We start from the raw sequence: 45,934 nt of genomic DNA, 5'->3' as shown, positions 1-45,934 counted from the left end.
GGCGACCCGCGCCTGGTCGCGCCGGCCGAGCGGCCGACTGACCCTGCCCGGCGGGTTCCTGCTCGTCCTGGTCGCCGCGACCGCCACGGCCGGCGCGCTGGTGGTGCCCGCCACCCTTGGCGCTCCGCGTCCGGTGGCGGTCGACGCCACCGCCGACGCGCAGCCCAGCGACCTGACGCCGTCCGGTCCGGTGCCGCCCCCGGGGCAGTTCCCGCCTCCCCCCGGGGTGGGGGGCGGGGGGGGGGGGGGGGGGGGGGGGGGGGGGGGGGGGGCGGCCCCCCCCCCGGGGTGGGGGCGGGGGGCCTTCCGGGGCGGGTGGTGTGCCGGTCGGGGTCTGGGGCGGGGTAGGGCGGCGCGGGCCGCGACCGCGGTGTCGGGGTGGTCGGTGAAGACGCCGTCGAGGCCGAGGCGGTAGAACAGCTCGTACTCGGACTGGATGTCGCCGCGGGCGTTCGGGTCGGTGCCGATCCGGAAGTCGGCCGGCAGGAACTGGTTCTCCGCCCGGAAGGTCCAGGCGTGCACGATCAGCTTCTCCCGGTGGGCGTCCCTGATAAGGGTGGTCGGGGCGAGCAGGCCACCGGCGGAGTTCCGCGGCACGATCAGGTCCTTGTGCACGCCGACGCCGTCGGCGTAGCGGGAGATCCAGCGCAGGCCGGCGGGGGTCGCCAGGTCACGGTACGTGCGGGTGTCCCCGGCCAGGGTGAAGTCGTAGGGCTGGCCGGCGGCGTTGAGCAGCTGGGCCAACTTGACGTCGATCATGCGGTCCAGCCGCCGCAGATTGGCCGTCTCGAAGGACTGGATGATCACCGGAGCGTGCCGTTTGGTCATCTTGTTCCGGCGCAGCGTCTCGACGAGCGGCTCCTCCAGCGGCAGGCCGATCGAGGCGAAGTACGTCGGGTGCTTGGTCTCCGGGTAGACACCGATCACCCGCCCGCGCGCCCTGCCCTCGACCCGGGCCAGGTCGATCACCTCCTGGAAGGTGGGCACCTGGAACCGGCCGTCGAACGCGGTGTTCGTCACCCGTACCTGGGGCAGTCGCTCCTTGGCCCGCAACGTCCGCAGTTCGGCGAGGGTGAAGTCCTCGGTGAACCAGCCGGTCACCGAGACGCCGTCGATGGTCTTCGTGGTCCGGCGGTCGGCGAACTCCGGCTTGGCCGCCACGTCGGTGGTGCCGCTGATCTCGTTCTCGTGCCGCGCGACGAGCACACCGTCGGCCGTCGCGACGAGATCCGGTTCGATGTAGTCGGCACCCATCCGGATCGCCAGTCGGTACGCCTCCAGGGTGTGCTCCGGCCGGTAGCCGCTGGCACCCCGGTGACCGATGACGATGGGCCGCTCACCGACGCGGGCCGGGTCCGGGCCGGCGGCCGGCTTCGCCGTGGCGACCATGGGCGTGGCCACGGCGGCGGCGAGCAGGGTCACCGACACACCGAGGGCGGAAAGGGTACGTCGCAACGCGGTCTCCTTGACTTGTCGGGGGACCGCCTCAGCAGACCCGCCCGGGCTGACCGGCAGTTGGTCCGCGCCTGACCACGCGGTGAATCCGCCGTTGCGTCCGTTGAAGCAGAGCAAGGCGGAGCCGACGACACAGGGCTCGGGATGCCGGTTCCGGCCCGGAACGGCGGGCAGAATCGGAAGATTGTCTGGTGCGTCGGTTTCTTCGTCACCCGGTGCGGCTCGTGCCGCTGGTCTTCCTGGTGGCGATCCTGATCGGCACCGGCCTGCTGATGCAGCGCCCGATGACCATCGAGTACCAGCACGCTCCCTTCATGACCGCCCTGTTCACCGCCACGTCGGCCATCTCGGTCACCGGCCTGACCGTCACCGACACCCCGAACTACTGGTCCGGCTCCGGGTTGGTGCTCATCACCGTGCTCACCCAGCTGGGCGGGCTCGGCATCCTGACCGGTGCCGCACTGGTGATCCTCACCGTGTCCCGGCGACTGGGGCTGCACAACCGGCTGCTGTTGCAGGCCGAGACCGCGGAGTACGGGCTCGGTGACGTGCGCCGGCTGCTGCTGCGCATCGCCGCCACGGTGTTCGCCTGCGAGCTGGCGATGACCGTCATCGTCACCGGGCGGCTCTGGCTGGCCTATGACCAACCGTTCCGGGAGGCTCTCTGGTCCGCCGGGTTCCACTCCATCCAGGCGTTCAACAACTGCGGATTCTCGCTCTACCGCGACGGTCTGCTGGCCTTCTCCCGTGACCCGTGGGTCAGCCTGCCGCTGGCCCTCGGCGCGATCATCGGCGGTCTCGGGTTCCCGGCCATGTTCGAGGCCGTCCGGGAATGGCGGCAGCCGGCCCGCTGGGCGGTCGCCACCAAGCTGACCATCTGGGGCAGCGCGGCGCTTGTCGCCTTCGGTGGGGTCGCGTTCCTGGCCGCCGAGTGGGCCAACCCGTGGACCGTCGGCCAGTACGACGTACCCGGCAAGGTGGTCGCCGCGTTCGCGCAGATCGCCCTGGCCCGCACCGGTGGTTTCGAGGTGGTGCCGACCGAGGTGCTGCGGGAGGAGAGCTACACCCTGTTGACCGCGTTGATGTTCATCGGTGGCGGCAGCGCCAGCACGGCCGGTGGGATCAAGGTCTCGACCTTCTTCCTGCTCGCCTTCGTCATCTGGGCGGAGGTCCGCGGCGAGCCGGACGTCACGGTCGGGCACCGCCGGGTCGCCACCGCCAGCCAGCGGCAGGCCCTCACCGTCGCGCTGCTCAGCGTCGCGGTCGTGGCCGCCGGGACCGCCGCGCTGATCGCGATGACCGACAAGCTCCCGTTCTACGCCGCGCTGTTCGAGGTCACGTCGGCGTTCAGCACCACCGGCCTCTCGGTGGGCGTCCTGCCATCCCTGTCGGACGGCGGCCAGTTGCTGCTGGCTGTGCTCATGTACATCGGCCGGGTCGGGCCGCTCACCTTCGGCTCGGCAATCGCGCTGAACACCCGACGCCGGCTCTACCGCTACCCGGAGGAGCAACCCATTGTCGGATAGAAGGACGGACACGGGCGGCATCGCCGTCATCGGCCTCGGCCGATTCGGCAGCCATCTGGCCGAGTCGCTCGCCGCCCTCGGCCGCGAGGTGCTGGCCATCGACCGGGACATCCACCAGGTGCAGAAGTGGTCGTCGATGCTCGATCAGGTGGCCCAGGCCGACGCCACCGACGAGGCCGCCCTACGCCAGCTCGGCCTGGCCGACGTGCCCCGGGTGATGGTGGCCATCGGCGCCTCCGTCGAGGCCAGCGTGCTCACCGTGCTCGCCCTGGTGGAGCTGGGCATACCGCAGATCTGGGCCCGGGCGACCTCGGGCCAGCACGCGAAGATCCTCTCCTCGGTCGGCGCGCACCGCGTGATCTTTCCCGAGGCGGAGACCGGCGAACGGCTCGCCCTAATGATCATCAGTCGGACGCTCGACTTCGTGGAGTTCGACGAAGCCTTCGCGGTCGCGCGGATCCGCGTTCCGCGGGCGCTCGTGGGTCGCCCCACCAACGAGGTCCAGCTGTTGAAACGCTACGGCGTACGGGTGATCGGGGTGAAGCGGCCGGGCGAGGACCGGTACCGGTACGCTTCGGACGTTTTGGACCTCACCGAGGACACCACTCTCATCATCGAGGGAACCATCGAACACGTACAGCGTTTCGCCACGCTGTCCTGACCGGTCAGCTCACCGGCCGGGGCCCTTGCCAGGCTTACCCGGCTGCGGCTTACCCCCGCCCTTGCCCTTCGCCTTGCCGTCGTCCGGCTCGGCCTTCTCGGCCTTGGGCTTCTTCGCCTTGGGTTTGGTGTCGCCGGAGCCGGCCTTGCCGGCTGACGCCTTCACCGTCTTGGCCGGAGCCGACCGGGTGGGTGCCGGCGCGGTGCCCGCCACTCCGGAGACCTGGACCCCGCAGATCGCCGTGCCGACCCGGAACTCCACCGGCAGCGGATTCGTCCCGGTGTACCGCCCGGTCAGGTTCAGTTTCTCGGTGGCGCCCGGTGCCAGGGCGGGCCGTTGCGGGACCGCCTGCACCGCCACCGACCGGCCCTGCTGCCGGACCGGCGCCGGGGTCGCGGTGGTCACCTGCTGCTCGCCGGGGAACGCGAAGCTCATGGTCCAGTCGCGCAGCTCACGGTCTCCCGTGTTGGTCAGGCTCAGCTCCGCGGTGAAGTCCTTGCCGGAATCCTTGCGCAGCGCGTACGTGACCTGGCAGGGGATCTCCTGTTCGCCGCCGATGCGCGCCTGGGTCGGTTGATCCATGCCGCCGCTGGCGGGGCTGTGCGACGTGACGCCCCAGACCGCCGCCGTGACGGCCATCAGCCCGGCGGCGGCCGTCACCGCCTCGATCCGGCGCCGACGGCTCAGCCGACGCCGGGTACGCGGGCCGGGCAGAGGCAGCGCGTCGGTCGCCGCGGACCAGGGCAGGATCGTGGTACCGGCGTCGGCCAGCGACGACGGGTCGGCAGCGCCGGCACCCACCGGCACCGTCGGCACCTTGCCGGCCGCCTCGGCGAGCACCCGGGCCAGCTCGGCGGTGGCCGGCCGGTCCGCCGGTCGCTTCGCCAGGCAACGGTGGACCAGGGCGGCGACGCTGGCGGGCAGGTCCGGCACGGCGGGCATCGGCTCCGGCTCGCGGTACATGTGGGCGCGCAGCATCTGGGTGGTGGTGTCGGCCTGCCAGGGCAGCCGACCGGTGAGCATCCGGTACAGCAGCAGCCCGAGCGCGTACACGTCGGTGGCCGGGCTGACCTGGCCGTTGTCGAGCCGTTCCGGAGCGAGGTACGCCGGGGTGCCGAGCAGGGTGCCGTCGGGCCCCTTCTCGCTCTCACCGACGAGTGCCGAGATGCCGAAGTCGACCACCTTCACGCCGGTCGCGGTGAGCATCACGTTGCCGGGTGTGACGTCGCGGTGCACCACACCGCGAGCGTGCGCGGTGGCCAGCGCGGAGGCGACCTCGGCCGCCACCGTCACCGCCTCCCGCCAGGGCAGGCGTCCGTCGCGGGCCAACCGAGCGGTGAGCGGACCACCGTCGATCAACTCCATCACCACGTACGGCACGGTCAACCCGACCTGCACGGACTCGCCGTAGTCGTACACGTTGGTGATGTTGGGGTGGCAGAGCCGGGCGGCGGCCTGGGCCTCGATCCGGATCCGGTGCCGGAACGCCCGGTCGCTGGCCAGCCGGGACGCGAGCACCTTGACCGCCACCTGCCGACCGAGCACCTCGTCGTAGCCGCGCCAGACCACCGACATGCCGCCCGCGCCGAGCTGCTCGATGAGCCGGTACCGCTCACCCAGCAGTTGCGCTCCCCTGCTCACCGCATCACCCATGGTCGGCGTTGTTGCCCGACGTGAGGCCGCCTACACCTTTCTGGTCTGATTCGGTCACGGATGTCACCCGATCAGGCGGTGGCGAGCAGTTGGTCCACCGGAGCGTAGTCGTCGGTGAGCACCAGCGCGTCCCCGACGAAGTCCGTCAGGTCACCCCCGCTGAGCAGGCTCGCCGGCTCGTTGGCGTCGTCGAGGCGGGCCCGTAGCGCGGCCAGCGGCAGCGGCGTGTCGGAGGCGACGATCAGGAAGTTGGCGCCCCGCTCACCGGCCAGCGCCTCGGGCGGAGCGATCAGGGCCACGTGCGCGAACTCGGCGGCGACGGTGGCCACCTCGCTGCGGATGAAGCGCAGCGGCGGGTAGTCGATGACGTTCTGCACGTACACGCCACCCGGGCGGGTCACCCGGCGGATCTCGGCGGCCATCTCCCGGGTAGCCAGGTGCCAGGGCACCACCAGGTGTCCGAAGGCGTCGCCCACCACGAAGTCGCGGCTGTCGGTCGCCTCGTCGGCCACCAGCATCCGGGCGTCGCCCACCACCGCCCGCAGGTCCGGTCCCTGGCGTACGCCGAGCCGCCGCTCCCCCAGCTCGACGAGCCCGCCGTCGATCTCGAACACCAGGTTGTCGGTGCCGGGCCGGGTGGCGGTCAGGTATCGCGGCACGGTGAACCCGCCGCCGCCCAGGTGCAGCGCGTCGAGTCGCTGGCCCGACGGGGCGAGAACGTCGGCCACCGCCCCGATCCAGCGGGTGTACGCGTACTCCAGGTGGGTCGGATCGGCCAGGTCCACGTACGAGTGCTGGGCCGAGTTGAGCAGCAGCGTCCGCCCGCTGGACCGACCCGGGTCGGCCTGTACCCGGGCGCAGTGGTAGGCCGTCTCGACGTCGCAGGGGTTCGGGGCGACCATGGTCAGCCCGGCTCCGGCCAGGCCGAGCACCGCCAGGGCGGCCTTGACCCGGGCCGGTCCGGGCAGGGCGTCCCGGTCCTGTCGGTGCAGGTACACCCCGAGCGCGACGCCGGTGATGCCGAGGGACGCGGCCAACCCGAACAGGATCACCGTGCTGGGCAGAGCGGCCACCAGCACGAAGCCGGTGACCAGGGTGGCCGTGACGGCACCGAGCGTGCCGATGCCGGAGAGCCGGCCGACGACCTGGCCGGTGCGGCGCAGGTCGGCGAGCTGTAGCTTGATCACCAGTGGGCTGACCGCCGAGAGCAGCATCGCCGGTGCGAAGACGGCGACCGCGACCAGCAGCAGCACGGCGCTGGCCGCACCGCCGCGCAGCACCTCACCGGCGTACCGCACCGCGGGCAGGGTGATCGCGGTGGCGATGCCGGAGAGCACCAGCGCCGGGGCCAGCAGCGTACGCGGATTGCGCCGGTCGGCCAGCCAGCCGCCCGCCCACGCCCCGTACGCGATCGCCGCCAGCGCGATGCCGATGACCGAGCTGGTCACCTGGAGGGTGACCCCCACGTACGGCCCGACCAGGCGCAACGCGGCGGTCTCCAGCACCAGGACGGCACCGCTGGAGTAGAAGACCAGGAACGCGGCGAGCCTGTTGGGCAGGGCCCGAGGCACCGGCGCCGGGGAGGGCGCGGACGGGGCCGCCACGTCAGGCGTTGGAGAGTTCATCGTGGCGATGGTACGCAGCGGCCCCGGGCCGGCGGGTCAGTACATCGAGAGATGAACGTGGTTCGTGTGGTCGGCGGCGGGGCTGCCGCTACCGCTGTACGCCCGCCAGCCGGTGCCCGGGTGCCAGATCTGGCGGTACCAGATCACGTAGAGCACGCCGAGCCGGTCGGCGTTGCGGACGTGCCAGGCGGCCAGGCTGTCACCGTACGACTTGTCGCCACCGGTCGCCGTGCGGTCCTCGAAGCCGTTCGTGGCGGCGGAGAAGTCGCAGGCCCGACCCTTGGGGTGCTCGCCGGAGCCGCCGCTGCGGTAGCAGGAGACGTGCCGTTTGTATCCGGCGGCCTGGGTCTGCTTCAGCGCGTGCAGCGTGCGGGGCGTGATGCAGCCCGAGGTGGTCGGGTCGTTCACCGAGCACGACTCGCCGGGCCAGGAGCCGTCGGAGTTGCGCGGCGCCGGCTTCGCCGAGGTGGAACTGCCACCGCTGAACCCGCCACCGCTACCCGAGCTGACCGCCGCCAGGGCCGCCTCGGCCTCCTTCTTCTTCTTCGCCATCACGGCCAACTGCTTGGTCTGCTCGCGCACCTCGGCATTGATCGCCAACTTGGCCTGCCGGGCCTGCTCACGGGCCTCGGTCAGCTCCCGGATCCGGCGACCGTCCCGCTGGGCCATCATGTCGAGATTGGCGGCCCGCTGCACGAACGCCTCCGGCGTCGCGCTGTCCAGCAGGACGGCCGCCGGGCTGAGCCGGCCGACCCGGTAGGACTGGGCGGCCACCTCACCGACCATGACGGTCAGCTCGTCCAGCCGGCCCTCCATCGCGGACAGCTCCTTGGCCATCTGCTTCTGCCGCTTCTTGGAACCGTCCAGCTTGCGCTTGGCGTCGATGTGCGCCTTCGCGGTGGCCTCCAAGGCGTCCCGCAGCTTCTTGCTGCCACCCTCGTTCGGCTCGGCGTACGCCGGCACGGCACCCGCGCCGAGCAGCAGCGCCACGGCGGCGAGCAGGACGATCAGCGGCCGGTGGGCGTGCCGCCGGACGGGCATGGACCTGCGCACGAAAGCATCCTTTCGTCGGCCGCCGGCCCCCATGGTCAGCACTGCGCGGCGGCGACCCCCGCCGGCGCCGGTCGGCGGCCTGCTGGCGGAAGGCCGCCGGTCAGGATACCGGAACCAGCCCCGTCAACCACCCCACCAACCCCCCACACCCACCACTCCTCACCCCACCGCAACCACCCCCTCACCCTCCGCACCCGCTCCTCGCGTTGATCATGAGGTCAGCGGCGAGTTCGATCTGGAACTGCCGCCAACCTCATGATCAACGCGCGAGAAAAGGGGGGTCAGGTGGGGAGGAGGGCGGTGTGGACCTCGGTCCAGACCTCGGCGTTGACGGCCACCAGCAGGCCGTGTTCGGTGTCGGCGGGGTGGTAGTCGGTGCCGTCGAGACGGCGGGCCACGCCGCCCGCGGCCCGCACCAGCAGGGTGCCCGGGCCGTGGTCCCAGGGCAGGGTCCGCCAGAACAGCACGAACTGCTGCTGGCCGGTGAGCACGTCGAGATACTCGCGGCCGGCGCAGTGCTGCCCCGGCAGCAGCTCGCCGAGGCGCGCACCACCCGCCTCCACCGTGCGCCGGGACGGCCCCGGCAGGAACTTCGTCATCGCCGCGCCGCGCAGCTCACCCACCGGTGGCGCCCCGTCGGGCAGGTGCAACGGTTGGCCGTCCAGGTACGTGCCCTCGCCGGTGCGGGCGGTCGCCAGCGCGTCGGCGAGCGGGTCGAACACCCACGCGGCCACCGGCTCACCGTCGGTGAGCAGGGAGACCATCAACGCGAACGGGCGGCGGCCCGCCGCGAAGTTCGCGGTGCCGTCGACCGGGTCGACAAGCCACACGTCCCCCGAGGCGCGTAGGTGACGCAGCAGGTCGGGGTCGTCGGCCACCGCCTCCTCGCCCACCACCACCGAACCGGGACGCAACCGGAGCAACCCGGCGCTGATCATCTCCTCGGCCCGACGGTCGGCGACCGTGACCAGCTCGCCGGGGGCCTTCTCGCTCACGTCGGCGGCGTCGAGATGGCGGAACAGGGGCAGCACGACGCGGTCGGCGGTCTCCCGCAACAGCCCGGCGACGTCGTCGAGCAGGGTGTCAGCCACGCGGCGGCAGCTTCACCACGCTGACGAAGAACTCGTCGATCTGCCGAACCACCGAGATGAACTGCTCGAAGTCCACCGGCTTCGTCACGTACGCGTTCGCGTGCAGCTGGTAGCTGCGCAGGATGTCCTCGTCGGCCTGGGAGGTGGTCAACACCACCACCGGGATCCGGCGGAGCTGCTCGTCCCGCTTGATCTCCTCCAGCACCTCCCGGCCGTCCCGTCTGGGCAGGTTCAGGTCGAGCAGGATCAGGTCCGGCAGCTCCACGTCCGCGTACTGGCCCTCGCGGCGCAGGTAGGCCAGCGCCTCGGCACCGTCGGAGACGACGTTGAGCCGGTTGCGCAGCTTGTGCTCCTCGAACGCCTCCTGGGTCATCAACACGTCGCCCGGGTCGTCCTCGACCAGGAGCACCTCGATCGGGCTGTTGCCGTCCGCCGGGGAGGTCATCCCACCGTCTCCTTCATGCCACCTGTCCCACCGCCGGCCTGTGCCAGGCCGGCGACGGCCGAGGGGCGCTCCGATCCGCCGCCGGCCTCGGCGCCGACGGTACCGTCACCCGCCACGACCTCGTCATCGGCCCGGCCCGCCGCCACGTCCGCCCCGACCTCCGCCGGATCGGACCCGTCCGCCTCGGACCCGTCCGCGCCGGTGGCGCTCTTCGCAGCCTCGACGTCGGCGGGCAGCGCGGGCAGGGTGAAACGGATCGCCGTCCCCTCGGGCACGTCGGTGTCCACCCAGACCCGACCACCGTGGTACTCCACGATCTTCTTGACGATCGCCAACCCGATGCCGGTGCCCGGATAGGCGTCCTTGGCGTGCAGCCGCTGGAAGATGACGAAGATCTTGTCGGCGAACTCCGGCTCGATCCCGATGCCGTTGTCCTGGCAGGTGATCTCCCAATCCTCGCCGATCAGCCGGGCCGAGACGTGCACCTTCGGCGGAACATCCGCCCGACGGAACTTCACCGAGTTGCTGACCAGGTTGACCAGCAGATTGGTCAACAGTGGCTCCTCACCACGGATCACCGGCAGCTCACCCCAGGTCAGCTCGGCGTCGGCGTACTGCCGGGCCGGCTCGGTCTGTGCCGCCACCTCCGCCATCAGCAGGTTCAGGTCGACATCGGTGAAGCCGGTGGTGAGCCGGCCGATCCGGGAGAACGCCAGCAGGTCGTTGATCAACCGCTGCATCCGCTGCGCGCCGTCCACCGCGAAGGCGATGTACTGGTCGGCCCGCTCGTCGAGCCGCCCGGCGTAGCGCCGTTGGAGCAGCTGGCAGAAGCTCGCCACCTTGCGCAGCGGCTCCTGCAGGTCGTGCGAGGCGACGTAGGCGAACTGTTCCAGGTCACGGTTGGACCGGGTCAGCTCCTCGGCCTGCTTCTGCAACTGGGTGTTGACCCACTCGATCCGCTCCCGTGCCTCCCGCACCTCGGCCAGGTCCGCGGCGATCTTCTGCCGCATGGCGTCCACGTCCGCGCCGAGGCGCTGGAACTCCGGCGGGCCGGTGCCGGTGATCCGGTGGCCGTAGTCGCCGACCGCGACCTCCCGGACCTGCCCGGCCAGGCTGGTCAGCGGCCGGATCACCATCCGCTCCAGCGAGGTGAGCAGCACCACGCCGGCGACGAGCACCACGAGTGCCGCGATGACCAGCAGCAGTACCAGCAGGTTGCTGGTACTGCGTACGTCGGCGGCGGCGGCTTCGCGGACCTCGAGAATGCCGTTCTGGAGCACGTCGACGGCGATCCGGATCTGGTCGAACTGCTGCCGCGACCGATCGGTGAGCAGTTGCTGCCCGGCGGCGGCGCCACCGGTCTCGATGGCGGCGATGACCGGCAGGGCGACCGCCTGGCGCCACTGCTCCGCCCGCTGCCGCACCGTGCCGAACTCGTCGCGCAGCTCCGGGTAGCCGGCCAGCAGCTGGTCCATCGAGGTGGCCAGCTCCTGCTCGCGCTGCCGGCCGGTGTCGAACGGGGCCAGGTCGTCCCGGTCGCCGGTCAACGCGTACCCCCGGATCGCGGTCTCCTGGTCGACCAGGACCGCGAGCAGCTCCTGGGACTGGACCCGCAGCGGACCGGTCTGGTTGAGCACCGCGTCGATGTGCGCCCGGTTACGGGTGGCGACCACCGCCTCCGCGGCGGCCACCCCGATCAACAGCAGACCGACGACCACGACGAGCACGGCCAGCCGACCGCGCAGGCTCCAGCTGGCACCCGTGGTGGTCACCGGCCACTGCCCCGGGTGACAAGCAGCATCGCCACGTCGTCGGCGAACGGGCCGTCGTTGAGCTGCTCGGCCCGGCCGACCAGCCAGGCCGGCAGGTCGGCCAGCGGAACCGCCCGGCTGGCCGGCTCGGCCAGCAGTCGGGTCAGGCCGGGTACGTCGAGGCGTTCGTCGCCCGCGCCCACCCGGCCCTCGATGAGACCATCGGTGTACATCAGCAGAGACCAGTCCTCGGTGTCGAACTTCAGGTCGAAGGCGACCGGCCGGCGCGGCCGTACGCCGAGCAGCAGACCACCCGGTGCCGGCACCGGAGTCACCCGGCCCTCGGCGAGCAGCACCGGCGGCGGATGGCCGGCCAGCCGCACCGTCGCCCGGCCGGCGTTGAGGTCGAGCCGGGCCGTCGCCACGGTCGCGAAGATCTCCTGAAGCCGGCGCTCACTCATCAGCACCTGTTCCAGCGCGGGAAGCACCTCGTCGTCCGGCACCCCGGCGAGGATCAACGCCCGCCAGGCCACCCGCAGTTCGACGCCGAGTGCCGCCTCGTCCACGCCGTGGCCACAGACGTCACCAATGATCAGATCGACCCGGTCCGGACGGGTCTGCACCACGTCGTAGAAGTCGCCGCCGATCAGGGCGGCGTGCCTTCCGGGCCGGTAGAAGGTGTGCACCGCGATCTGGTCGGTCGACATCAGCGGCTGGGGCAGCAGGCCGCGCTCCAACCGGGCCGACTCGGCCTGGCGCAGCTCCACCTCACGTAGCCGGCGGGCGTTCTCGTCGGCCCGCTTGCGCTCCACCGCGTAGCGCAGCGCCCGGGTCAGCAGGATCCCGTCCACCTGGCCCTTGACCAGGTAGTCCTGCGCCCCCTCGGCAACCGCGACGATGCCCAGGTGCTCGTCGGTGCGACCGGTGAGCACACAGACGGCCGCGCTGCCGGACATCTCCAGCACCTGCCGCAGCCCGTCCAACCCCTGCGCGTCGGGCAGACCCAGGTCCAGCAGGACGCAGTCGACCCCCGCGATCCGCCGACGGGCCTCGCTCAGGCTGGTCGCCACCAGCAGGTCGATGCCGGAGTTCGTCTCGGCCAGCAGCTCGCCGACCAGGAAGGCGTCCCCCTCGTCGTCCTCGACCAGCAGCACCCGCAGCCGCTCCCCGGGGGGCAGGTTCGGGTTGCCACCCAGCCCGCCCTGCGGGTACGGCCACGACACCACGGAGGGACCGGTCATCCCGGGCCCCCGGGTCGGCCGGGTCACCGCCGCGACTGGCGGAAGATCGCTGGTGATGTCGGGCTCCTTCCGAGCGCCCTGCTGATCCTGTATTAGACAACGTTCGCACACAACATGACGGAGCACCCTCGGGTGGCATGGAGGATGATGGTCCACCCCAGGACCACCCCCTTGCGAGGAGCCACCCGTGGGCGCACCCCTCAGCCCCGTCACCGACCGTGCCCTCACCCGGCCACGTCGACGTCGTCTCGCCGCGCTCGCGGCACTCGTCGCGCTCGTCGCCGTCGGCGCGAGCGCCCTGCTCGACCTGCGTCCTCCGGCACCCCGCCCGGCCGACACGCCGACCGGCGAGTTCAGCGCGGCGCGCGCGTACCCGCACGTGACGCGGGTCGCCGGAGGGCCGCACGTCGCGGGCAGCCCGGCCAACGACGAGGTCCGCGCCCACCTGGAAGGCGTACTGCGTGGCCTCGGGTTCCAGACGCGGGTGCAGGACACGGTCGCCGAGGAGGCCGGGCAGCTCAGCGGCGCGGCGGGCGGCGCCACCCTGGCCCGGGTCCGCAACGTGGTGGCCCGGCTGCCCGGCACCGACCCCACCGGCACCGTGTTCCTGGTCGCGCACTACGACGCGGTGCAGACCGGGCCGGGCGGCAACGACGACGCCGCCGGGGTCGCGACCATCCTGGAGGTGGCGCGCGCGCTGACCGACGGCCCGGCGCTCCGCAACGACATCGTCCTCGTCCTCACCGACGCCGAGGAGGCGTGCCTCTGCGGAGCCTCGGCGTTCGCCTCCGAACATCCGCTGGCCGCCGGCAAGGGGGTGGTGCTCAACCTGGAGGCACGGGGCCGCACCGGACCGGTGATCATGTTCGAGACGTCGCCGGAGAACGCCCGCCTGGTCGAGGTCTTCGGCGAGGCGGCACCGCACCCGGTGGGCACCTCGTTCGCGGTGGAGGTGTACCGCGCGCTGCCCAACGACACCGACTTCACCGCCTTCCTCGACGAGGGGTTCCTCGGGCTGAACTCGGCGTACCTCGACGGGGGTGCGATCTACCACACGCCACTGGACACCCCGGCGTCGATGGACCGGGCCAGCCTTCAGCACCACGGCGACAACACCCTCGGCCTCGCCCGGGAGTTCGGCCGGATCGACCTCGCCGACCTGCGCGCCGGTCACGACGCCACCTACTTCCCCGTCCCCGGCGGCCTCGCCCGCTACCCCGGCTGGCTGGTGCTGCCGTTGGCGCTGCTGGCGCTGGCCGGCGTGGTCACGCTCGGCTGGCTGGCCCGACGCCGGAACCGGGTCACCACCGGTCGGCTGGCCGCCGGCTTCGGGCTGGCCCTGGTGCCGATCGTGGTGGCACCGGTGGGTGCCCAACTCCTCTGGGCGGCGATCGCCGCCCTCCGACCGGGCTACGCCGAACTGCTCGACCCGTACCGGCCGACCTGGTACCGGCTGGCCGTGCTGTCGCTGGCCGCCGCCGTCGTGTTCGCCTGGTACGCGCTGAGCCGGCGCCGGGTCGGCCCGGCCGCGCTGGCCGTCGGCGGGCTCGGCTGGCTGGCGCTGTTCGGTGTGCTGCTGGCGTTCCTGGCCCCCGGCGGGGCGTACCTGGCCACCCTGCCCGCCCTGGCCGGAGCGATCGGGGGGCTGGTGGCGCTGGCCACCCGGATCGACGGACCGGTACCGGTGATCGCGGTGACCGTCGCCTCGGCGGTCGCGGTGATCCTGCTGCTCCCCACCGTGGTGCTGCTCTTCCCGGCGCTCGGCATGGCGATGGGCGGCGTCGCGGCGCTCTTCGCGGTGCTGCTCGGCCTCGCCGCGCTGCCCGTGATCGACCTGCTGCACCCGCAGGCCGGCGGTCAGCGGGGCATGGCGGCGCTGCGGGCCCGCCGACTCGGTGCCCTGCCGGCCGGGGCCGCCGCGCTGGCCACCGTGGTGCTCGCCGGGGTCGGCTTCGCCGTCGACCGGTTCGACGCCGCGCACCCCGCGCCCACCCACCTGATGTACGCGCTGGACGCCGGCACCGGCCAGGCCCGCTGGCTCAGCCACGAGACCGAGCCGCAGCCCTGGACCGACGAGTACGTGGACGGCCCGGTCCAGGTCGCCGACGAGTTCCCCGGAATCGGCGGCGACGAGTTGCTCGGCGGCCCGGCACAGCCGGCGGACCTGCCCGCGCCCCGACTGGACGTGCTGACCGACACCACCGCGAACGGCGAACGCACCCTGACCCTGCGGCTCACCCCGCAGCGCCAGGTACGCCTGACCACCCTGCACGTCGACACGAACACCGCCGAGGTCCGGCGCGCCGTCGTCGCGGGCCGGTCGGTCCCGGTGGAGAGCCGCGACGGCCGCTGGGGGTTCGGGGTGGTCTTCCACGCCCCGCCGCCCGAGGGGATCGAGGTCACGCTGACCGTCACGCCGAAGGCGGAACGGATCGCGCTGCGGGCGATGGACGCCAGTGACGGCCTCGACGCGCTACCCGGCTTCCGCCCCCGCCCACCGGACGTCGGCGTCGCCGGCTCACACAGCTCCGAGATGCTCGCGGTGGCCCACACCTACCCGCTGTAGGGCAGCTACTTCCAGCGGTATTGACCTAGGTCCGGGGCGTATCCCGTCAAACCGGGTGACTCCGCATGTTAGCTGCTGCCGCTCTTGGCATGGGTGGTCAGTCACGGTCACTGCCGGCTCTCGTCCGACGGCCTGAAAGCGGCATGATCTTGGCGCGGCCGCATCGGGCAGGGACGAACCCGGATACTGGGAGTTCGGGCCACCCCGAGATCGGCGCGCCGTCGCTATGGTGAGCGACATGGTCCTCCGATACACCCGCAGAGGATTAACCCGAGTCGGCGGCAACGTAGCGCTTGGAGCCGGCCTGCTGCTCGCCCTGCTCATGACCAGTCCGAGAACCCTCAAACCGGCGGGTACGTCCTGGCCGGCGTGCTCGTGCTGACGGGTGTGGGACTACGAGTCAAAGCAGCGCTCATCGCCTTGCACGAACAGCGCGGCGGCCAATGATCCAGCGAGTGCAGACCGGCATGTTGCCTACAACATCATGAGGGAGCCAACTTTGAAGGTCTTCGTCTCGTGGAGCGGTGAGCCCGCGCGATCGATCGCGCGCAGCCTATATAACTGGTTGCCAACAGTCCTTCAGCACGTCGATCCGTGGATGTCCGATGAGGAGATTGAGAGCGGCGGCCGATGGAATGACGAGATTGCCGCCTCGCTTGACCAAGCCGACTTCGGGATTATATGTGTCACAGCAGCGAACCAGCACCGCCCTTGGCTGATGTTCGAGGCCGGCGCCCTTGCCAAACGCTTGAACGTGGCCCGCGTCGTTCCCTTATGTATCGATATGAGTCCGGCCGAGGTAACAGGACCACTCTCGACCTTCCAGTCGAGGGTGCTCGAAAAGGACGGAATGCGCAAGCTTGTGCAGGAACTCGCCCTGAAAAGTGACAGGCCACTTACACCTGACCGTCTGGATCAACTCTTCACAGCGATGTGGCCCGAGTTTGAGCGTCAGATCGACGAGGCCAAGCGGGCTACCCCGGATGCGCACCAAGCTCACCGCAGTGCTCAAGACATGCTTGAGGAACTGGTCGAGCGTGTGCGCCGCATAGAACGCCAGTCAGAAACGCCACGACCGTGGTTTATCGATGACGAAGCCCTCGCAGGAGGTGGGCAGCCGCCGAGGGTGCGACGCCTAACCGAGCTTCTACGGCGGACAGATCTTCAGCCTCGCGTTTTCATCGTCGGGCACGGCGATCCGCCGACTGACTCGTCCGAACTACCGGATCAAGGTGGTGCCCTGGACAAGCCGCCTACCGACTGACTTACGTGCACGGGCGACCGGGCACCGGGGGTTACTCACCCCGCCACCTCTCCCCTAGCTAGCTGTACTTCCTAGCCATCCCGTCGGCCTTCGTCCGCACTCCGTGGAGTGTGTTCACCAGCCTGGCCGAGGCCCAGGCCGCGGTGGACGCTTACGTGCTGCACTACAACACCGACCGACCTCACCAGGCCCTGGACCCGAAGACGCCGGTCACCCCGGCTGACCGGTTCCAGCCGGTCGGAGCCCAGCAGCGGGCACTGGTCGACCTGTGGCTGCCACCGACCCTGGATGCCGTTGCCGGCACCCCGGTCCAGCCGGTGCCCGCCGACACAGAACCGGTCAAGGTCGAACCGCCGACGGTGCAGGCGGGTGGGCCGGTGGAGTTCGACCGGGTCGTCCCGGCGTCGGGCAACCTGATGGTGTGCCAACGCCAGTTCTGGATGGGCACCCACCGGGCCGGCATGGTCGCCCGGATCTGGGCCGACTGCGACCTGATCCACGTCCTCATCGCCGGCATCCGGATCAAAACCGTCCGTTCCCATCTGAGCGTCAACGACCTGGCCACCCTCACCCCGCCAGGGCGCCGTCCCGGCCGGCCCGTCGCCTCTGCCACCGATCGAGGACGGCGACGCCGTCGAGGTTGAACGCTGCGTCAACCGTGGCGGCGGCGTCTCCCTGGGCCAACACATCGTCCTGGCCGCAGAGATCCTTGCGGGCCGCCGCGTCGGCATCCGCATCGAACCGACCACCCTCATGTTCTACGACCTGGACACCCGCGAACTGCTCCGCACCCGCCCCAACCCACTACGCCCGGAACAGATGAAACGCCTCCGCGGAGCCCGACCGGCAGGACCACCACCCCGGCCCTCGATCGAACCCGTCCGAGTGCAACGACGGGCCTCGAACAGCGGGATCATCATGGTCGCCGGCCAGAAGGTCGCCCTCGGCAGGCTGCACCGCCACCAGACCGTCACCGTGACCGTCTCCGAAACGACCCTGGCCATCGAACTCACCGACGGCGACACCAAGGTCATCCGCCGCACGACCACCCAGCCAGTCCGTAGCATCAAAGGCCAGCGACCGCAGATCGCTACCCAAGTTTCCTAGACCACCCGTCGCACATCACCTGGCAGAGCTACATCGCACATCAGCTGTCGGATCACACTCGCCAGGCACTCCGCCCTCCAATGACTGACGCGCGACGGGCCTCTGCCAGCTAATCAGTGACAGTAGTCGGTCTCAGCGCTCTGAGGACAACAGCCCGAATCACCTGACCTGCTGGCCATGTCGGGCTACCACTGGACGCACCAGGACGCTAAGTTCATACTCCAAACAGTCGAGCCAAAGAGGAGCGCCGCCTCATGCTCAGCTTCGAGGAGAGGATGTACGTCTCACTTCTCTTTCGAAACAAGCTGCTAGAGCTTGAGGGAAACTCCTTCGAGGCCTTCTTTCACAAAGTGATGTGCGCCCGACATGGCGATTTTATCGACGTCAGAGTTCACGGTGGCGGAATAGGCGACATGGGGTCAGACGGCCTGTCCCTCAACAGCAAGAAGTTGTATGCTTGCTTCGGTCCCAGGACTTTCAACAAGGACGCAGTAGCAGGAATCGAAGCCAAGTTCCTGAGCGACCTTGCGAAGGCCGTCAAGAAGCGTGGGGACGAGTTTTCTACGTTCGTTTTTGTACATAACGACGCCCCAGGAATCCATCCAGTAGTTAGCAGTCTACTAGCTCAAGCGCGTAACACTCATCCGACTTTGAAATTTGAGCGCTTCGGACCTCGCGATCTTCTTAGCGAAATTCTCCGCCTAGATCGGTTCCTGATCGAGGATTTAATGAATGCCGAGATCCTAGTTAAGGATCTCGTTTACGGAATCGGACTCGAAGACATTCGGCCGCTACTCGAACATCTAGTCGAAGGCCGGGCAAGATCGGTCCTCGAGCCCGCTCCCAACCCGGTTTCCGATACGAAGCTGGACTACAACCGCTTGGATCCCGACAACAAGCGAAGCCTCCTCGACGGAATGAGGAGAACGTTTTTAATCGAAGAATACTACGCCGGGATCGACGACGTCACGGAGCGAGACGAGGTTGCACGTCATTTTAGCCACTACTATCACGCGATCTCCGTAGAGTACAATGATCCCGACCACGTAATATTCGAACTCCAGAACTACCTTTCGGGAAACGCGCGAGTCACCCCCGCACGTGAACGAGCTTTGTGGGTCGTGCTGGCCCATTTCTTTGAACGATGCGACATCTTTGAGAACCCACCGCCCGGTTGGTCCCCAGAAGACGGCTGGAGTGAGAAGTGATCACGCCAACCAAGGGCATCGCCCCCCAACGGTCACTGCTGGCAGTCGGCGCACAAGTGTTGTCAGTGTTGGAAGGACAGCCCCTATCAGTCAGCCAGACTTGGAGCAGGCTCCGGCGGTGGCGCGCGTCCAATGGACACCTATCGCCGGTGCCGTTTTGGTGGTACGTACTGTCACTAGATGTTCTCTTCAGCCTAGGGCTCGTCGAATTTGACGGTGAACTGCTCGTAAGGAGAAACGCTCGTGCTGCGTAAGATTAGCGCCAACTACGCAGACTTCAAGGCGTTTACTTTCCGTCCTGGCTTGAACATCGTCGTCGCCGACACCACACGCGACTCACGGGAAACGGATAGCCGGAACAGCGCCGGCAAGTCGAGTCTGATCGAACTATTGCATTTTTTGCTCGGAGCATCCGCGGACAAGGGAACGCTTTTCACGAAACCGAAGCTCAAGTCCTTCACCTTCGCGCTAGAGCTGGACTGGCCCTCGCTGGAGCAGCCAATCTCAGTTGCTAGGTCAGGTGAGCGCCCCAACATAATCGAAGTCTCGCCGCTTCCACGCAACACAGAGTACACGCAAAGTGTCTTCGGCCATGAAATTAAGCTTTTAGAGTGGCAGCGCCTAATCGAGCGGGACCTCTTTAAGCTACCAGCAGAGCATCCCGGGATCAGCGGACGGGTCCTCCTCTCATTCCTTGTGAGGCGTGCCGGATCGGGCGGATTCGCAAGTCCCGTACGTACGCATCCCAGGCAGTCAGACGCTGAGGGTGCCACCAATCTGGCCTATCTCCTCGGCCTCGACTGGGGGATCGCAAACCGGTACAGGGAGATTCAGGCGCGAGAACGAATGCGCCGCGAACTGAAGAAGGCAGCAGACGACCCTATTCTCGGCAAGATTGTCGGCTCAGTGTCTGAGCTCCGGGGGCAAATTGCCGTGGCTGAAAACCGTGTCAACGAACTAAGGCTTCAGATTGACGGATTCCATGTTGTCCCTGGTTACGAAAGGCTCAGAGAGGAAGCAGACGCCCTCAATCGCCGAATCCGAGAGCTTCGAAACCAGGAGGAGATCGACCGCAGAAACCTGGAAGACCTGACCCGTTCGGTTGAAGAGTCACACGAACCCGATACTGATTACGTGGCCCCCATGTATGAAGAACTGGGGGTGATGCTCGGCGATCAGGTGATTCGCAGGTTCGAAGAAGTCCAGGCATTCCACGAATCGGTGGTGAGAAACCGGCGCCGTTACCTTTCAGCAGAAGCGGAGCGCTTGACTCAACTGCTCCGAGAGCGCGAGCAGGAGCGAACCCGTCTCGGAGAGCAACTTGCCGAAAAGCTACGCTCTTTGAGGGAGGGAGGTGCCTTAGATGCGCTGACCACTATGCAGCGAATTTATGCTCAGGAGGAGTCCCTGCTATCAGCCCTCAGGCACCGATTCGAGGCTGCTCAAGCGGTAGAAGCAAGCAGGCGTGAGATTACTCTTGCGAGGGCCTCGCTCCAAGACGAGATGGACGCCGACTTAGAGGACCGTAGCGAGGTTGTGAATCAGGCGATCGTGCTCTTTTCGAACTTCGCTAGGAGCTTGTACGGCCCTGAACGGGAAGCATACCTACGGATCGAGTCGGGCAACTCGAGCCTGGTTGTTGCGCCGCACATTGCCAGCGATACTAGCGTCGGAATCAGCAGCATGGTCACCTTTTGCTTCGACTTGGCTCTTACGGTTATTGCTCATCGCGCCGGCCGAGCCCCAGACTTCTTAGTGCATGATAGCCACCTCTTCGATGGGGTAGATGAGCGGCAGCTCGCCAGAAGTTTGGAACTAGCGCGGCTAGTCTGCGACCAGGAAGGAATTCAGTACATTGTGACGCTGAACTCAGACGACCTAGAGAAGGCGCAGCGGGTGGGATTCAAGGCAGAGGAAGCCGTACTCAGCCCGACGCTTTCCGACAGGTTCGAGAGCGGCGGACTCTTTGGATTCCGATTTTGAGCGTCGGTATCCGCTCTGAAACAGACTAGCGACCCCGCCACCTCCGTCGAGGCACGAGGTATCGACGCGCTGCCAGGACGAATGCCCTTCGGGAATCGTCGTAAGTCTTCAGGGTTTGCGTCCCACTCGTCCGCTCCTGGGTCACACTGAACGAGGGTGAGTGAGGCCTCGAAGAGTCGTCGCCCACATCCGGGCATATGAGCTCGACAGACTCGGCTGTGTTTCTGCCACTTCGGCGGCCGGCCCTTCCCCGACGCGGCAGGCAGCAGTACGGCGAGCCGCTGCCACTGAGCGTCGGTGAGGTCATGCCGCCTCGTCACCGCTACGCTGGCCACGAGGTCTCCGGTATGAAGTTCTTGCTTGGTCGCAGAACCAGATACCGGAGACCTCTTCAGTTGTCGATCACCGCCACGCCGTGACCCCGACCCTGCCGGCCTTACTTACGAAACACGCCTTAGGTGAGGACCAGGAGGACGACGACGCTTCTGAGCCCCCGATGACGGCCCGGAAACGGCATGATCTTGTTCCAAGACCCCTCTGAACGGCTTGCGGCGCAGGTCAGAGGGCATGCCGTCGCTACTTCCAGCGGAAGTGGACGAAGAGGCGGCCGAAGTTCTTGGAGTCCTTCTCGACCCGGTGGTAGAGCTGCTTGACGTCCTTCTGGTCGAGGAAGCGCAGCACGCGCTTCTTGAGCTGGCCGGAGCCCTTGCCCGGGATGATCTCGACGAGGGTGGCCTTCTTGGCCACCGCCTCGTCCATGATCCCGCGCAGTGCCCGGTCGATGTCGTGGCCCTTGTTGAAGATGTCGTGCAGGTCCAGCTTCAGCTTCATGCCACGTCCACCGTCCGGTCGGCTGTCATGCGGCTCATGGTAGGCAGGTCGCCAGCCGGCTCAGCACGTCGAGAGGGCAGCCCGGTCGGGCTGCCCTCTCGACACGTGTACCGCGATCAGCGTCCGCCCACCCGGGTCTCGACCCGGCGCAGGGCCGTCGTGTAGTCGTCGTTGGACGAGTGCATGGCCGCCGCGATGCGCAGGTGGCGCAGCGCGTCGGTGTAACGGTTGAGCCGCTCCAGCGTCCGGCCCAGCACGTGGTGGGCGTAGTGGTCGCTGGGGTTGCGGTCGACCAGCTCCCGCAGCTGCTCCTCGGCCCGACTCAGCTGGGCCGACTGGAAGTAGGCCCGGGCCAGCAGCTGTCGGACGGAGGCGTTGTCCGGCTCCGCCTCGATGATCGGTTCGAGCAGCCGGGCCGCGCCGCTGGGGTCGCCCGCCTCGAAGAACAGGGTCGCCCGCCGGTACTCGGCCAGCAGATCCATGCCGCCACCCCCTCCGTGTCGCACCACTGTCCCGACGCTGGCACAACACCGGGCGTACCGCGACTGTTCCCGGCCGCTTTCCCGGCCCGAGAGAACCGTCCTACACGGTGGCGAGGTCCCAGGCGCGGACGCCACCGACGATGCCGGCGCTGTTGGGCACCACCACCACGTCGTCACCCATCCGGGTGAGCTGCTCGGGGCGGATCCGGCGCGAGTTTCCGCCGCCCAGGTAGAGCCGGTCCCAGCGGAACACCGGACGCAGCCCCTCCACCACCTGGCGGATCCGGCGGGACCAGAACGCGTCGCCCAGCCGGCGGCGCTCGGGCTCACCGACGTACGTGTCGTAGGTGGTGCCCCAGCGCACCGGGGCGTGGGACAGTTCGAGGTGCGGGGCGAGCACCCCACCGTCGAAGAGGGCGCTGCCCAGCCCGGTGCCGAGGGTCAGCACCAGTTCGCAGCCGGTGCCGGCGACCACCCCGGCACCGTGCACCTCGGCGTCGTTGAGCACCAGCGCCGGCAGGCCGAACGCCGCCGAGAGCGCGCTGCGGGCGTCGAACCCGGACCACTCGGCGAGCAGTGCCGGGTCGACCCGGCTGCGCGGGCCCGAACGGGTCACGTAGTGCGGGGTGGCCACCACCACGCCATGCCGGATCATGCCCGGCATCCCCACCGTCACCCGACCGGCCGGCGGCAACCGACCGCCGAGTTCCACGAGCGTGCGGACGAACAGCTCCGGCGGCAACGGGTACGGCGTCGGCACGCGCATCGGCTGGGCCCGCATGGTGCCCGCGCCGTCCAGGACCGACGCCTTGATCCCGCCGCCGCCGCAGTCGATCGCCAGAGTGGTCAACACGCACGTGAGTCTGCCTCGTCCCGGGGGTCGGCCGCGCGGCGACGGGTAGGCTCGGCTGCTTGTGAGCGCCACGCTGATCGCCAAGGATCTCGCCGCCGGGCACGGGGAACGAACCCTCTTCACCGGTCTCGACCTCGTGGTCGCGCCCGGCGACGTGGTCGGCCTGGTCGGCGCCAACGGAGCCGGCAAGTCGACGCTGCTGCGTACGCTCGCCGGTCTGTTGCCGGTCGAGGCCGGCAGTGTCGCGGTGAGCCCGCCCGGCGCGAGCGTCGGGCACCTGCCCCAGGAGCCGGAGCGCCGGCCCGGGGAGACGGTGCGGGCCTTCCTGGCCCGTCGCACCGGCGTGACCGGGGCGCAGTCCGCGCTCGACGCGGCGACGGAGGCGTTGACCGCCGGCCGGTCGGGCGCGGACGACGCGTACGCCGCCGCGTTGGAGAGCTGGCTCGGACTCGGCGGGGCCGATCTGGACGAGCGGGCCGAGGAGGTCGCCGCCGAACTGGGCCTCGCCGTCGATCTCGACCAGCAGATGACCAGCCTCTCCGGTGGCCAGGCCGCCCGCGCCGGGCTGGCGTCGCTGCTGCTCAGCCGGTACGACGTGTTCCTGCTCGACGAGCCGACGAACGATCTGGACCTGGCCGGGCTGGACCGGCTGGAGAACTTCGTCACCGGCCTGCGCGCCGGCACGGTGCTGGTCAGCCACGACCGGGAGTTCCTGGCCCGCACGGTCACCTCGGTGCTGGAACTGGACCTGCACCAGCAGCAGGTGAACCACTTCGGTGGCGGCTACGCGGCGTACCTGGAGGAGCGGGAGGTGGCCCGCCGCCAGGCGCGCGCGGACTACGAGGAGTACGCCGACACCCGGACCGCGCTCCAGGCACGGGCGCGAACCCAGCGGGCCTGGATGGAGAAGGGGGTCCGCAACGCCCGGCGCAAGGCCACCGACAACGACAAGATCGGCCGGAAGTTCCGGTCCGAGGCGTCCGAGAAGCAGGCGGCGAAGGCCCGGCAGACCGAGCGGCTGATCGAACGTCTGGAGGTGGTGGAGGAGCCACGCAAGGAGTGGGAGCTGCGGATGGAGATCGCCGCCGCGCCCCGCGCCGGCGCCGTCGTGGCCACGCTCCGCGACGCCGTGGTACGCCGGGGAGACTTCACCCTCGGCCCGGTGAACCTCCAGATCGACTGGGCGGACCGGGTGGCGGTGACCGGGGCGAACGGTTCCGGCAAGTCGACCCTGTTGGCCGCCCTGCTCGGCCGGTTGCCGCTGGACGCCGGCCAGGCCGCGCTCGGGCCGGGCGTGGTGGTCGGCGAGGTGGACCAGGCCCGTGGGCTGTTCCTCGGTGACGCGCCGCTGCTGGAGGCGTTCCGGGCCGCGGTGCCGGACATGTCGCCGGCGGACGCGCGGACGCTGCTGGCCAAGTTCGGCCTGCGCGCGCAGCACGTGCTGCGCCCGGCCGCGACGCTCTCCCCCGGCGAACGGACCCGGGCCGCGTTGGCCCTGTTGCAGGGGCGCGGCGTCAACCTGCTGGTGCTGGACGAGCCGACGAACCACCTCGATCTGCCGGCCATCGAGCAGTTGGAGTCCGCCCTGGCCAGCTTCCCGGGCACGCTGCTGCTGGTGACCCACGACCGGCGGATGCTGGAGGCGGTCCGCCTGGACCGGCGGTTGCGGGTGGACGCCGGGCGGATCACCGAGTTCTGATCCGGCGGAATCCGGACGGCGGAGCGACAATGACCCCATGCTCAGGTGGGAGTACGCCCTGTTGGTACGGCGCCGTCAGGCCGCCACCAACGACCTCGGCTTCGAGGTGATCTTTTCCTGGTACGGCCCGGACGGTTCCATGATCGACGTCACGCCGTACGGCGACACCGCGCTGGCCCATCTCAACCGGGCCGGCGACCAGGGCTGGGAGTTGGTCGCGATGAGCGAGGACCCGTCCCTGCCCGGCAACAACGAGTTGCACCGCTACCACCTGAAGCGGCCCCGGACGGCGGCCGCGCCGCGGCAGCGGATGCGCTCGGGACGTCCACGCCGGCCGATCCCGCGCTGACCCGGCGCGAATTCCACCCACAACCAGCGCATACCGGGCGGCTATCCGGGTAACGGGCGGCCGGAGGTGGCCCGGCATGGTCGCGTTGGCACATTCTCCGTCCTCCGCCGAGCGACTGCGGGCGATGGACGGGTTCCTCACCGAGGCATGGACGGACCAGGTCCGCCACGACGAGCGGCTGCGCCCACTCGGTGTCGAGGTCCGCTTCGACCGGGGCGTCGCCCACCTCACCGGCGAGGTCGACGAGCAAGCCCAGCTGCGACTGGTACGCGAGCAGGTCGGTCGGCTGGCCGGGGTCTTCGGCGTCTGGTGCCGGGTACGGGTCGGCGGGCGCGACCCGGTGGTGGTCGACCTGGGTTGCGGCGCCACCAAGCAGTGGCCGGGCAACCTCGGGCTCGACATCTTCCCCGCCCCCGGCGTGGACGCGGTCGCCGACCTGTCCGGCTCCCTGCCGCTGGCCGACGACTCGGTGGACGTGCTGTTCGCGGTGCACATCCTGGAACACCTGATCGACTTCCTCCCACTGCTGGACGAGTGTCACCGGGTACTCCGCCCCGGCGGCGTACTGCACGTGATGAGCCCCTGGTGGGGGCATGTGAACGCGGTGGCCGACCCGACCCACGTGCGGCTGCTGGACGTGCAGACCGTCAAGGGCATCTGCGTGATGCGACCGCCGGGCACCCCACGCTGGTACCCCCTGCACGCCGGCAGCGACGGCGCCTCCATCTTCGCCGACCTCACCCCGCTGGGGCGGGATGACGACGGCCCCTCCGCCACCCATCTAGCCCGCTTCTTCGACTAGGGCCGCCCGGCCAGCGCCCTGGACACCGCCGGTGTCCAGGGCATTCGTCTGTTTCGGCACCGGTCACCAATATTTCTCGCGGGTAACACCGGCAGGCCGCGCCATTGATCGAGACTTATCGAACCCCGGTAACTCGCCGGTAACAACCGGCCCTGCCGCACACCCCCGCGGAGGTATGACCATGCCCAGACGTCTCGCCACCACCCTCGCCTCGGGCCTGCTCGCGCTGTTCACCGCCCTCGCCGTGGCCTCCCCCGCCACGGCGGCCGTCACCCCACAGCAGAAGCTGTCCGTCCTGTCCAGCTGGACCCAGACCAGCGTCAGCAGCTACAACGCCTGGTACTCCGCCCGCCAGAATCGCGCACCCTGGGCGGAGTACAACTTCGACTGGTCCACCGACTACTGCTCGTCCAGTCCGGACAACCCACTCGGGTTCAAGTTCAGCCTGTCCTGCGCCCGACACGACTTCGGCTACCGCAACTACAAGGCGGTCGGCCAGTTCAGTGCCAACAAGCCGCGCCTCGACAGCGCCTTCTACGAGGACCTGAAGCGGTCCTGCGCCACGTACAACTCCGTCGTCCGGCCGGCCTGCCTGAGCCTGGCGTGGACGTACTACCAGGCGGTCGCCATCTTCGGTTCGGTAGCCGCCGTGCAGCAGTCCGACATCGACCGGGCCGCCCGGATGAAGGCCGACGCGGAACGACGCGCTCGCGCCTGACGGCCAGCGACGGACGCCCGGCAGCACCCGCGGCCGGGCGTCCCGCCGGTCAGCGACCGTCGCTCAGGCGTGCTCGGTGTGGCGGTCGACGGTGCTGGACTGGCGTGGGGCGGAGCGACCCGTGCCGGTGGTGAACCGCCCTGAATCGGCCGCCAGGTCGGGATGCTCGACCCCGAGCGCCAACGCGACCGCCTCGTCCAACCCCAGTTCGGCCCCCTCGCCGTACGCCTCGTCGAAGGCGGCGTCGCCGAGCACCCGCCGCAGCGCGGCCTGCCGCTGCGTCCAGTACGCCTCGTAGATGCCTGGCGTCGACCGCAGCCCCGCCCGGGTCGCCTGGGCGGCACCGAAGAGCCGGGCCGCGGTCAGCGGCTGGTCACCGAGCGCGCAGCGCACCGCGACCGCGTTCAACGTGTCACAGGCCCGCCCATGAAAACCGTGATTCATCCGGGACCGGAGCGCCGCCAACAGGTGCTCGTGCGCGGCCACCAGGTCACCCCGAGCCAGCGCGACCATGCCGAGCAGCATGTCCACCGAGCGACGCCCCCGGTCGGCCGGTCGGGCCGCCTCCACCGGCCGGGCCGCACCGAGCAGCTCCGCCGCCTCGTCCAGCGCGCCCCGCCGCCACAGCAGCTCGGCCAACCGGAGCACGGCGAACAGCGCCTCCGACTCGACCCCCTGGTCCTGCGCCCAGTCGATGACCTCCCGACAGACCCGCTCCGCCTCGGCGAACTGTCCCATGTCGACAAGCGGCGCGGCGCGGCCGGCGAGCACCCGGGCCAGCAGGCCGGCGTCTCCGGCCTGACGGGCCGCCGCCTCGGCCCGCTGCGAGTAGCGCAGCTCCTCGCCGAACTCGCCGTCGCCACCGGCGTGCAGCGAATGCATGTGGTAGGCCGCCGCCAGTTCGTCCTCCGGGACCACCTCGCCGGTCTCGGCCAGCCGACCGTACAGCCGGAACAGCCAGAGCCGCCCTTCCCGGGCCAGCCCGCGCTCACGCCACCACTGGTCCAGTCCGCCGGCCAGCCGCAGGCCGGCCCGGGCACTGCCACCCGTGGCGCACCAGCGCAGCGCGGCGCGCAGCTCACCGGCGAGTGGATCGAGCGCGTACAGCGACAGCGTCACCGGCTGCCCGTCCGGGCCGAGGTGAGCCCGTTCAAGGGCGTGCGCCGACCAGGCCACGTGCCGGTCACGGGCCGCCTGCTCCTCCCCGGCGTCGGCGAGCCGCCGCGCCGCGTACGCCCGGATGGGGTCGAGCATCCGGTAGGTGCAGCCGGCCGCGTGCGGCTCCGCCAGCACCATCGACTTGTCGACAAGCACCGACAGCGGATCGAGCGGGTCGTCGTCGAGCAGCCACTCCACCGTCGGCAGGTCGACCGGGCCGGCGAAGACCGCCAGCCAACGCAGCAGTCGCGCGGCACGCGGCCCGAGCGTCCGGTAGGACCAGGTCACCGTCGCCTGCATGGTCAGGTGCCGTTCGACCGCCGAGCGGGCCGCCGCTCGGGTGGCCGGGGTCGAGCGACTCACGCCGGTGGCCGCCGCGGCCAGGTCGACGGTGTCCCGCTGGTTACCGGTGTTACCCCGATCGGGCGGTAGCGGCAGCGGGTCCTCGCGGCCGGCGTCGAGCGTGCCGAGCACGTCGTCGAGCCGCTCGGCGAGCTGACCCACCGAGAGCACCCGCAGCCGGGCCGCGGCCAGCTCGATGGCGAGTGGCAGACCGTCAAGTCGCCGCACCACCCGCCGTACGTCGGCCGACTCCGACGGGTCCGGCTGGCGCCCGCCCCGCGCCGCCGCCGTCCGATCCAACAGCAGCGCCACCGCGTCGCTCTCGGTGCCGTCGGGTGCCGGATCGACGGTCAACGGCGGGATCCGCCACACCACCTCGCCCGGCAACCCCAGCGGTTCGCGGGTCGTGGCCAGCACCCGCACGCCACCGCCGCCGGCCAGCAGTCGGGAGACCGCGTCGGCGCAGGACGCCGGCTGGGCGTCGCAGGTATCGAGCACGATCAGCATCCGGCGGGGAGCGGCGTACTCGACAAGCGTGTCGACCATCGGGCGGCCCGGCTCCGGCCGCAGACCGAGCACCGCGGCGACGGCGAAGGCGACAAGTCCGGGGTCGGTGACCGCGGCGATGTCGACGAACCACACTCCGTCCGGGTACTCGTCCACCAGGTCGGTGGCGAACTCCACGGCCAGCCGCGTCTTGCCGCTGCCGCCCGCACCGAGGACGGTGACCAGCCGGTGCCGACTCACCAGTCGACCCAGCTCGGCGCGTTCGGTCTGCCGGCCGACGAAGGTGGTGACCTGGATCGGTAGGTTGTGCGCCACCACGTCGGCGGTACGCGGCCGTGGGAACTGCCGCTCCAGGCCGGGCGCGACGAGTTGGAAGAGCCGTTCCCGGTCGTCGAAACCACGCAGCCGGTGCAGCCCGAGGTCGAGCAGGGAGGCGCCGGCCGGCAGTGGCCGGGCCCGCCGCGCGGTGGCGCCGGAGCAGAGGATCTGTCCGCCGTGCGCGGCGGCGGCGACCCGGGCGGCCCGGTGCACCTCGGGGCTGGCGTACTCGCCGTCGCGTGGCTCCGCCCAACCGGTGTGCAGTCCCATCCGGACCCGGGGGGCCGCCTCGGGCGTCGGCCACTCGTGCTCGCCGAGCGCCCGCTGCGCGGTCAGACAGGCGGTCAACGCCGCTCCCGCGTCATCGAAGGCCAGGAAGAACGAGTCGCCCTCGGTCAGCAGCTCCGCGCCCTCGGCCGCCGCGATCGTCCGGCGCAGCAGCCGCCGGTGCTCGGCGAGGACCGGCCGGTAGCCGGACCCGAGCAGCTGGGCCAACCGGGTGGAGCCCTCGATGTCGGTGAATACGAAGGTCACCCAACCGGTCGGGAGGTGGATCCGTGGCGGCATGCGTGGAACCTCCCCCCTGGTCTCGGCACCATACTTCCCGAGACCGGATCATCACGCATCGTGAGAACGGCCGGCCGAGGCTCCGACCCAAGGTGCCATCGGACCCTGCGTCCGGGCAAGGCCGGCAGCCACCCGTACCACCCGTCGACCAACCGTCCCGGCGTGGTCAGCAGCCGCAGCCGCCACCGCAGCAGCCGCCACCGGCGGGTGCGGACGAGGCGCCGGACCGGCCGCCACCACGGCCGGTGACCGCGACCGTGGAGAGCAGTTTCACCGTGTCGGCGTGCCCCTGCGGGCAGGGCGCCGGCTCACCGGCCCGCGCCATCGGACGGTTGACCTCGAAGGTGGCGCCGCAGGCGCGACAACGGAACTCGTACCGGGGCATGCCGTCAGCCTACGACCGGACCTGACGCCGGCGAAGACATGGGTGATACTCGACGGGTGGCAGACGGCGAAGAGCGCATCACCCTGCGGCCCCTGCGACCGGCCACGCCGCGCGCCGACTCCGGCGCCGGCCCGGACGGGCCGGCAACCAGGCTGCCCCGTCCCCGCCGTCCCTGGCTGAGTTCCGGCAAGCCCGCCGACGACCCGGCACCGGACCCACCCGCCACCGACCCGGTTCCGGCAGTGGCCACCGACGGCACCACTGCGGCGGACGGCCCGAAGGGCAGCGCCACGGCCGCGCCGGAGGCTGGTCCCGACGCGGAGTCGACGCCGAAGACCACTGTCGAGGAGTCCACTCCGGAGTCCGGCGCACCGGCAGCCCGGCGCCGCCGGGTGCGCTTCGGGCACGCCGTACGCCTGCCCGGGCCCCGGGCCGCGGCCCGGGCGACCCGCGCCTGGTCGCGCCGGCCGAGCGGCCGACTGACCCTGCCCGGCGTGTTCCTGCTCGTCCTGGTCGCCGCGACCGCCACGGCCGGCGCGCTGGTGGTGCCCGCCACCCTTGGCGCTCCGCGTCCGGTGGCGGTCGACGCCACCGCCGACGCGCTGCCCAGCGACCTGACGCCGTCCGGTCAGGTGCCGCCACCGGGGCAGTTCCCGCCTCCCACCGCGACCCTTCCGCCGGGTGTGACCCCACCGGGCACCGCCGGGCCGGTCGGTGGACGCCCGTCCGACGCCCTGGCCGGCTGGGCCCGCGACACCGGCGCCAAGGTCGGCATCGACCCGATCGCCATGCAGGCGTACGGCTACGCCGAGCTGGTGCTCGCCGAGACCGACCGCGCCTGCGGCCTGAGCTGGACCACGTTGGCCGCGATCGGCCTGGTCGAGTCCCGCCACGGACAGGCCAACAACGCCCAGCTCGGCGCGGACGGCCGGGCTGTCCCGGAGATCATCGGTCTGCCGTTGGACGGCCAGGGCAACCGGATGCGGATCGCCGACACCGACCGGGGCGAGCTGGACCGCGACACCACCTATGACCGGGCGATCGGGCCGATGCAGTTCATCCCGACCACCTGGGAGGAGATCGGCGCCGACGCGGACAACGACGGCCGTGAGGACCCGCACAACATCCACGACGCCGCGCTCGCGGCCGGGATGTACCTGTGCAAGGGCGGCCGGAACCTCACCATTCCGGGCGACTGGTGGAACGCGATCCTGTCGTACAACGATGTCCGAAGGTACGCCCAGGACGTCTTCGACGCCGCCAACCGGTACGGACAGGCCAGTCGCACGTGAAGTGATCGTCCGCATACATTGGAGAACTGGACACTTCCCCCCGGCTGCGGATGACGGCAAGCTAGACGGGTGATGGTGCGCGAGTGGGACCCCAGGACCGCGTCGTCCGCCGAGATCGCGTCGCTGCTGGACACGCTGAACGCGGTCCTGGCGGCCGATCTTCCGCAGGATCCGCCGTGGCGGGAGAGTTCCCTGCGGGAATACCTCGCCGAGGTGATGCCGGGCGAACGGCGGATCTCCTGGATCGCGCAGGAGGATCCAGACGTCGACGGCGCTCCGGGAGCCATCCTCGGTCAGGTGCACGTGCTGCTGCTCGGCAACATCGGCGTGCTGGAGGTCCTGGTCCACCCGTCCGCGCGGCGCAGTGGCCTGGGCCGCGATCTCGTCCTGCGCGCGGCCCGCCGGGTCTACCAGGAGGGCTTCGAGTCGATCGGGGTGGAGGTGGTCGGCGACACTCCCGCCGTCGCCTTCTACGAATCGCTCGGCTTCACCCGGGAGTACGTGGAGACCCGCAGCGTCCTCGACCTCTCCGGCGTCGACTGGGCCGAGTTGGCGCAGATGTCCACCGGGCTCGGCGCCGGTTACCGCGTCCAGTTTCACCCCGGCGGTCCGCCGGACGAGCTGATCGAGGCGTACGCGCGGGCCAAGGCCGAGATCCGGGACATCGAGGACGGCGAGCTACGACCCAGCTCGTACGATCCGCAGCGGCTCCGGGACAGCCTCGACTGCCTGCACCGGCGGGGCATGAAGCCGTACATCGTGCTCGCCCTGCACGAGCAGACCGGTGAGGTGGCCGGCCTCACCGAGGTGGTCGTGCCGGCCCAGCATCCGACCCGCGCCGACCAGTACGACACGATCGTGGTGCAGGATCACCGGGGCTACGGCATCGACCGGGCGATAAAGGCTCGGATGCTGTTGGAACTGCGCTCGGCCGAGCCGCAACTGACCGAGGTGCAGACCTGGAACGCGCAGGCCAACGAGGCCATGCTCAAGGTCAACGCCGAGCTGGGCTACCGCACCGACCGGGACTGGTGCGAATACAGCATCGACGTCGCCGAGCTGGTCCACCGCCTCGACGCGACGCGCTGACCGGTCGCCTCCGCCGCCGTTACTCAGGGTGATGGCACTGGTTCGGTCGATGGTCGCTACCAGTGCAGACGGGGTTGGCGTGCGAACAGGCCGCCGCGACAGCGCAGCCGTCAGCCGTCGCGTGCTCGGGGTCGAGCAGGGTCAGTAACGCTGGCGGAGCAGTTGGGCGGCCTCGACGGCCCAGTAGCTGAGGATGATCTGGGCACCGGCGCGGCGGATCGAGGTGAGGGTTTCCAGTATCACCCGCTCCCGGTCGATCCAGCCGTTCGCGGCGGCCGCCTCGACCATCGCGTACTCGCCGGAGACCTGGTAGGCCGCCACGGGCACGTCCACGGCGGCGCGGACCGCCGACACCACGTCCAGGTACGGCAGCGCCGGCTTGACCATCACCATGTCGGCGCCCTCGGCGACGTCCAGCGCGACCTCACGTAGCGACTCGCGCAGGTTCGCCGGATCCTGCTGGTAGGCCCGTCGGTCCCCCTCCAGCGCCGACTCCACCGCATCCCGGAAGGGGCCGAAGAACGCCGAGGCGTACTTCACGGCGTACGCGAGGACGGCCACGTCGGTGTGACCGGCCGCGTCGAGTGCCGCGCGTACCGCCCCGACCTGGCCGTCCATCATGCCGGACGGCCCGACCACCCCGACCCCGGCGGCGGCCTGGGCCACCGCCATCTCGGCGTACGCGGCGAGGGTGGCGTCGTTGTCGACCTCGCCGGCCGGGGTGAGCAGCCCGCAGTGCCCGTGCGAGGTGAACTCGTCCAGGCAGAGGTCACTCATCACCACCGTCGCGTCGCCCACCTCGGCGACCACGTCCCGGATCGCGACGTTCAGGATGCCGTTCGGGTCGATGCCGCCGGAACCACGTTCGTCGCGCGACGTGGGCACGCCGAACAGCATGATCCCGCCGACGCCGGCCTGCACCGCCTCCACCGCCGCCTTGCGCAGCGAGTCGCGCGAGTGCTGGAGCACCCCCGGCAGCGAGGCGATGGCCCGCGGCTCGGTCAGCCCCTCCTTGACGAACATCGGCACGACCAGCTCGGCCGGGTCGACGCGGGTCTCGGCGACCAGCCGACGCATCGCCGCGGTGCGGCGCAGCCGACGGGGCCGCATCTCTGGGTACGCCATGAACCCTCCCTGACGACCAGCCGGAGCCGGAGCGGCTACCGGAACCTCAGCGCGGTCGGCCCCTGGACCTTCGAGCCACGGCGCTGCTTCGCCGGCATCGCGGCGAGCTTCTCCCGCAGCTCGACGGCGTAGCCGGCGAGCGCCTCCACCAGATCGGGCACCGACGCGTGCGGCGGTTGGACGTCGACCCGCAGGCCGAACTCCGTCGCGGTCTCCGCCGTCTTGGGCCCGATGACAGCGACAACGGTACGCGTGTGCGGCTTGCCGGCGATGCCGACCAGGTTCCGGACCGTGGAGGACGAGGTGAACAGCACCGCGTCGAACCCGCCCGACTTGATCGCGTCCCGGATCTCGGCGGGCGGCGGAGCGGCCCGGACGGTCCGGTACGCGGTCACGTCGTCGACCTCCCAGCCGCGCTCGGTGAGCCCGGCGGCGAGCGTCTCGGTGGCGATGTCGGCGCGCGGCAGCAGCACCCGGCCGACCGGGTCGAGCACCTCGTCGTGCGGCGAGAACTCGGCCAGCAGCCCCTCGGAGGACTGCTCACCGGAGGGAATCAGCTCCGGCTGGATGCCGAAGGCCCGGACGGCGTCGGCGGTGGCGTCGCCGATACAGGCGATCTTGACGCCGCCGAAGTGCCGGGCGTCCAGCCCGTGCTCGGCGAACTTCTCCCAGACCGCCCGCACCGCGTTGACCGACGTGAAGATCACCCAGGCGTACCTGCCGTCGACCAGGCCCTTGACCGCCCGCTCCATCTGGGCGGGGGTACGCGGCGGCTCCACCGCGATGGTCGGCACCTCACACGGGATCGCCCCGTACGCCCGCAGTCGGGCACTCATCGCGCCGGCCTGCTCCTTGGTGCGGGGCACCAGCACCTTCCAGCCGTACAGCGGGCGGTTCTCCCACCAACTGAGCTTGTCCCGCTGGCCGACACCGTCGCCGACGGTCAGCACGACCCGGCCGGTGAAACCGAGTGCCGCCGCGACGAAGGAGTCCACGGTCGACGTGGTGGTGTACTGCGTCTCCCCGGTGCCGTCGCCGGTCACTCCGACGTCGGTGGCGCCGTTCACGCCGGCGGCCAGCAGCCCGTCACGGATCGCGGCCAGGTCACCGGCGTCGACCGCCAGCGCCAGCGAACCGCGCTGCACGGCCGCCGCCAGCGCGTCGAAGTCCAGGGCGCTGACGTCCTCGACGTCGGCGGCGGTGCGTACGCCCGGCAGCGGCACGCCCGCGTAGGTGGCCACCCCCTCGGCCTGGCCGACTCCGGGTACCACCTCGAAGTGCGCGGCGGTACGCGCCACCGCCTGCACCTCCTTGACCACCGAGTCGTGCCCGAACGGATCGCCGGCCACCAGGTGCACCGCGTTCTGCCCGGAGCGGGCCGCCGAGATCAGGATCTTGGCCACGTCGCCCGGCGCGCCCTCGGCCGGCGTGAACTGGGCGTCGGAGCTGGCCTCGGCCCGGACGACGTCGAGCAGCGACTCGGGTACTCCCCGGTCGTACACCACCTGGTCGGCGCCGACCAGGGCGTCGTGCGCCCGGCGGGTCAGCAGGCCCGGGTCGCCGGGTCCTGCCCCGACGAACGCGATACGGCCTACGGGCTTACGGGTGCGGGTCATTCTGTGCTCCCAAATTGCTGGGTCCCCGGGCCGTCGTGTCCTTGCGGGCCGAGGATCGAGTCGGCGCCGAGGTCGAGGAGTTCGGCGGCGAGTGCCTTACCGATCTCCGCCGCGTCGGCGGGCGTACCGGTGCGGGACAGCCGGACCTCGTGCGTACCGTCCGGGCTGATCACCGCCCCGCGCAGGTAGATCTCATCACCGTTGTCGCCCTCGGCGAGTTCGGCGTAGGCGGCGACCGGAGCGGAGCATCCGGCCTCCAGGGTGGCCAGCATCGCCCGCTCCGCGGTGACCGCGGCGCGTGACGGTGCGTGGTCGAGCAGGGCGAGCAACTCGACCAGGTCGGTGTCGTCGAGCCGGCATTCCACCGCCAGGGCTCCCTGAGCCGGGGCCGGCAGCATCAGCATCGGGTCGAGCGTCTCGGTGACGGCGTCGGCGCGGTCGATGCGGGTCAGGCCCGCCCGGGCCAGGACGACGGCGTCCAGGTCGGCCTCCGGGCCGAGCACCCGGGCCAGCCGGGTGTCGATGTTGCCCCGGATCGGGGTGACCGACAGCGGCATGCCCAGCGCGTGCAGCTGGGCGATCCGGCGCAGCGCGCCGGTGCCGACGACCGCGCCGGGCGGAAGTTCGGCGAGCGTCCTGCCGTCGCGGGCGACGAGCGCGTCACGCGGATCCTGGCGCGGCGGCACCGCGGCGATGTGCAGCCCCGCCGCGGTCGCGGTGGGCAGGTCCTTGTAGGAGTGGACCGCGAAGTCGATCGTCCCGGCGACCAGCGCGTCACGTAGTGCGGAGACGAACACGCCCACCCCGAGGCGGTGCACCGGCGCGCTGGACCGGTCGCCGGCGGTCACCACCTCGACCAGCTCCACGGGACGTCCGGTACGCGCCGTCAACGCCTCGGCGACCTGCCCCGACTGGGCCATCGCCAGCTTGCTGCCCCGGGTACCGAGGCGCAGCGGGGCCTCGTTCATCGGTCGCCTCCGGTGGGTGGGGTGATGTCGGGCACGGTGTCCACCGGCGAGGTCTGCGGGACCTGGAGGTCGAACAGTTCCCGCAGCAGGGCCGTGTACTGGTCGCCGCCGGGTTCGGCGGCGAGCTGACGGACCCGGACGGTCGGCTGGTGCAGCAGCCGCTGGACCACCCGGTGCACCGTACGGGCCACCTCGGCACGCTGGTCGTCGCTGAGGTCGGGACGGCGTTGCGCGAGCCGGCGCAGCTCGGCGGCGACCACGTCGTCGGCCCGGCCGCGCAGGGCGGCGACGGTCGGCGCCACGTCGGCACCGCGCAGCCAGCAGAGGAAGGACTCGACCTCGCCGGCCACGATCCGCTCGACGGCGGCGGCGTCGGCGGCGACCGGGCCGTCGGCGAGCAGCGCCGCCATCCGGTCGATGTCGATCACCTCGACGCCGGGCAGCTCGGCGACGCCGGGGCCGACGTCTCGCGGCACCGCGAGGTCGAGCAGGACCAGTGGGCCACGCCCGGGGGCGCGGTCGGCGGTCGCGGCGGCGACCACCTCGCGGGTGAGGACCGGCTCGGGCGAGGCGGTGGCGGCCACCACGACGTCCACCGTGGTGAGGGTGTCGACCAACTCGGCCATCGGTCGCGCGCCGGCTCCGTAGGACTCGGCCAGCCGGACGGCGCGGCCGGTGCTCCGGTTCGTCACGGTCAGCGGTCCGGCACCGAGCCGGGACAGCGTCGCCACGCCCAACGAGCCCATCGCTCCGGCACCGACGACCAGGGCGGGTCGACCCGTGAGGTCGTCGTCGAGGTGACCGGCGGCGAGTCCCAGCGCGGCGGTCACCACGCTCTGACCGGCGCGGTCGATGCCGGTCTCCGAGTGGGCCCGCTTACCCACCCGCAGCGCCTGCTGCATCAGCTCGTGCAGCAGCCGGCCGGCGGTGTCGGCAGCGCTGGCCCAGTGGTAGGCGTCACGTAGCTGCCCGAGGATCTGCGCCTCGCCGATGACCATCGAGTCCAGGCCGGCGGCGACCCGGAAGACGTGATCCACCGCAGCCGAGTCGAAGTGCACGTAGAGGTGGTTGGCCAGCGCGGCGGGCTGGCAACCCGCCTGCTCGGCGAGCACGGCGCAGATGTCGCCGAGGCCGCCGTGGAAGCCGGAGACCGCCGCGTAGACCTCCACCCGGTTGCAGGTGGAGACGAGCACGGCCTCGCTCACGTACGGCTGCGCGACCAGCCGACCCAGCGTGCGGTCGAGCCCGCTGGGTGACACCGCGAGTCGTTCCAGGGTGGCGACCGGTGCGGTGCGGTAGGACGCGCCCACGACGAGGAGTTTCACGTGCCGATCGCCTCCTGGCTCTCGGTGACCGCGAGACCACCGGGCAGGGCGGTCAGGGCGGACCCACCGGCGGCGGGCAACGCGGTCAGGGATGCCTTGCGGTGCTCGTGGAACGACAGGATCTGCAACTCGATGGCCAGGTCGACCTTGCGCACGTCGACCCCTTCGGGGACCGAGAGTACGCACGGCGCGAAGTTCAGGATGCTGGTCACGCCGACGGCGACCAACTGGTCCGCCACCCGTTGCGCGGCGGCGGCCGGGGTGGCGATGACACCGATAGCGATGGACTCCTCGGCGGCCACCCGGGGCAGCTCGTCGATGTGCTGCACGACCAGGCCGTTGATCTCCTCACCGACCCGCTCTTGGTCGGCGTCGAGGAGGGCGGCGATCCGGAACCCACGGCTGGCGAAGCCGTCGTAGCCGGCCAGGGCGTGACCCAGGTTACCCACGCCCACCAGGGCGACCGCCCGGCGCTGGGTGAGCCCGAGCACGTACTCGATCTGATCGATCAGCAGCCCGACGTCGTAGCCCACGCCCCGGGTGCCGTACGAGCCGAGCTGGGACAGGTCCTTACGGAGCTTGGCCGAGTTCACTCCGGCGGCGTTGGCCAGCCCTTCGCTGGAAACCGTCTCGTGACCGGTTTCCGCGAGGTTGTGCAGGGCACGGAGGTATTCGGGGAGCCGGGCCACCGTCGCCTCGGGCAGGTCCGGGAGCGCCGGTACGGCACCTGCGCGACCGGGCGCGCCAGGGTGACGGTGCTGACTCATGAGACTCCGTGCGGTGCGATCCTCGACCAACTCCACCGGTCGGCCGTTTCGGGACTCCCGCCGACGACCGATGGTGCCGGCTGTGCTAGCGGGGCGCGTCGGAATTACAGAGTAGGCGCTTGTGAAGACGTGCACAAATCGCGATCTTGCTGGCACGGCCCGCGTCCCCACCGGCCCCTCCATCCCACAAGATCGATCACCACCTCACCGTCGGTGCCCGCGCGATTATCGCTCAATCCCGACTTCTCTGACCAATCACACGTAGCCCTCGACCCCGTTCCCCATTCGCCGATCGTGAAGTTATCGCCCCGACACGCCGAATTTCCTGCCCGACAACGTCATGAACGACGCAGTGGGCCGGTGGAACCGGTGGCGAGGGTCACGGCCTGGGTGAGCGAGTCGGCGACGGGGTGGCCGGAGGCGAGCAACCGGGCGCGGTCGGTGAAGCCACCGCTGTAGAGGACGGCGCGGGCGCCGACGGACCGGGCCGCGTCAGCGTCGTCGAGCGAGTCGCCGATCAGCACCACCGACCGGCCGTCGATGCCCAACGCGTCGAGGTGCCGCGCCAGCGACTCCGCCTTGCGGTCGCCGCCGATCTGCGCCCGCAGCCCGTCGACCCGGGCGAACCGACCGGTCAGGCCGTACGTCTCGACGGCGGGCACCAGCTCGTCGTGGAACCACATCGACAACAGGGACTGGCTGCCCGACCAGGCCGCCATCGCGTCCACGGCGTCGTGCGCCAGCTCACAGGTGGTCAGACCCATCCGGTACGCGTCGTGGAAGATCTTGTCCAGCCGGCCGAAGGCGTCGTCGTCCACCGCGCGGCCGAGGATCTCCGTGTAGTAGTCGGCGATCGGCCGGCGGAACCTCACCCGGTGCTCGTCGGGGGTGACGCTCGGCCCGCCCTCGCTGGCGAACACCGCGTTGGTGCAGGCCACCACGAGGCTCAGGTCGTTGAGCAGGGTGCCGTTCCAGTCCCACACCAGATGGGTGCTCGCAGGGGTCATCGCCGCACCCTATCCGGCCGCGACCCGGCGCGGCGGCCTCAGAGCTGCGGGGTGGTCAGGTCGCGCAGCAGCCGTTCCTCCTCGACCCGCCAGTAGCCGTGTTCCCTGCCGTCGAGCAGCACCACCGGCAGCCGGTCGCCGTACTCGCGCTCCAGCTCCACGTCGCCGCTGACATCCCGTTCGGTCCACCGGTCGCCGGTGACCGCGACCACCCGGTCGAGCGCCGCCCTGGCGTCCGCACAGAGGTGACAGCCGGGACGGGTGATCAGCGTCAGGCGAGGTTCACGCATCGGTCTCCTCCGTCGTACCGAGCAGGGTCTTGCGTACCTTCCCGATCACCGAGCGCGGCAGCACGTCGACGAACTCGACCTCGGTCGGGCACTTGAATCTGGCCAGGTTACGCGTGCAGTGGTCGATCAGCTCGGCGCGTGCCACCGCGGCCTGCGGCCTCGGCACCACGTACGCCCGGACAGTCTCCCCGGTCCTCGGGTGCGGCACACCCACTACGGCTGACTCCGCCACCGCGGGATGGGCCGACAACACCAGCTCCACCTCGTGCGGATACACGTTGAAGCCGTTGACCAGGATCAGCTCGCCGATCCGGTCGACCAGGAACAGGTCGCCGTCGACATCGGCGTACGCCACGTCGCCGGTGGGCCACCAGCCGTCGGCGTCCGGTCCGCCCGCGCCGTCCGGCCAGTATCCGGAGAACAGGTTCGGCCCACGCACCACGAGCTGTCCCGGATCGGTACCCGAGGACGGGTCGGTGAGGTTCATCTCGTCCGGATCGTCGTCGGGCGCGGCCACTCCGTCGCGCCACAGCTCCGTGCCGTCCGCACCGACCAGCCGCACCTGCACGCCGGGCAACGGACGGCCGATCGAGCCGGGCCGGGGTTCGCCGCCGACCAGGGTCGAGGTGAGCACCGGGGCGGTCTCGGTCAGGCCGTACCCGACGTGTACCGGACGTCCGGCGGCCTCGGTGAAGCGCGCCGCGTCGGCCGGCTCCAGCGGCGCCGCGCCGCACACCACGGTCCGTACCGCGGCCATCGCCGCGGCGAGGGTGTCGGCACCCGCCCGGGCCCAGGCCTGCACCATCGACGGTACGCCCACCAGGACGCTCACCCGGTGCCGGGCGATCTCGGCGAGCGCCGCGTCGGATCCAGCGTCGTCGACCAGGACTCCGGTCGCACCATGGTGGAGCACGGCACCCAGCCCGGAGTTCAGCCCGTAGGCGTGGAACAGCGGCAGGGCCAGCAGCACGGTGTCGTCCGGGCCGACCACCGGGGGGTCGATCCGGCCGATCTGTTCGTGGTTGGCCGCCAACGCCCCGTGGGAGAGCATGGCTCCCTTGGGCCAGCCCGAGGTGCCCGAGGTGTACAGCAGCATCGCCAGGTCGTCGGCACCCCGGACCGGGAACGTCCGGTCGTCACCGCCGGTCGGTGCGCCGGTGTGCACCGCGACCAGCGCGGGCAGGTCCAGCTCCGCCACCAGGCCCCGGATCCGCTCGGTACCGATCAGCACCGACGCGCCCGAGTCAGCCAGGACGTGTCGCAGCTCGCGCCCGGTCAGGCCGGGGTTCACCGGTACCGCGGTCAGCCCGGCGCGCAGCGCGCCGAGCAGGGTGACCACGAAATCCGGCACGTTCGGCAGCGCCACGGCGACCCGCGCCGCTGGCCGGGTCGCGTCGACCCCCGGCACCGTGTCGGCCAGCGCCCGGGCCGCACCGCTCACCGCCTCGTCCAGTTCGGACCAGGTGATCGTCCGATCCTGCCAATGCAGGGCGGGCTTGCCCGGGTGCCGCGCCGCCGCCCGGCGAAGACGGTCGGCGAGGTTGGGACCGGAGACCGAGTCAGGATCCTGCACGGTGGCTGAGTCTGGCACAGCCCGATCCGCAGGGCCACGCCCGCGAGTCCCGTCCACGGCACCGAATGGCGTCACCGACGGTGCGGTACGGGTGCGACAGCGACACACCGTGGACGCCCGGCCCGGTGCCGCCGCCGGTCCGCACCGGGCCCCGGCATTCGCCGTCGATCCCGCCTGTCACCTGCGGGAACAGCGGCTCCAATGGGGAACATGTGAGTGGCCTGTTGTCAACCACACCCGACGGACAACCGGTCCGCCGGGTCGGCGACACGTCAGGAAATACTTCGGCCCTGTGTAACGGACTTGCCACGCGCGGGTGACGTTGGCCCTATCATCACTCGGGTCGGCTCACCCCATTTGCCGTGAGTCGACACCCCTCAGCCCGAGGAGGCCCCCGTGCCGTTGAGCGCATTGGACCAGCACCTCAAGGGGATCTGCCGCCCGTCGGCACGCCCCGGAGCCCCCCTGCCCGACGAGGCGACGACCGGCCGACCGGTCGTCGCCGGCCCGGCGGCCACCGGCGGAACGGAGGCGGCGCGATGACCACCTTCGGCTTCGCCGAGCGTCCGATCGGCCTGACCGGACCGGCCGCCCGCGCTCCGATCAACGAACGCGGCGGTGCCCACGGCGCACCGGACGCGTCGGCCAATCTCACCGTCCGGGGTGACGGTACCGCGCGCCGGGTGGGCAGTCGGCCCCACCAGAACGAGCCGCCACATCGACCACCGGTGCCCGGTGGGAACGCCAAGCCCGCCGGCGGGCGGGTCGCCTCCCCGAACCGCCCGACGATGCCGGCTCAGGCTCGGCGCAGTGGGGACGCGCCGGTCACCGAGGTGTCCACCACCGAGACCGCGGTAATTCCCGCGGTGCCCGCGACGACCGGCACCTCGACCGGGTTCCCGAGCCGCCCGGACCCCTCCGATCCGGCCACCGAGGTATGGGCCCTCGTCGAGCGCGCCCAGGCCGGCGAGGCCGAGGCGTTCGGGCTGATCTACGACCGCTACGTGGACACGGTGTTCCGCTTCGTCTACTTCCGGGTCGGCAACCGGCAACTCGCCGAGGACCTCACCTCGGACACCTTCCTGCGCGCTCTCAAGCGGATCGGCAGCTTCACCTGGCAGGGTCGCGACCTCGGTGCCTGGCTGGTCACCATCGCGCGCAACCTGGTCGCCGACCACTTCAAGTCCGGCCGGTACCGGCTGGAGGTCACCACCGGCGACGTCCTCGACGCCGACCGGGAGGATCGAGGCCCGGAGGGCAGCCCGGAGGCGGCGGTGGTGGAGCACATCACGAACGTCGCCCTGTTGGGTGCGGTGAAACGCCTCAACCCCGAGCAGCAGGAATGCATCGTGCTCCGCTTTCTCCAGGGCTTCTCGGTCGCCGAGACCGCCCGGGCGATGGGCAAGAACGAGGGTGCGATCAAGGCGCTGCAGTACCGGGCGGTCCGGGCCCTGGCGCGGCTGCTTCCGGACGGCTTCCAGCCGTGACCTTCGGCACCGTCACGATGGCGGCCCGTCCTGGTCGGCTGCCGAGCGCTCAGACCTGACAGCGATCACTTTGCGTAATTTCGGCACCGGCCGGGCCGTAACCCGCCCCCGGCGCGGCGCGTTTCTCCGGGTGCGACCGGTGACAGGCCGGGAGCCCTCGGGGGCCTCCGGATGACCTGCGACGGTGCCGACGACGGCCCCTCGCCGTGGTGTCACGAGGTCATCGGTCGCTGGCGGTGAACGCGGCCGACCGGCCGTGACCAGCGAGAGGAGGTGCCACGGTGGACAACGCCCTCTTCTCCCGTCGGCGCGCCGAGCGCTTCGCGCAGCTTCTCGACGAAGCCAACGGCGGCCGACGTCATCACGTGCGGTCCAGGGACGACCATCAGCTCGCACCACTCGTCACGCTTGGCCGGCATCTCGGTGCCAACGCGCCGGACGCCGAGGTCGACCCGGAGTTCCGCACCGGCCTGCGGGCGATGTTGCTGGCCACCGCCGTTCGTGAGGGGGTCGGCGCGCCGGTCCCGGCCCGCCCGGCCGAGAAGGCGTCTTCCGGTCGTGGTTCGCTACTGCCCCCGGTGACCGCCCGTCGGGCCCGCGCTCGCGGTGCGATCCTCATCGGCATCGCCGCCGGCGCGGTGGCCGTTTCCGGTATCTCGGCCGCCAGCGAGGACGCGGTGCCCGGTGACGCGCTGTACGGCATGAAGCGCGGCACCGAACGGGCGCAGCTCGCGCTCACCAGCTCCGACATCAGTCGGGGACAGCTCTTTCTCGACTTCGCCCGCACCCGGTTGGCCGAGGCGGCCACGTTGAAGGGCAGCCCCGGTGGATACCGTGCGGTGCTCGACGACATGGACGCGGACACCCGGCAGGGCGTACGCCTGCTCACCGGGGCCGCCGCGCAGCGCTCGGATCCCGCGGCACTGGCCGCGGTCGACGCGTTCCTCACCGATCAGCGGCGTTCGCTGAGCGCGCTGGGGGGTCGGGGCTCCCGGATCGACCGGGCGCGCACCGGCGAATCGCTGGCGCTGCTCGAATCCGTCGCCGAGCGGGCCGAGGCCGTGCGGGCCGCCATCGCCTGCGGCCAGGAGTTCACCGTCAGCAGCGACACGCTCGGCCCGATCCCCACCACCTGCTCCTGACCAGTCGGCGCTTCGAGCCCGCCGGGCCCGGACCGGCACGCCGGCAGTCGCGCGGTGGAATCCGTCGCGAACCACCGCTCGCCCGGTTCGACGTGACGGTGACGGCCGTGCGGGGAAGCTGCTCCGTGCACCTGGAGTCTAAGGACCGAACGGGTCGGGCCGACGCTCCAGCAACTGGTGCAGAGTCTGCTGGATGGTCTCCCGTACCTGGTCGGCGAGGTTGAACACGACCAGCGGATCGTCCGCGGAGTCCATCAGGTGTTCCGTCGGGATCGGCGGGCAGAACTCGATGAGCCACTTGCTCGGCAACGGCACCATGCCCAGCGGCCCGAGCCAGGGGAAGGTCGGGGTCACCGGGAAGTACGGCAGCTTGAGCAGCCGGGCCAGCGGTTTGATGTCGGCGAGCATCGGATAGATCTCCTCGCCGCCGACGATGGCCACCGGGATGATCGGAGTGCCGGTGCGCAGCGCCGCCGAGACGAAGCCACCCCGACCGAAGCGTTGCAGCTTGTAGCGTTGCGCGTACAGCTTGCCGACGCCCTTGAAGCCCTCCGGGAAGACGCCCACCAGCTCGCCGTGGCGCATGAGCCGCTCGGCGTCCGGGTTGCAGGCCATCGTGCCGCCGGTCTTGCGGGCGATCTCGGAGACCACCGGCATCCGGAAGACCAGGTCCGCACCGAGCAGCCGCAGGTAGCGGTGGTCCGGGTGCTCGTGGTGCAGCGCGGTGGAGAGGATCAACGCGTCCAGTGCCACGGTGCCGGAATGGTTGCCGACGATCAGCCCCGCCCCGTCCGTGGGTACGTTCTCCAGGCCGGTGACCTCGGTACGGAACCAGTCCCGGTACAGCCGGCGCAGCAGGGGATGGAAGACCGCCCCGGTCAGGTCGCGGTCGAAACCGAACTCGTCCACCTCGTAGTCGCCCGCCAGCCGTCGGCGCAGGAAGGCCAGCCCGGCGGCGACCCGGCGGTCCCAGACATCGCCCGCCTGGCCGGAAGCGGCCGGACGGTGTCCGTTGCGTCGCGTCGGGTCGGGGGCCACCGGCGCCGGCACGGCGTACCGGTCGTCGAGGCGTGCCTCGTCGTGTCGTTCCTCGGGCCCGGTCACGACCGCTCCCGGACGGCGGCCCGAACCTGCCGGATCTGGTCCAGCACCAGTTGCTCGGCGGCGGCCAGGTGCTCCCGGGTCACCACGGCACGCCCGTGGTGTGCCCGGATGAAGTCGTCGAAGGCGGCGGCGGTCGAGCGGGGCGTGAAGGCGTACTCCCGCTCCAGCCGGGAGATGTCCACCACCCGGCCGTGCACGAAGAGGTCGACCTGGTCGAGGCCGTAGCGACCGAAGCCCATGACCCGGGCCAGCGCGACGGCACCGGACAGGCCCGGCTCCAGCACCGGCACGGCGACCCGACCGGCGCGACGGATCGCCTGCGACAGCGCGAGCACGCCGGGCCCGGCGACGTTGAAGGTGCCGGGGTGATCACCGACGACCGACCGGTGCAGCACCTCCAGCGCGTCGTCGAAGTGCAGGAACTGCAGCCGGGCGTCCCGGCCGAAGATGGTCGGCACCACCGGCTGCGCGAAGTAGCGGGTGAGCGTGGTGTCCGCCGTCGAGCCGATGAACGGTGCGAAGCGCAGCACCGTGGCGGTGACGTCACCGCGTCGACGGCGAAAGCCTCGGACGTACCCCTCGATGTCGAGGATGTCGCGGCCGAAGCCACCCCGCGGCACCTCGCGCGGCTCGGTCTCCTCGGTGAAGACGGCCGGATCGCGGAACGAGGCGCCGTACGCCGCGGTGGAGGAGCGGACCACGATCTTGCGTAACCGTGGTGCCCGCTGGCACGCGGCGAGCAGCTGCATGGTGCCGATGACGTTCTGCTCCTTCATCGCCGCCCGACCACCGTGTTGCGGATCAGGCGAGCTGACCAGGGCCAGGTGCACCACGGTGTCCACGTCGAGGTCGGCGAGGAGACCACCGACCGAGCCGGCGTCGACCCGGATCCACTCCACCTGGTCGAGCAGTGCGTCGAGCTCGGGCCCGGGCTCCGGCTGGTCGATGCCGATGACCCGGTCGATCCGCGGGTCGGCGGCCAGCCGGGCGGCGACGTGCGCGCCGAGGTAGCGACTGACCCCGGTCACGACGACGACCCCCGGAGGGCTCTGGGAGCCACCGGGGGTCATGTCTCGCACCTACCCCGGCAGGTGGGACCGAGCCGGGACAGCCACGGCCTGATCACCTGAGCCTCCGAGGGTCGACAGTTGGCGAGGGACGGACGCCGGGACCAGGCCCGGCGTCGGTCACTTGCCGAGACGGCGACGCTGGACGCGGGTCTTGCGCAGCAGCTTGCGGTGCTTCTTCTTAGCCATGCGCTTGCGGCGCTTCTTGACCACCGAGCCCATACGACAGCCTTTCGATGCAACGTGCGGCGCGACCGGGAGGACACCACGAACCCGTGGCGTCGGCGACCGCTTGCGGACAGGGATCGGACCGGCGGGATGGGCGGCGGAGCGCACCAGCGGTCACGATCGGAGTCCAGCGTAGCGAAACTGCGTCAGCAGGACCAACGCGCCCCCGCTCGATGCCCGTTCCACCGGGCCCGCGTGACCCGGCCGCACCAGG

Annotated in this window: 40 protein-coding genes and 3 pseudogenes; 18 read left to right on the top strand and 25 right to left on the bottom strand. The window is 70.8% G+C overall.

Features of this window, described 5'->3' with window-relative positions; translation table 11 throughout:
• Nucleotides 1–351: 351 nt before the first annotated feature.
• A pseudogene (locus V5O40_RS10770) lies at nucleotides 352–1,455 on the bottom strand (glycerophosphodiester phosphodiesterase); the annotation flags it as partial.
• Nucleotides 1,456–1,646: 191 nt separating this feature from the next.
• Between V5O40_RS10770 and V5O40_RS10765 the strand changes: the two are divergent.
• Entirely contained in the window at nucleotides 1,647–2,981 is a 1,335-nt protein-coding gene (locus tag V5O40_RS10765) for a TrkH family potassium uptake protein (protein ID WP_332905304.1), read from the top strand.
• Nucleotides 2,971–3,642 (top strand): potassium channel family protein, encoded by a 672-nt coding sequence (locus V5O40_RS10760; RefSeq protein WP_332905303.1) that lies wholly within the window; start codon nucleotides 2,971–2,973, stop codon nucleotides 3,640–3,642. The genes V5O40_RS10765 and V5O40_RS10760 overlap by 11 nt, the downstream gene beginning before the upstream one ends.
• Before the next feature lie 9 nt (nucleotides 3,643–3,651).
• Here the strand turns inward: V5O40_RS10760 and V5O40_RS10755 are convergent, their stop codons facing one another.
• The 7 genes from V5O40_RS10755 to V5O40_RS10725 form a co-directional block, all read right to left on the bottom strand.
• Nucleotides 3,652–5,295 carry a serine/threonine-protein kinase gene (locus V5O40_RS10755; protein ID WP_332905302.1) on the bottom strand — a complete coding sequence of 548 codons (1,644 nt, stop codon included), beginning with the start codon at nucleotides 5,293–5,295 and terminating at the stop codon, nucleotides 3,652–3,654.
• A 71-nt stretch (nucleotides 5,296–5,366) separates the two neighbouring features.
• Nucleotides 5,367–6,920, bottom strand: coding sequence for a fused MFS/spermidine synthase (locus tag V5O40_RS10750; RefSeq protein WP_332905301.1), 1,554 nt, complete (start codon nucleotides 6,918–6,920; stop codon nucleotides 5,367–5,369).
• 36 nt (nucleotides 6,921–6,956) lie between these two features.
• Nucleotides 6,957–7,961 (bottom strand): coiled-coil domain-containing protein, encoded by a 1,005-nt coding sequence (locus tag V5O40_RS10745; protein ID WP_332905310.1) that lies wholly within the window; start codon nucleotides 7,959–7,961, stop codon nucleotides 6,957–6,959.
• Between the two features lie 293 nt (nucleotides 7,962–8,254).
• On the bottom strand, nucleotides 8,255–9,064 hold the full coding sequence (locus V5O40_RS10740; protein ID WP_332905300.1) for an inositol monophosphatase family protein: 810 nt from the start codon (nucleotides 9,062–9,064) through the stop codon (nucleotides 8,255–8,257).
• Nucleotides 9,057–9,509, bottom strand: coding sequence for a response regulator (locus tag V5O40_RS10735; protein ID WP_332905299.1), 453 nt, complete (start codon nucleotides 9,507–9,509; stop codon nucleotides 9,057–9,059). Before V5O40_RS10735 ends, V5O40_RS10740 begins: the two co-directional genes overlap by 8 nt.
• Nucleotides 9,506–11,281, bottom strand: a complete 1,776-nt coding sequence (locus V5O40_RS10730; protein ID WP_332905298.1) for a sensor histidine kinase — start codon at nucleotides 11,279–11,281, stop codon at nucleotides 9,506–9,508. Before V5O40_RS10730 ends, V5O40_RS10735 begins: the two co-directional genes overlap by 4 nt.
• Nucleotides 11,278–12,528: a PP2C family protein-serine/threonine phosphatase gene (locus V5O40_RS10725; protein WP_332905297.1), complete on the bottom strand. Its 1,251-nt coding sequence runs from the start codon at nucleotides 12,526–12,528 to the stop codon at nucleotides 11,278–11,280. Before V5O40_RS10725 ends, V5O40_RS10730 begins: the two co-directional genes overlap by 4 nt.
• Before the next feature lie 160 nt (nucleotides 12,529–12,688).
• Here V5O40_RS10725 and V5O40_RS10720 point away from each other — a divergent pair, with 160 nt between their 5' ends.
• The 7 genes from V5O40_RS10720 to V5O40_RS10690 all read left to right on the top strand — a co-directional run bounded on the left by V5O40_RS10720 (nucleotide 12,689) and on the right by V5O40_RS10690 (nucleotide 20,629).
• Nucleotides 12,689–15,067 carry a M28 family peptidase gene (locus V5O40_RS10720; RefSeq protein WP_332905296.1) on the top strand — a complete coding sequence of 793 codons (2,379 nt, stop codon included), beginning with the start codon at nucleotides 12,689–12,691 and terminating at the stop codon, nucleotides 15,065–15,067.
• A 499-nt stretch (nucleotides 15,068–15,566) separates the two neighbouring features.
• Nucleotides 15,567–16,331 carry a toll/interleukin-1 receptor domain-containing protein gene (locus V5O40_RS10715; protein ID WP_332905295.1) on the top strand — a complete coding sequence of 255 codons (765 nt, stop codon included), beginning with the start codon at nucleotides 15,567–15,569 and terminating at the stop codon, nucleotides 16,329–16,331.
• Between the two features lie 110 nt (nucleotides 16,332–16,441).
• Complete coding sequence (locus V5O40_RS10710) at nucleotides 16,442–16,975, top strand: integrase core domain-containing protein (RefSeq protein ID WP_332905294.1); 534 nt, start codon at nucleotides 16,442–16,444, stop codon at nucleotides 16,973–16,975.
• A 109-nt stretch (nucleotides 16,976–17,084) separates the two neighbouring features.
• Nucleotides 17,085–17,438 (top strand): hypothetical protein, encoded by a 354-nt coding sequence (locus V5O40_RS10705; protein WP_332905293.1) that lies wholly within the window; start codon nucleotides 17,085–17,087, stop codon nucleotides 17,436–17,438.
• 254 nt (nucleotides 17,439–17,692) lie between these two features.
• Nucleotides 17,693–18,646: an ABC-three component system protein gene (locus V5O40_RS10700; protein ID WP_332905292.1), complete on the top strand. Its 954-nt coding sequence runs from the start codon at nucleotides 17,693–17,695 to the stop codon at nucleotides 18,644–18,646.
• Nucleotides 18,643–18,900: an ABC-three component system middle component 6 gene (locus V5O40_RS10695; protein WP_332905291.1), complete on the top strand. Its 258-nt coding sequence runs from the start codon at nucleotides 18,643–18,645 to the stop codon at nucleotides 18,898–18,900. The genes V5O40_RS10700 and V5O40_RS10695 overlap by 4 nt, the downstream gene beginning before the upstream one ends.
• Nucleotides 18,890–20,629: an ABC-three component system protein gene (locus V5O40_RS10690; RefSeq protein WP_332905290.1), complete on the top strand. Its 1,740-nt coding sequence runs from the start codon at nucleotides 18,890–18,892 to the stop codon at nucleotides 20,627–20,629. Before V5O40_RS10695 ends, V5O40_RS10690 begins: the two co-directional genes overlap by 11 nt.
• A 209-nt stretch (nucleotides 20,630–20,838) precedes the next feature.
• Here V5O40_RS10690 and V5O40_RS10685 read toward each other — a convergent pair.
• The 4 genes and pseudogenes from V5O40_RS10685 to V5O40_RS10670 form a co-directional block, all read right to left on the bottom strand.
• Nucleotides 20,839–20,964 (bottom strand): annotated as a pseudogene (locus V5O40_RS10685) (IS5 family transposase); the annotation flags it as partial.
• A gap of 241 nt (nucleotides 20,965–21,205) precedes the next feature.
• On the bottom strand, nucleotides 21,206–21,460 hold the full coding sequence (locus tag V5O40_RS10680; protein ID WP_013736060.1) for a Smr/MutS family protein: 255 nt from the start codon (nucleotides 21,458–21,460) through the stop codon (nucleotides 21,206–21,208).
• 116 nt (nucleotides 21,461–21,576) lie between these two features.
• Nucleotides 21,577–21,942: a tetratricopeptide repeat protein gene (locus V5O40_RS10675; protein ID WP_332905289.1), complete on the bottom strand. Its 366-nt coding sequence runs from the start codon at nucleotides 21,940–21,942 to the stop codon at nucleotides 21,577–21,579.
• 100 nt (nucleotides 21,943–22,042) lie between these two features.
• Nucleotides 22,043–22,795: an ROK family protein gene (locus tag V5O40_RS10670; protein ID WP_332905288.1), complete on the bottom strand. Its 753-nt coding sequence runs from the start codon at nucleotides 22,793–22,795 to the stop codon at nucleotides 22,043–22,045.
• Between the two features lie 61 nt (nucleotides 22,796–22,856).
• Between V5O40_RS10670 and V5O40_RS10665 the strand changes: the two genes are divergently transcribed.
• From V5O40_RS10665 to V5O40_RS10650, 4 genes and pseudogenes are all read left to right on the top strand, one after another.
• On the top strand, nucleotides 22,857–24,494 hold the full coding sequence (locus V5O40_RS10665; RefSeq protein ID WP_332905287.1) for an ABC-F family ATP-binding cassette domain-containing protein: 1,638 nt from the start codon (nucleotides 22,857–22,859) through the stop codon (nucleotides 24,492–24,494).
• Nucleotides 24,495–24,531: 37 nt separating this feature from the next.
• Nucleotides 24,532–24,783 (top strand): annotated as a pseudogene (locus V5O40_RS10660) (hypothetical protein); the annotation flags it as partial.
• 136 nt (nucleotides 24,784–24,919) lie between these two features.
• Entirely contained in the window at nucleotides 24,920–25,645 is a 726-nt protein-coding gene (locus V5O40_RS10655; RefSeq protein WP_332905286.1) for a methyltransferase domain-containing protein, read from the top strand.
• Between the two features lie 181 nt (nucleotides 25,646–25,826).
• Entirely contained in the window at nucleotides 25,827–26,363 is a 537-nt protein-coding gene (locus V5O40_RS10650; RefSeq protein WP_332905285.1) for a phospholipase, read from the top strand.
• A 63-nt stretch (nucleotides 26,364–26,426) separates the two neighbouring features.
• Here V5O40_RS10650 and V5O40_RS10645 read toward each other — a convergent pair whose 3' ends face one another.
• Both V5O40_RS10645 and V5O40_RS10640 read right to left on the bottom strand, forming a co-directional pair.
• Nucleotides 26,427–29,255, bottom strand: coding sequence for an ATP-binding protein (locus V5O40_RS10645; RefSeq protein ID WP_332905284.1), 2,829 nt, complete (start codon nucleotides 29,253–29,255; stop codon nucleotides 26,427–26,429).
• Between the two features lie 166 nt (nucleotides 29,256–29,421).
• Nucleotides 29,422–29,640 (bottom strand): FmdB family zinc ribbon protein, encoded by a 219-nt coding sequence (locus V5O40_RS10640; RefSeq protein WP_332905283.1) that lies wholly within the window; start codon nucleotides 29,638–29,640, stop codon nucleotides 29,422–29,424.
• A 56-nt stretch (nucleotides 29,641–29,696) separates the two neighbouring features.
• Here V5O40_RS10640 and V5O40_RS10635 point away from each other — a divergent pair, with 56 nt between their 5' ends.
• Together V5O40_RS10635 and V5O40_RS10630 are read left to right on the top strand one after the other, a co-directional pair.
• The gene (locus tag V5O40_RS10635) at nucleotides 29,697–30,932 is read left to right on the top strand and encodes a lytic transglycosylase domain-containing protein (protein ID WP_332905282.1); all 1,236 of its coding nucleotides are present in this window, start codon (nucleotides 29,697–29,699) and stop codon (nucleotides 30,930–30,932) included.
• A 72-nt stretch (nucleotides 30,933–31,004) separates the two neighbouring features.
• Nucleotides 31,005–32,021: a GNAT family N-acetyltransferase gene (locus tag V5O40_RS10630; protein ID WP_332905309.1), complete on the top strand. Its 1,017-nt coding sequence runs from the start codon at nucleotides 31,005–31,007 to the stop codon at nucleotides 32,019–32,021.
• Between the two features lie 141 nt (nucleotides 32,022–32,162).
• On the opposite strand, the gene hemB is transcribed toward V5O40_RS10630, so the two are convergent.
• The 8 genes from hemB to V5O40_RS10590 form a co-directional block, all read right to left on the bottom strand.
• The gene (gene hemB / locus V5O40_RS10625; protein ID WP_332905281.1) at nucleotides 32,163–33,146 is read right to left on the bottom strand and encodes a porphobilinogen synthase; all 984 of its coding nucleotides are present in this window, start codon (nucleotides 33,144–33,146) and stop codon (nucleotides 32,163–32,165) included.
• Between the two features lie 35 nt (nucleotides 33,147–33,181).
• Nucleotides 33,182–34,762, bottom strand: a complete 1,581-nt coding sequence (locus V5O40_RS10620; protein WP_332905280.1) for a bifunctional uroporphyrinogen-III C-methyltransferase/uroporphyrinogen-III synthase — start codon at nucleotides 34,760–34,762, stop codon at nucleotides 33,182–33,184.
• Nucleotides 34,759–35,730 carry a hydroxymethylbilane synthase gene (hemC, locus tag V5O40_RS10615; protein ID WP_281582344.1) on the bottom strand — a complete coding sequence of 324 codons (972 nt, stop codon included), beginning with the start codon at nucleotides 35,728–35,730 and terminating at the stop codon, nucleotides 34,759–34,761. The genes V5O40_RS10620 and hemC overlap by 4 nt, the downstream gene beginning before the upstream one ends.
• A complete protein-coding gene (locus tag V5O40_RS10610) occupies nucleotides 35,727–37,055 on the bottom strand; it encodes a glutamyl-tRNA reductase (RefSeq protein ID WP_332905279.1) in 1,329 nt (442 codons plus the stop codon). The genes hemC and V5O40_RS10610 overlap by 4 nt, the downstream gene beginning before the upstream one ends.
• Nucleotides 37,052–37,822, bottom strand: coding sequence for a redox-sensing transcriptional repressor Rex (locus V5O40_RS10605; RefSeq protein ID WP_164448464.1), 771 nt, complete (start codon nucleotides 37,820–37,822; stop codon nucleotides 37,052–37,054). Before V5O40_RS10605 ends, V5O40_RS10610 begins: the two co-directional genes overlap by 4 nt.
• A 338-nt stretch (nucleotides 37,823–38,160) precedes the next feature.
• Nucleotides 38,161–38,829: an HAD family hydrolase gene (locus V5O40_RS10600; RefSeq protein ID WP_332905278.1), complete on the bottom strand. Its 669-nt coding sequence runs from the start codon at nucleotides 38,827–38,829 to the stop codon at nucleotides 38,161–38,163.
• Between the two features lie 38 nt (nucleotides 38,830–38,867).
• Nucleotides 38,868–39,119 (bottom strand): glutaredoxin family protein, encoded by a 252-nt coding sequence (locus V5O40_RS10595; RefSeq protein ID WP_332905277.1) that lies wholly within the window; start codon nucleotides 39,117–39,119, stop codon nucleotides 38,868–38,870.
• Nucleotides 39,112–40,692, bottom strand: coding sequence for an AMP-binding protein (locus V5O40_RS10590; protein ID WP_332905276.1), 1,581 nt, complete (start codon nucleotides 40,690–40,692; stop codon nucleotides 39,112–39,114). The genes V5O40_RS10595 and V5O40_RS10590 overlap by 8 nt, the downstream gene beginning before the upstream one ends.
• A gap of 396 nt (nucleotides 40,693–41,088) precedes the next feature.
• Here V5O40_RS10590 and V5O40_RS10585 point away from each other — a divergent pair, with 396 nt between their 5' ends.
• The 3 genes from V5O40_RS10585 (at nucleotide 41,089) to V5O40_RS10575 (ending at nucleotide 43,321) form a co-directional block, all read left to right on the top strand.
• On the top strand, nucleotides 41,089–41,235 hold the full coding sequence (locus tag V5O40_RS10585) for a hypothetical protein (RefSeq protein WP_332905275.1): 147 nt from the start codon (nucleotides 41,089–41,091) through the stop codon (nucleotides 41,233–41,235).
• A complete protein-coding gene (locus tag V5O40_RS10580; RefSeq protein WP_332905274.1) occupies nucleotides 41,232–42,179 on the top strand; it encodes an ECF subfamily RNA polymerase sigma factor, BldN family in 948 nt (315 codons plus the stop codon). The genes V5O40_RS10585 and V5O40_RS10580 overlap by 4 nt, the downstream gene beginning before the upstream one ends.
• Before the next feature lie 281 nt (nucleotides 42,180–42,460).
• Complete coding sequence (locus V5O40_RS10575; protein ID WP_332905273.1) at nucleotides 42,461–43,321, top strand: DUF5667 domain-containing protein; 861 nt, start codon at nucleotides 42,461–42,463, stop codon at nucleotides 43,319–43,321.
• A 138-nt stretch (nucleotides 43,322–43,459) separates the two neighbouring features.
• Here the strand turns inward: V5O40_RS10575 and V5O40_RS10570 are convergent, their stop codons facing one another.
• From V5O40_RS10570 to V5O40_RS10560, 3 genes are all read right to left on the bottom strand, one after another.
• On the bottom strand, nucleotides 43,460–44,359 hold the full coding sequence (locus V5O40_RS10570) for a lysophospholipid acyltransferase family protein (protein ID WP_269738738.1): 900 nt from the start codon (nucleotides 44,357–44,359) through the stop codon (nucleotides 43,460–43,462).
• Nucleotides 44,360–44,421: 62 nt separating this feature from the next.
• On the bottom strand, nucleotides 44,422–45,495 hold the full coding sequence (locus V5O40_RS10565; protein WP_332905272.1) for an NAD-dependent epimerase/dehydratase family protein: 1,074 nt from the start codon (nucleotides 45,493–45,495) through the stop codon (nucleotides 44,422–44,424).
• Nucleotides 45,496–45,612: 117 nt separating this feature from the next.
• Complete coding sequence (locus V5O40_RS10560) at nucleotides 45,613–45,714, bottom strand: 30S ribosomal protein bS22 (protein ID WP_007465623.1); 102 nt, start codon at nucleotides 45,712–45,714, stop codon at nucleotides 45,613–45,615.
• Nucleotides 45,715–45,934 lie beyond the last annotated feature (220 nt).

The organism is Micromonospora palythoicola, from assembly GCF_036689795.1.
GTDB classification, from domain to species: Bacteria; Actinomycetota; Actinomycetes; order Mycobacteriales; family Micromonosporaceae; genus Micromonospora; species Micromonospora palythoicola.
This window is presented reverse-complemented; position numbering and strand designations above follow the sequence as displayed.

Coding starts and splice junctions, on each gene's coding strand:
- V5O40_RS10745 (WP_332905310.1), bottom strand. CDS start 7,961: ATGCCCGTCCGGCGGCACGCCCACCGGCCGCTGATCGTCCTGCTCGCC.
- V5O40_RS10650 (WP_332905285.1), top strand. CDS start 25,827: ATGCCCAGACGTCTCGCCACCACCCTCGCCTCGGGCCTGCTCGCGCTG.
- V5O40_RS10600 (WP_332905278.1), bottom strand. CDS start 38,829: ATGACCCCTGCGAGCACCCATCTGGTGTGGGACTGGAACGGCACCCTG.
- V5O40_RS10755 (WP_332905302.1), bottom strand. CDS start 5,295: ATGGGTGATGCGGTGAGCAGGGGAGCGCAACTGCTGGGTGAGCGGTAC.
- V5O40_RS10630 (WP_332905309.1), top strand. CDS start 31,005: ATGGTGCGCGAGTGGGACCCCAGGACCGCGTCGTCCGCCGAGATCGCG.
- V5O40_RS10675 (WP_332905289.1), bottom strand. CDS start 21,942: ATGGATCTGCTGGCCGAGTACCGGCGGGCGACCCTGTTCTTCGAGGCG.
- V5O40_RS10620 (WP_332905280.1), bottom strand. CDS start 34,762: ATGACCCGCACCCGTAAGCCCGTAGGCCGTATCGCGTTCGTCGGGGCA.
- V5O40_RS10595 (WP_332905277.1), bottom strand. CDS start 39,119: ATGCGTGAACCTCGCCTGACGCTGATCACCCGTCCCGGCTGTCACCTC.
- V5O40_RS10700 (WP_332905292.1), top strand. CDS start 17,693: ATGCTCAGCTTCGAGGAGAGGATGTACGTCTCACTTCTCTTTCGAAAC.
- V5O40_RS10705 (WP_332905293.1), top strand. CDS start 17,085: ATGTTCTACGACCTGGACACCCGCGAACTGCTCCGCACCCGCCCCAAC.
- V5O40_RS10640 (WP_332905283.1), bottom strand. CDS start 29,640: ATGCCCCGGTACGAGTTCCGTTGTCGCGCCTGCGGCGCCACCTTCGAG.
- V5O40_RS10655 (WP_332905286.1), top strand. CDS start 24,920: ATGGTCGCGTTGGCACATTCTCCGTCCTCCGCCGAGCGACTGCGGGCG.
- V5O40_RS10645 (WP_332905284.1), bottom strand. CDS start 29,255: ATGCCGCCACGGATCCACCTCCCGACCGGTTGGGTGACCTTCGTATTC.
- hemC (WP_281582344.1), bottom strand. CDS start 35,730: ATGAACGAGGCCCCGCTGCGCCTCGGTACCCGGGGCAGCAAGCTGGCG.
- V5O40_RS10605 (WP_164448464.1), bottom strand. CDS start 37,822: ATGAGTCAGCACCGTCACCCTGGCGCGCCCGGTCGCGCAGGTGCCGTA.
- V5O40_RS10750 (WP_332905301.1), bottom strand. CDS start 6,920: ATGAACTCTCCAACGCCTGACGTGGCGGCCCCGTCCGCGCCCTCCCCG.
- V5O40_RS10680 (WP_013736060.1), bottom strand. CDS start 21,460: ATGAAGCTGAAGCTGGACCTGCACGACATCTTCAACAAGGGCCACGAC.
- V5O40_RS10580 (WP_332905274.1), top strand. CDS start 41,232: ATGACCACCTTCGGCTTCGCCGAGCGTCCGATCGGCCTGACCGGACCG.
- V5O40_RS10735 (WP_332905299.1), bottom strand. CDS start 9,509: ATGACCTCCCCGGCGGACGGCAACAGCCCGATCGAGGTGCTCCTGGTC.
- hemB (WP_332905281.1), bottom strand. CDS start 33,146: ATGGCGTACCCAGAGATGCGGCCCCGTCGGCTGCGCCGCACCGCGGCG.
- V5O40_RS10560 (WP_007465623.1), bottom strand. CDS start 45,714: ATGGGCTCGGTGGTCAAGAAGCGCCGCAAGCGCATGGCTAAGAAGAAG.
- V5O40_RS10565 (WP_332905272.1), bottom strand. CDS start 45,495: ATGACCCCCGGTGGCTCCCAGAGCCCTCCGGGGGTCGTCGTCGTGACC.